The following is a 55579-nucleotide window of genomic DNA, read 5'->3' as shown; positions in this document are numbered from 1 at the left end:
AGGCCGACGAGTTCGGTGGCGATACGCTGCTCGTCGCGGCGACTCTCGGGGGAAGGCTCTCGATCGGGCACGCTCATCTCCGCTCAGCGATCAGCGTGCCCTAACCATAGGATAAGGCGAGAGGAAGTCGATCCTGTCCGATCGGCGTCCTCCGGTTGCTCTCCACGACAGTCCTCCTCGATCAAGAGCGGTAGCACGCCCGCGGCCAGCGTCAGCACCGCCATCGCCGCCATCGCCGCGGACAGGTCGTGCGCCTTGACCCACCACCAGGCGAGCAGCGGCGCGACGATCTGGGGCACGGTGTTGGCGAGGTTGAGGATGCCGAGATCCCGCCCGCGCCGCGCGCCGTCCGGCAGCAGCAGCATGGCGTGGCTGGTGTTCAACGCCAGGAACACCGCGACGCCGGTGGCGAAGCCGACGTAGCAGGCGGCGCCCACCGCCCACGAGCGGGCCGATGCCATGCCGATCAGGCCGGCGGTGGCGAGCAGCGCCGGGCCGATCAGGAACGATCGGCGTCGGCCGACCCGATCCGACCAGCGGCCGAGCAGGAACGCGACCGGCACGGGCACGATGGTGGCGGCGACGAGCAGGCGGGCCACGCCGGCGTGCGTCTGCGCGCGGTCGCCGGCCAGTGCCGCGAAGAAGAACAGCAGGTAGAGGCCGACGCCGCTCGCCGCGATCTGCATGAGGAGGCGCGCCGCCGAAGCGATCACGAGATGGCGGCGCGGCGAGAGGCGGACCTGGCCGGGGCCGCCGATCGGGGCGGGCTGCCGAGGCGTCGCGAGCATCAGCGGCAGCATGCAGGCCGCGACCAGCAGGGCGACGACGGCGAGGCGCGATCCCTCGCCGGCCGCCCCGGCAATGACCAGGGCGGAGGTGGCGGCGGCGAGCGGGTTGCCGAGCGTCAGCAGCGCGGCGATCGTTCCCTTCTGCGCGGCGGGTACCTCCTCGGCGATCAGCGCGTTGACCTGCGCGAGGACAGCGTTGATCGCGAACTGGAACGCGACGATCGAGGCGACGATCGCCGCGGCATCCCTCGCGAACACGACGCCGACGAAGGACAGGGCCGTCATCGCCGTGCCCGCGAGCAGCCAACCACGCCGGCCCCCGCCGCGCATCGTCGAGCGGTCGCCGAGCCAGCCGAACCCGACATTGGCCAGCGCCGCGGCGACGGCACCGGCCACGCCGCACCAGGCGAGCACGCTGTACTCGTCGAGCTTGAGTTGCTCGACCTTGATCGGCAGCAGCAGCGTCAACAGCGGCACGTAGCCGATGACGCCGCCGGCCGCCGCGAGCGCGTAGGCGAGCAGCGCGGGCATGCTCAAAGGCTTCTGTTCGCTGGTGATCGGCCGCACCTTGCCATCGTGCGGCGTCGCGGGATCGATGTCCACGGCCACCGATGCCGCGTCGATCCGGCGACGTGATCCTATTTATCCAGGCCGATCCTTCTCGCCCGGTCGCCGATACGGGGGTCGATGGCGAGCGCTGCGGCGCGGTTCGCGGCGGCCTCCGCCGTCCGGCTCGCTCGCCCAGCGGCGAGGCCGCGCGCGTAGAGCGACCAGGCGCTGCGCGGATTGGCGCGCAGGGCGGCGTCGTAGTCGGCCAGCGCCGCATCGAACTCACCCCGGCGCAGGCGGACGAGCGCGCGGCTGTCGAGATAGCTGGCGCGGCCGGGCATCGCGCGCAGCGCCGCGTTGCAATCCGACAGGGCCTGATCGAGCTCGCGGTTCAACTGCGCACGAGCCCAGCAACGGCCGTTGAGCGCCGTGGCGCGTTTGGAGTCCTCCGGATGGTCGCGCAGCCAGGCGGTGTAGTTGGCGAGCGCGGCCTCCGGCATCTCGACCCGGTCGTAAAGGCCGCCGAGCGTCAGCCGCTGGTTGGACGAGGGGGCGAGCGCCGCGTCGGCGGCCTTGAGGTCCGCCTTCGCCCCGTCGAGGTCGCCGCCGCCCAGCCGCAGGCCGGCGCGCACGACGCGGGCGTCGGCGTCGTTCGGCAGCAGCGCGATCGTCCGGTCGAGATCGCCGAGCGCGGGCAGCAGCTGGCGGTTGGCGAGGCGCATCATCGCGCGCTGGTGGAGGTAGCGCCCCTCGCCCGGCGCCATGGCGACGGCCTTGTCGAGATCGGCGAGCGCCTCGGCCAGCTTGTTGTTGGAGGCGAGCACGGCGCCGCGCCGGCTGTACCCTTCCGCATCGGTCGGCTCGCCCGTCTTGTCGGTCAGGTCGAGGGCGGTGCCTTCCGCCGTGCGGGCGCCGCGCGGCGACAGGCCGAACATCGGTCCGCCCTCGTAGGTCACGTACATGGTGCGCGTGGCGTTCGACACGAAGATGCGGTGGGTAAGGAAGAAGTCCACGCCGATCAGCATGTCGGCGTTGCCGAACGCAACGTCGGCGATGTGGATGCGCGGCCGGTTGATCGCCTCGCCGCCGATGTCGATCTGCTCGAACGGCGCGATCCAGGACGCGACCTGGCGCGAGCCGAGGCCGCTGCCCATGCCCGCGGGAACCACGCCGGGTGAGGTCGGCGTGACGCCGAGGCGCTTGGCGGCGGCGAGCGACAGCAGCGATCGCTGCGCCCCGGTGTCGAACACGGCGCGGATGCGCTTGCCGTTGAGCAGCACGGTGCCGATCGTGTGCGGCTTGAAGGGGCCGGGCTCCGGGCGTTCCAGCGGCACGGCGGTGACGGGCCGTTCGCCCGCCCAATAGGCGAGCAGCGTCTTGCCGCAGTTGCTGGTCTTCATCAGCCGCACGGCGCCGTGCGGCAGATCATATTCCACGTCGGCGAGGCCGAGGATGTTCTGGCCGAGCAGGCCCGCGGTGCCGGTGTCGCTGCCGCCGACCACGAACGACACCTTGGGCAGCACCACGCCGCCGAGCGAGAAGTTCTTCGCCACGGCCGATCCGGCACTGGCATCGCCGCCGATGCCCTTGAGCCGGAAATTGGACGGCAGCGGCTCCACGTCGAGGCCGAATTCGGCGGCGGTGGCGCGGGACATGGTGCTGTAGAAGGCGCCGCTGTCGAGGATGAAGCGCGCGGGACGATCCCCGAACGTGGCCGTCACCATCGGCCGCTGGCCGCTCATGGTGACGGGGATCTCCAGCATCTTGGCGACCTCGCAGCCGGCCGCGGCGGCGGGCGAGGGCAGCATCGCCAGCACGGCGAGCGACAAGGCACGACTTCCCACGTCCGATCTCCCCCGGCCGTCAGGTCGGCCCCGCCCGATCATCCATCGTCGCGCGTGCCGAGGCAAGCGCGGGGTTGCTCAGCCGGCGGTGAGATACGCCTCCAGCTCGGCGGCGCGGTGGGCGGCGGTATGCTGCCCGAGGACGCGGGCCTGCGCGGCGCGGCCGATCGCGTCGGCGTGCGGCAGGTCGAGCGCGGCGAGGACGTCGGTGGCCGATCGGGCGAGGACGATCTCCGCACCCGGTTCGAGCAGCTGGTCGAGGCCCTCCCACACGTCCGACACGATCGGGGTGGCGCAGGCGGCGGCCTCGAACAGGCGGACCGAGGGCGACCAGCCGGCGGCGATCATGTCGGCGCGGGTGACGTTCAGCGTCCAGCGGGAGGCGGAGTAGAAGGCGGCGTGCTCGGCAGGGGGCAGGTGGTCGATCCGCTCGACGTTCGCCGGCCAGTCGATGTCGGCGGGGTATTGCGGACCGGCGACGACGAAGCGGAGGTCGGGGCGCTGCCTCGCCGGTTCGATCAGCAGGCGCTCCAGGGTCGGTTGCCGATCGGGGCTGTAGGTGCCCAGATAGGACAGGTCCCAGCACTTGGCCGTCCCGGTCGGCCGGTAGGCATCCGGATCGACCGAGCAGTAGAGCGCGCGCGCGGCGGGGGAGCCGTAGTCGCGCTCCAGCAGGTCGAGCGTCGGCCCGCCGGTGAAGGACAGGTAGCGGGCGTAGCCGGGGATGACGGCGGGATCGAGATACTCGAAGTCGCCGCGGGCGAGCTTGGCGAGCGTGACGGGCGTGTCGATGTCGTAGAAGGCGGTGACGCCGCCCGCGACCTCCTGCACGAAATGGGCGACGGCGACGCCCTCCGGCACGTAGGAACCGACGATCACCGCGTCAGCCTCGGCGATCTCCGGCGTGAAGCGGGCGAGGTCGTCGAGGTCGGTGTAGAAGCACAGGGTGCAGAAGGCGGGATCGGCAAGGTCGCGCTGGTCGCGGTACCAGGGAACGTCGCGTTCGAGGAACAGGACGTCGTGGCCGCGCGCGGCGAACGCCTTGAGGAGCGCGCGGAAGGTGGTGGCGTGGCCGTTGCCCCAGGAGGACGACAGCGACAGGCCGAGGACGACGAGCTTCATGCGGTGGTTCCGGTCGGCGTTGGTGCGACTGCAAGCCACGTCTTTCCCGTCACCCCGGCCTTGTGCCGGGGTCCAGGGCCAAGCAGCGCCACCGTGTGTGGCCCTGGATGCCGGGACGAGCCCGGCATGACGACGAGCCGGGGCATCATGCCGCCTCCACCGCGCGTGCGGCGTGTTCGCGGAAGAGCGCGTCCACCTGCGCGGCGCGGAGATCGTAGGTGTGTTCGGCCAGCACGCGGGCGAGGGCGGCCTGGCCGATCGCCCTCGCGCGCTCGGGTGTCAGGGCGGCCATGTGGTTGGCGACGTCCAGGGCATCGCGGGCCACCAGAACCTCCTGGTCGGGAATCAGGAACTGCTCGATCCCCTTCCACGCGTCGGTGATGAGGCAGGCGGCGGCGCCGGCGGCCTCGAACACGCGGGTGGCGGGGGAGAAGCCGATATGCGCCATCGAGTCGCGGGCGACGTTGAGGACGGCCTTGGGCGTGCAGTTGAAGGCGTTGTGCTCGGCCGTGTAGACGTGGCCGCGGTGGCGCACGTTCTGCGGCATCTGCTTCGTGTCCCAACCGTTGCCGCCGATCAGGAACTGACGGTTGGGGAGCGCGGCGGCGGGCTTGAGGAAGAATTCTTCGACCCGCGCCTCGCGGTCGGGGAGGCGGTTGCCGAGAAAGGCGAGGTCGCAGGCGAAGCGATCGTCGGGTGCGACGGGGAAGTGGGTCTCGGGATCGAGCGCGTTGTAGACGGGGACGCAGGTCGCCGCACCGAAGTCGCGGTACGCGTCGACCACGGGCGGGCCGCCGCCATAGGTGAGGACCATGTCGAGGTCGGGGAGTGCGTTCAGGACGGGATGGTCGGGTGCCCCCCGCATCTCGTCGAGGGTGGCGGCGGCGTCGACGTCCCAGAAGATCTTGAGGGCATGGGGGCTGGCGTGTTCGACGATGCCTTCGAGCAGTTCGCGGTCGAAGACGCCGACGCCGTTGGCCTTGACGACGATGTCGGCGGCGGCGGCCTCGGCAAGGACGGCGCGCATCGCATCCGGCGTGGCGGGGTAGACGACGCTCTTGGCGTAAGCCGGTGGGTCGATGTCGCGGTGCTGCTGGCGATCGAAGGCGTCGGGCTCGTAGAAAATGATGTCGTGGCCGTGGGCGGCGAGCGCCTTCAGGATGCCGCGATAATAGGTCGCGGCGCCGTTCCAGTAGGAGGAGAGGAGGCTGGAGCCGTAGAAGGCGATCTTCATGCCGCGTCCTTTCGGGGGGCGGAGTCGAGGGAAGCGACGATGGCGAGCAGCTCGTCGGCGCGGTGGGCGCAGGTGTGGCGGGCGCGGATCGTCTCCAGGCCGGAGGCGACCAGCGAGGCCCTGAGTTCCGCGTCGTCGGCGATGGCGCGGATCGCGGCGGTGGCCGCGTCACCGTCACCAACCGTCAGATAGTCCTGCCCGGGGCGGAAAAGGTGTTCGGCATCCTCCCAGGGGGCGGAGATCAGGGGGATGCCGCAGGCCAGCGCCTCGAACACGCGGATGGTGGGAATGCCGGGGAGGATGGTGGAATAATAGCGGCGCGGCACGTGGACGGTCGCCATCGCGCGCGCGAAGATCTCGGGCGCGCGGGCGTTGGGAGCCCAGCCGTGATAGGTGACGCCGTAACGTGCGAGCATCGCCTTCGCGTCGTCGGGGTAGCGGACGCCGTAGATGTCGAGCGGCTCGCCGGCGTCACGGGCGGGAGCGAGGAGGAACTGCTCGATCTCGGCAGTGCGCTCGCCGTCGCCCCAGTTGCCGATCCAGACGAGGCCCTTCCGCTCGCCTTCCTCCGCGGGGGGCGCGAAGAGGCGGGTGTCGGCGGCCTCGTGCCAGGTCCAGACGCGGGTTCCCCAGCCCCAGCCGCGATAGACCTCCGACAGCGTCTCGCCGAAGGCGAGGATGCCGTCGTAATGCTGGAGGTCGAAGGCGCGCATCTCCTCCGGCGCGCTGACGGCGCGGTGGTGGGTGTCGTGGAACAGGAGCGTGAAGCGGCCGCCCGCGGCGCGGAGCCGGCCGACCTCGGCGACGAGCGCGGGATCGTTCCACTCGTGGACGATGACGACGTCGGCGCCGTCGACCATTTCCTCGACGCGGGGGGTGGCAGCGTAGGTCGTCGAGGAGAGTTCGGGATAGGCGCGGTAGAAGGGGATCAGACCGTGCTCGCCCGCGTCGGACAGGAGGTTGGACAGGCTCCAGTTGCCGGCGGGCTCGAAGGCGCGGACCTGGTGGCCGCGGGCGATCAGTTCGCGCAAGGTCCCGCGGACGAAATGGGCGTTGCCGTGGTTCCAGCAGGAGAGGAGCGAGTGGGTGAAATAGACGATCTTCATCAGGCGGCCGACTGGAGGGAAGGGGTGAGCAGGCCGGCGTAGATCGCGGCCATCGCGCCCGCCATCGCGGCGGGCGTGTAGCGGGCGGCACGGAGACGCGCGGCCTCGCCGAGATGGGTGCGGAGTGCCGGATCGGCCTCGATGCGGCGGATCGCGGCGGCGTACGCCTCGGGCGTCTCGTCGGCGACCAAGAGCGCGGCGCCGGTCCAGAGTTCGCGGAAGGTGTCGATGTTCGATAGGACGAGTGGGCAGCCGGCCAGCGCCGCTTCGAGCACGGACAGGCCGAAGGGTTCGAAGCGGGTGGCGGAGACGTGGATCGGGCGGCTCGCCAGCGCCTGCGCGATCTCGGCGTCGGAGAGGATGCCGAGGTGGTCGAGGTGGGCGACGCTCACGGTCTCGCCGTGCGGGCCGGCAAGGGGGCCGGCGGCGCGGAAGGGAGTGTCGAGGAGGGCGGCCACCTGATCGAGGAGGGCGGTGTTCTTGACCGGGTCCCAGAGGCGGCCGGCGGTGAAGGCGCTGGGGGTGGCGGGCGTGTCGCTCGGGGGCGGCGCGGTGCGGCCGTTGTGGACGACGAGCGGGGCGGTGGGGTGGTCGTAGAGGCGCTGGATCGTCGCGGCGAAGGCGGCGCTGGGCGCGACCACGGCGTCGGCGGCGGCGAGGCCCTGCGCCATGAGGTCGGCGTGCCAGGCGTAGTCGGGGGTGGGCGGCGTGCCGTGGGCGGCTTCCCACCAGGCGGCGATGCAGCCGTGGGCAACGGCGACGACCGGCACGGGGAAGCGGGTGTCGGCGGCCAGCGTGGGGGAGTTGAGGTGGATCAGATCGGCGTTCACCTCCGTCGCGAGGGCGGCGATGGCGGCGGCGGATCGGGTGACCTCGGTGGGGCTGGTGGCGAGCCAGTCCAAGGGGAGGTTGGTGTGGATGATGTCGAGTGGGGCGTGCTGGTCGTCCTCACCCTTCCGGCGCTGCGCGCCTCCCTCCTGCTCCCGGAGGGAAAGGGAATTGGGGCCCATGACGGCGAGCACCGTTTCCACGCCGAGCGGCCGCAGCGCGGTCGCGAGTTCGGTCGAATATTGCCACACGCCGCCGACGGCGTCGGTGGTCATCAGGAGGCGGGTCACGAGGCGGCCTGGAGGAGGGGCTCGTCGATCGGCAGGTTGAGGCGGCGCTCGGCGGCGAGCCAGCGGGCGAGTTCGGCCACGCCCGAGCGCCAGTTGACCTTCGGGGCGAGGCCGAGCGCCTTTTCGGCGCTGCGGGTGTCGGCGACGAAATAGCGCTGGTCGCCTGCGCGCCAGTCCGAATAGCGCACGTCGACCGGGCGGCCGACCAGCGCCTCGATATGGGCGAGCAGCTGGCGGAGCGACACGGCGTTGGCGGGGCCGCCGCCCAGGTTGAAGGCGCGACCCTTGACCTGGTCGATCCGCTGCCATGCTCGGACATAGGCGTCGACGGCGTTGGAGACGTCGAGGATGTCGCGCACCTGGAGGCCGTCGCCGTAGAGGGTGATCGGCTTGCCCTCCAGCGCGCGGATCAGGAAATGGGCGACCCAGCCCTGATCCTCGGTGCCCATCTGGCGCTGGCCGTAGATGCAGCTCATCCGCATGACCGCCGTCGGCACGCCGAAGCTGCGGGCGTAGTCGAGGACGTACTGGTCGGCCGCGCCCTTCGACACGCCGTAAGGGGTGTGGAAGTCGAGCGGGCGGTCCTCGCCGATGCCATGGTTGCGGACAGTTGGGTCGACGGGCGCGTAGGCGTCGCCGACCAGTTGATAATCGAGGTCGGCGAGGTCGCCGTAGACCTTGTTGGTGGAGGCGAAGATCAGCGGCGTGCCGTCGTTCCGCTCGCGCAGCGCCTCCAGAAGGTTGAGCGTGCCTTCGATGTTGATGGCGAAGTCGGCGCGGGGGTCGGCCATCGAGGTGGTGACGGCGACCTGCGCGGCGAGGTGGAAGACGGCCTTTGCGTCTCGCGCGGCACCAGCGAGAGCGGTGGCGTCGCGGATGTCGGCGACGATGGGCTCGATGCGGTCGCCGTGGCGGGACCGGAGCCAGGCGAGGTTGCGCTCGACGCCGGGGCGGGAGAGCGCGTCGTAGAGGCGGACGCGGTGGCCGTCCGCGGCGAGGCGATCGGCGAGGTTGGAGCCGATGAAGCCAGCGCCGCCGGTGATGAGGATGGGAGCGTCGGTCATTAGTGTACCTCCCCGGCACGGGGAGGGGGACCGCGTCGCGCAGCGGCGTGGTGGAGGGGCAGCCAAGCAGCGCCGCCGTCCGTGACTACCCCTCCACCACCGGCTGCGCCGGCGGTCCCCCTCCCCGTGCCGGGGAGGTATGAGAAGGCCGCCATCACGCGACCAGGCCGCGCTGTTCGAGTTCGGCGCGCATCTGTTCGACCTTGTCGGTGGCGGTCTGTTCGGCGACCCATTCCGCGAGCACCGCGAGGCCCTGCTGGAAGTCCTGGGTGGCTTCGAAACCGAGCTTCTCCTTCGACGCCGAGGTATCGCAGAAGCAGTGGCGGATGTCGCCGATGCGCGCCTTGCCGACGATCACGGGGGCGATGTCGTTCTTGCCCATGGCGCGGGCGAGTTCGGTCGCGACCTCGGTCACCGAGCGGTCGTGGCCCGAGCCGATGTTGAAGGTGCCGCCGGCCGCCTGGGGCAGCGTCAAGGCGTCGGCGAAGGCGCGGGCGACGTCAGAGACGTGGACGAAGTCGCGGCGCTGCTCGCCGTCCTCGAAGATCATCGGCTGCTGGCCGTTGAGCAGGCGCGAGGCGAAGATGGCGAGCACGCCGGTATAGGGATTGGAGAGCGCCTGGCCGGGGCCGTAGACGTTGAACAGGCGCAGGCACACGCCCTCCATCCCGTAAGGGGCGGCCATGATGTGGGTGGTGCGCTCCTGCACGTATTTGTTGAGCGCGTAGATCGACGACAGGTTGGGACGCTTCCACTCGGGCGTCGCGACCGGCGTGAGCGGGCGGCCGTGCGCGTCGACGGGTTCCCAGTTGGACAGGCCGTCCTTCAAACCGTGGCGCTCGGCGTCCTGCACCAGCTCGCCGTCGGCGTCGCGGTAGAGGCCCTCGCCGTAGATCGACATGGAGGAGGCGGTGACGACGCGGCGGACGGGCTGATCGATCAGCTGCTCGAACAGCACGGCGGTGCCGACATCGTTGGTGGAGGTGTAGCGTTCCACCTCGTACATCGACTGGCCGACGCCGACCTCGGCCGCCAGGTGGACGACACTGTCGACACCCTTGAGCGCGCGGGCGACGGCGTCCTTGTCGCGCACGTCGCCGCGGATCAGCTCGGCCTCCGGGTCGAGCATCTTGGAGCCGTCGACCTCGCCGTGGACCTGCTCGATCAGGCTGTCGAGCACGCGCACCTTGTTGCCGCGTCGGAGCAGCTCTTCCGTGACGAAACGGCCGATAAAGCCGGCGCCGCCGGTGATGAGCACGGTTTCGGTCATTCTTCCCCCAATTGATCCACATCAATGACGCCGAGACGCCACCATGTCCGTTGACGATGTTCCGACGCGCGTGCCTCTGGACAGTCTTCGGCCGGAATAGCTATCGACGGTGGAACGATCCAGCATCTTCTTTGTTCCTGCTGGCGTACGCCGCGTCGTCGGCGACGGCGGGGATGACCTGGATCAATATTACGGGATGGAAGCGGTTGGCGGCGACATTTCTCCTGATTCGACACGCCGCGCACATCCATCTCGACCGTATCTTCTCCGGGCGGATGGCGGGCGTGCCGCTGAGCGAGGCGGGCGAGGCGCAGGCGGCGCGGCTGGGCCGGGCGCTGGCGGGGACGGCGATCGACCTCGTCGCGCACAGCCCGCTCGATCGTACGCGCGAGACCGCCGAGGCGATCGCGGCGGCGCAGAACGGCGCGCCGGCGCTGGTGGCGGTGGACGACCTGATCGAGATCGACCTGGGCGAGTGGACGGGGCGGCCGCTGGGCAGCTTCGACGACGAGCCGGCCTGGACGGCGTGGAACGCACGGCGCGGCAGTGCGCGCATCCCCGGCGGCGAGACCATGGCGGAAGCGCAAGGCAGGATCGTGCGGGCGCTGGCCACGCTTGCGGCCGCGCATGACGGGCGGACGGTGGCGGTGGTGAGCCACGCCGACATGATCCGCGGGGCGGTGGCGCACGTGCTGGGCCTGCCGCTGGACCATCTGCTGCGCTTCGACGTCGACCCCGCCTCGGTCAGTCGGCTGGTGTGGGGCGACTGGGGCGCGCGAATGATGAGCTTGAACGAGAAAGTAGGCGAATGACGGTCGAAGCGGCGATGATCTGGAACGAGCCCAACAACAAGTCGCACTGGGACCCGGCGGTCGATCCCGACTGGTCGATCTTCGCCGACACGGTGGCGCGGGCGGGCCGGGCGATCCACCGCGCCAATCCGGGCGTGACGCGCGTGCTGGGCGGCATGTCGCCGATCGACCCGTCGTGGCTTCAGCGGATCGAGGCGCACGGATGCCTCGATCAGGTGGACGTGATCGCGGTGCACGGCTTTCCGCTCGACTGGAATTTATGGTCGATCCACGACTGGCCGCAGCGCATCGCCGACATCGAGGCGGTGACGGACAAGCCGGTATGGGTGACCGAGGTCGGTGTTGGATCGTTCGGGGCGGAGGAGGTGCAGGTGTTCGGCCTGAAGCGCACCGCCGAACTGCTGATCGGGCGGGTGCCCAACATCTACTGGTACTCGCTGTTCGACCTGCCGATGGAATGGGGCGCGGAGACGCGGCACCGCGAGGCGGAGGGATCGAGCTATTACCGGCATTTCTACATGGGGCTGATCCGGCCCGACGGGACGCCGAAGCCCGCGCTGGAGGAATATGCCAAGGTGGCGAGCGAGATGGGGCTGATGCAGTGGTTCCATTATCACGACCCGCGGCTGGACGACGCGGTCGAATGGATGAAGCGGCTGGGGACGAGGAAGCTGCGCACCGGCCTCAGCTGGGCGGACAGTTTCCGGCCGGACGCGCTGGGCTGGTTCGACCGGCAGATGGAGGCGCTGGCGGACTTCGACGTGACCGTCACCTTCTGCTTCACGCCCGAGCATCTGGGGGTGCAGCCGCACCACACCAGCGCGGCACGCGATCCGCAGGGCTTCGCCGATTTCTGCACGCAGATGATCGAGCGTTACGCGCCCGCGACCGTGGAGACGGTGGCGGCGTGACGCGTCACGTGTCCGAAGGGACGGCGGCGTCGATCGCGTCCTGCACCCGGTCGAGCGGCACGTCGCGCTCGACCTCGCCGATCTCTGCCGCGTCGAAGGGGATGTCGAGCTTGCGGGCGATGCGGGCGACGAGCGCGGTCAGCCGCGACAGCTCGTGCTCGGCGAGCAGGTTGATGTGGAGATCCAGGTCGGCGCGGCGGTCGGCGGCGGCGGCCATGCGGTTCTGGCTGATGAGCACGAAGGTCGACAGGAAGATCGCCTCCACCGACGCGACCATCGCCAGCACCACGAAGCTCGGATCGAACGGCCGGACGATCGGCAGCCAGCCGAGGTTGACGACGATCCAGCCGCCGAACAGCGTGAGGTGGATGGCGACGAACGACATCGATCCGGCAAAGGCGGTAATCGCGTCCGACAGGCGTCCGCCGAGCGGCGCCTCCGCGGCGGTTCGCCGCCGACGCTCGGCCAGCCGCTCGATATTTTCCTGCAACGTGTGGTCGATGCCGGCGGGCGGGGGAGCGGTGGACATGCGGGCTCAAGCGAGCGCCATGGGTGAGGGTTCCCGATGACCGAGACGATGCGCGCGGCGGTGCTCTCCGCCCCCGGAACGATGGAGCTGGTCGAGACGGTTCGACCTGAGCCGGGGTCGGGCGAGGTGCGGGTGCGGCTGGAGGGATGCGGGGTGTGCGCGTCCAACGTGGAGCCGTTCGAGGGGCAGCCCTGGTCGACCTTTCCCGGCGACGCGGGCGGGCTGGGGCACGAAGGCTGGGGCGTGGTCGACGCGGTCGGCGCGGGCGTGACCTCGGTCGCGGTGGGTGACCGGGTGGCGACGCTCGCGGGGCGGAGCTTCGCCGAGTATGATGTGGCCGCCGAGGACGCGGTGGTGGTGCTGCCCGCCGCGCTGGACGGCCAGCCGTTTCCGGGCGAGCCGCTGGGCTGCGCGATGAACATCTTCCGCCGGAGCGACATCCGGGCGGGGCAGTGGGTGGCGATCGTCGGCATCGGCTTTCTCGGCGCGGTGCTGACGCGGCTGGCGACGGAGGCGGGGGCGAGGGTGATCGCGATCTCGCGGCGGCAATCGTCGCTCGACCTCGCCAAGGCGTTCGGCGCCGCCGAGACGGTGGCGATGGACGATCACTGGCGGATCATCGAGGCGGTCAAGGCGATCACCGGCGAAGCCTTGTGCGAGCGGGTGATCGAGGCGGTCGGCAAGCAGTGGCCGCTCGACCTGGCGGGCGAGCTGGTCGGATATGGCGGGCGGCTGGTGATCGCGGGCTATCACCAGGACGGGCCTCGGCAGGTGTCGATGCAGATGTGGAACTGGAAGGGGATCGACGTCGCCAACGCGCACGAGCGCGATCCGGCGGTGGCGCTCAGGGGCTTGCGCGAGGCGGTGGACGCGGTGACGACCGGGCGGCTCGATCCGGCGCCGCTGTATACGCACCAGTACGCGCTGGATGACGTGGCGGAGGCGATCGAGGCGACGCGGGACAAGCCGGACGGGTTCGTGAAGGCGCTGATTACGTATTGAGGCGGGAACTGTCCTCACCCTTCGCCGGCTGCGCCGTCTTTTCCCTCTCCCGGGGGAGAGGGAGGGAGGCGCGTCAGCGCCGGAAGGGTGAGGACATCCGAGAGGAAATGGATGTGACGATGCTCAAACTCGGTTTCCTCGGCACCGGCTGGATCGGGCGGCACCGGATGGCGGCGATGCTCGGGACCGGGCTGGTCGAGGCGGTCGCGGTGTCCGATCCGAGCGCCGAGATGGCGGCGGAAGCGCGGGCGCTGGCGCCCGAGGCGGCGCTGGTCGGGTCGTTGAACGAGATGCTGGCCTTGGGCCTCGACGGGGTGGTGATCGCGTCGCCTAGCGCGCTCCATGCCGAACAGTCGATCGTGGCGCTGGAGGCGGGGGCAGCGGTGTTCTGTCAGAAGCCGCTGGGGCGGTCGGCGGCGGAGGCGGCGGCGGTGGTCGCGGCGGCGCGTGACGCGGACCGGCTGCTGGGGGTGGATTTCTCCTATCGGTTTACCGATGGGGTCGCAAAGATCGCGGAGATCGTGCGCGATGGGGGGCTCGGCCGGGTGCAGGCGGTCGATCTGGTGTTCCACAATGCCTATGGGCCCGACAAGCCGTGGTTCTACGACCGCGCGCAGTCGGGGGGCGGGTGCGTGATGGATCTGGGCGTGCACCTCGTCGATCTCGCCTTGTGGGTGCTGGGGCTTCCGGAAGTGGTGCGGGTGGAATCGCATCTGTTCGCTGGCGGCGTGCCGCTGGTGGGCGACGCGGTGGAGGATTTCGCGGTGGCGACGCTAACGCTGACGGGGGGCACGGTGGTGCGGCTCGCCTGCTCGTGGCGGCTGCATGCCGGGCGCGACGCGGTGATCGAGGCGAGCTTCTACGGCAGCGAGGGTGGGGCGGGGTTTCGCAACGTCGGGGGCTCGTTCTACGATTTCGTGGCGGACCGGTATCGCGGCACGGTGAGCGAGCGGGTGAGCGAGGGGGATGCCGACTGGGGCGGTCGCGCCGGGGTCGATTGGGTCCGACGGCTCGCGGGCGGCGAGCGGTTCGGGCAGGATGCCGAGGCGCTGGTGACGGTGGCGGCGACGCTGGACGCGATCTACGCGGGTGGTGTGGGGTAGATTGAGCGCGCGCTTTTGCCTTTCCGTCATGCCGGACTTGATCCGGCATCCATGGCTCCGCGAGAGCAACTGTCGTGGTTTGTGCGGAACGATGGACCCCGGATCAAGTCCGGGGTGACGGAATGAGTGGGGCGGACGCGTGGCCCTTCATCGCTCACTCGTCATCCCAGCGCCTCGCTGGAAGAGGGGGCGTCAGAAGTCCCGGATCACCTGCAGGAAGGCGTCGCCATAGGCCTCCAGCTTGCGGGCGCCGATGCCGGAGAGGACGCCGAGGGCGGCGGGGCTCGACGGGCGTCGCGCCGCCATGTCGCGCAACGTGGAATCGTGGAAGATGACGTAGGGGGGGACGCCCGCTTCTTTCGCCAACTCGCGGCGTTTCTCGCGCAGCGCCTCGAACAGGGGATTGTCGGCGGGGTTGGCGGTGACGGGGGCGGCGCGTTTGCCGCGGCGTTCGCGCTTGGGGGGCACGATCACCGACAAGGTGTCGCCGCCCTTCAGCAGTCCGCGCGCGCCGGGGCCGAATTCGAGACCGCCGTGCTCGTTGGCGCGGATCGCATCCCGCAAGGCGAGCGCGCGGCCGACGGGCTTGATGAGCGCGGCCTCGTCTCCGTCGACGATGCCCCAGACCGACAGCGCCTCGTGGCCGTTCTGGATGCTGCGGTCGGTCGACTGGCCGAGCAGCACCTGCTCGATATAGCCATGGCCGAACATCTGGCCGGTGCGGAAGACGGCGGACAGGAATTTCCGCGCGAGTTCGGTGGCATCCACGGCGTCGGAGGAGCCGAGGCAATTGTCGCAATTGCCGCAATCTTGCTCCAGCTCCTCGCCGAAATGCTTGAGCAGGATGCGGCGACGGCAGCCGCCGGTCTCGACCAGCGCGCCGAGCGCCTGGAGGCGGTGGCGCTCGCCGGCTTGGCGCTCGGGCTCGACCTCGGCGATGCGCTGGCGGGCGCGGACGAAATCCTCGGCGCCCCAGAACAGGTGCGCGACGGAAGGGTCGCCGTCGCGGCCGGCGCGGCCGGTCTCCTGGTAGTACGCCTCAATCGATTTGGGGAGGCCGGCATGGGCGACGAAGCGCACGTCGGGCTTGTCGATGCCCATGCCGAAGGCGACGGTGGCGCAGATCACCATATCCTCCGATGCGACGAAATCGGCCTGGTTCTTCGCCCGAACGGCGGGGTCGAGGCCGGCGTGGTAGGCGCGGGTCGGGCGGCCGGTGCGCGACAACGTTTCCGCCAGCTTCTCGGTGGCGGCGCGGGTCTGGGCGTAGACGATGCCGGGGCCGGGGGTGGCGGCGATCACGTCGGCGATCTGGCGCGTCGTCTGGGCGCGCGGGGAGATGTGGTAGCGGATGTTGGGACGGTCGAAGCCGGAGACGATCGTGCCGTCCGCCGGGATGCCGAGCTGGCGGGCGATGTCGGCGCGGGTGTGCGCGTCGGCGGTGGCGGTGAGGGCGAGGCGGGGGACGTCGGGGAAGGCGTCCATCAGCGGGCCGAGCAGGCGATAGTCGGGGCGGAAATCGTGGCCCCATTCGCTGACACAGTGCGCCTCGTCGATCGCGAACAGGCTCAAGGGGGCCTGTTCGAGCAGGTCGCGGAAATGGGTGCCGGACGCACGTTCGGGCGCGACGTAGAGCAGGTCGAGTTCGCCGCGCTTCAGCCGGGCGATCGTCTCGCCCCGGTTCTCGTCGACCGAGGTGAGGGTGGCGGCGCTGATCCCGACCGCGGTGGCGGCGCGGAGCTGGTCGTGCATCAGTGCGATCAGTGGGGAGACGACGACGCAGGTGCCGTCCATCATGGTGGCGGGGAGCTGATAGCAGAGGGACTTGCCCGCGCCGGTCGGCATCACCGCCAACGTGCGCTGCCGGGCGAGGACGCGTGTCACCACCTCCGCCTGGACGCCGCGGAACTGGGGGAAGCCGAAGATGCGTTGGAGATGGGGTAGCGGATCGAGATCGGGGGACATCGCGTGCGCCTATAGCGTTACGGGGCGAGGAACGGGAAAGGACTTATGATGCAGGCGGTGCGCGACAACCGGTCGGAGCAGGAGTTCACGCTGGAAGTGGACGGCGAGGTCGCGGTGGCGGCGTATCAGCGCGAGGGCGATACGATCGTGTTCACTCACACGCTGGTGCCGGCGCGGCTGGAGGGGCATGGCGTCGGCAGCCGGTTGATCCGCGGGAGCCTCGACCTGGCGCGGGACCAGGGGTTGAAGGTGGTGCCGCAATGTCCGTTCGTGCGGGCGTTCATCGAGAAGCATCCGGCGTATCGGGATCTGGTGTGACAGGCTCGGCCCAGCGGAGGGGATCGTTTCAGAAATCCTCGTCACCCCGGACTTGATCCGGGTCCATGGTTCCGCACCCTCTCACGCCGTTGGTCACGCGGCACCATGGATGCCGGGTCAGGCCCGGCATGACGAAGCGGTGGCGGGCTGGAGTTGCGAGCGATCACTCCGCCGCCAGTGCTTCCTCGCGTTCCCTCGCCTGGCGCGCCCACATGCCGGCGTAGAGGCCGCCGCGACGGAGGAGCTCCGCGTGGGTGCCGCGTTCGGCGACGCGGCCGGCGTCGAGGACGACGATCTGGTCGGCGTGGATCACCGTCGACAGGCGGTGGGCGATGACGATGGTGGTGCGGCCGCGCTCGACCGATTCGAGTGTTTCGAGGATATCGGCCTCGGTGCGGCTGTCGAGCGCGCTGGTCGCCTCGTCGAGGATCAGGATCGGCGGGTTCTTGACCAGGGTGCGGGCGATGGCGACGCGCTGCTTCTCGCCGCCCGACAGCTTCAGCCCGCGCTCGCCGACGCGGGTGTCGTAGCCGTCGGGCTGGCGCTCGATGAAGGGCGCGATGGCGGCACCTTGCGCGGCGCGGGCGACCTCGGCGTCGCTCGCGCCCTCGCGACCGTAGGCGATGTTGTAGCCGATGGTGTCGTTGAACAGCACCGTGTCCTGGGGGACGATGCCGATCGCGGCGCGCAAGGAAGCCTGGGTGACGGCCGCCACTGGCTGGCCGTCGATGGTGATGCGGCCTTCGTTCACGTCGTAGAAGCGGTAGAGGAGGCGGGCGAGCGTCGATTTGCCGGCGCCCGATGCGCCGACGACGGCGCAGGTGGTGCCGGCGGGGACGTCGAGGTCGAGGCCGTCCAGGATCGGGCGATCCTCGTCGTAGCCGAAGCGGACGCCCTCGAAACGGACGTGGCCGCGGGTGACGAGGAGCGGTGTGGCGTCGGGTGCGTCGACGACCTCGGCGGGGGTGTCGATCAGCTCGAACATCGAGCCCATGTCGATCGCGCCCTGGCGGATGGTGCGGTAGACCATGCCGAGCAGGTCGAGCGGGCGGAACAGCTGCGCGAGCAATGTCGAGACGAACACCACGTCGCCGGCGGAGAAGCTGCCGCGGCTCCAGCCCCAGGCGACATAGGCCATGCCGCCGCCGAGCATCAGGTTGGTGATCGCCGCCTGGCCGACGTTGAGCCAGGCGAGCGAATTCTCCGACTTGGTGGCGGCGCGGGCATAGGCGTCGACGGCGTTCTCGTAGCGGGTCGCCTCGCGCTCCTCGGCGCCGAAATATTTCACCGTCTCGAAGTTCAGGAGCGAGTCGACGGCGTGCGCGACGGCGCCGGTGTCGAGGTCGTTCATGCGGGTGCGCAGCGCGTTGCGCCAATCGGTGACGATCCGGGTGAACCAGATATAGGCGACCACCATCGCCGACGTGGCGGCGACCAGCGGCCAGCCGAAGCTGCGCCAGAAGATGCCGAGCACCAGCCCGAGTTCCAGCACCGTCGGGGCGATGTTGAACAGGATGAAATAGAGCATCGTGTCGATGCTCTTGGTGCCGCGCTCGACCACCTTGGTGACCGCGCCGGTGCGGCGTTCGAGGTGGAAGCGGAGGGAGAGCGCGTGGAGGTGGCGGAAGACGTCGGCGGCGAGGCGGCGGGTCGCGTCCTGGCCGACGCGCTCGAACACGGCGTTGCGGAGATTGTCGAACAGCGTCGCGGCGAAGCGGGAGGCGGCGTAGGCGGCGACCAGCAGCATCACCAGCGTGACGAGACCGCGGTCGCCTACCGCCATCCGGTCGACCGCGTATTTGAGCGTGTAGGCGGCGCCGAACACCTGCACGAGCTTGGAGGCGAGGACGAGCAGCATCGCGCCCGAGATGCGCAGGCGCAGCATCGGTTCGCCCGCGGGCCAGAGATAGGGGAGGAAGCGCCGGAGCGTAGGGATCAGCGGCGCGGTTGCGGCGGAGGACGGATCGGAGGGTGGCATTACCCGCCCATGTCGGGTGCCGTGCGGGCGGGAGCAACACCCACGGGCATGGCAAAGCTGTCAAGCGCCGTTCGTCGCATCGGGAACCGCTTCGTCGCAGAGCCGTTTTTTCATCGTGGATGGAGGCGGTTATGGACGCGTTGTTCTACGTGGTGGCGATCTTGGGATGCGGAGACGGCAATGCGCCGTGCACGCAGGCGCGTCTCGTGCCGACCCGTTACGAGACGCTGGCGCAGTGCCGCGCGGCACTGCCGCAGCAGATCGCAATGAATACCGACCTGGCCTTCCCGTCGATCGGCGCGGATTGTCGCGCGACGGGGACGCGGGTGGCGAAGGCGGAAGGTGCGAAGCGGCAAGGCTGAAGTGCCTCCGTCTGTCAAGGTAGAAGGTTGCCCCGTGTTCCGGCGGATGCCGAACCTGGAGCCGAGTAGAGAAACGTTCGACGGCAATCGCGGGCCTGGGCTCCGGCGTTCACCGGGATGCGGTAATCCATAGGCTCAATCGTCAGTCTTTGGGCCGCTTCCATAACGCCGTATCGCGCGGCGCTTCGTCGTACAGGGCGTGTCGGCGCACCGCTTGCCATCCAGCAGACGCGATGAATCCCACCTTTTGCGCCTTGGACGTCGTCACCCGCCGGTCCCACGCCGTTGCGCCGCGCGCCGCGACGGTGCGGCCGATGGCGCCGTAGATGTTCGCCGCCGACAGCACCGCCCAGGCCGAGCGAAGGGAGAGGGCGCGGGTGCCAATCCGGGCCGATGCCTCGAACGCCGCGGCCCGAGTGGCGAGGCGCTGGCCGAGGATCGCGAGGCGTGGGCGGAAATGGGGCTTGAGGACTTCGCCCGGCGGCATGTCCATCTCGACCAGCCAGTCGACCGGCAGGTAGCAGCGGCCGGCGCGATCGTCCTCGTCCAGGTCGCGAGCGATGTTCGAAAGCTGGAAGGCGAGGCCGAGGTCACAGGCGCGGTCGAGGGTCGCGTCGTCGGTCGGCGGCACGCCCATCACGACCGCCATCATGCAGCCGACGACGCCCGCGACGTGGTAGCAGTAACGGTAGAGATCGTCCTCGCTGCGCGGCCGCCACTCGTCCGCGTCGAGCTGGAAACCGGCAATGAGGTCGCGCGGCCAGCGCGCGGGCATCGCCGTTTCCGCGGCAACGACGCGCAGGCCGTCGAAGGCGGGGTCGCCGACCACCTCGCCGGCGAGTGCCGCTTCTGTCATCGCGCGCATCTCGGCAAGGCGCGCGGGGGCGTCGTCGACGCGGCTCATGGTGTGGCCGTGGTCCTGCCCGTCGGCGATGTCGTCGCAGCGGCGGCACCAGGCGTAGAGCAGCCACGCCCGCTCGCGCGTGGCGGGATCGAACAGCGTCGAGGCGGCGGCGAAGCTCTTCGACCCCTTGGCGATCGACTCGCGGGCGGCGGCGACCAGCGCGGTTCGATCCAGGTCGGTCGTCAAAGGTCGGCGGCGCTCATGCGGACGATAGGACGCGTCGGCACGTGCGCCGCCATGCGGTCCAGCAGCAGCGGCAGCGTGTCGGCGACGATCAGCAAGTCGCGGTGTTGCGCGCGCAGGAAACCGACCTCGCCCATCTTTTCCCAGAAGGCGATCAGCGGATCGTAATAGCCGGCGACGTTGAGCAGCCCGACGGGATCGGCGTGGTAGCCGAGCTGCGCCCAGCTGAGCGCCTCCCACAATTCGTCCATGGTGCCGGTGCCGCCGGGAATGGTGACGAAGCCGTCGGAGAGTTCGGTGAACTTGGCCTTGCGGTCGTGCATGCCGGCGACGACGTGGAGCTCGGTCAGGCCGCGGTGAGCGACCTCGGCATCGACCAGCGCCTGCGGGATGACGCCGATCACCTCGCCGCCCGCGGACAGCGCCGCATCGGCGACCGCACCCATGAGGCCGAGGCGGCCGCCGCCGTAGACGACACCGATGCCGCGTTCGACGAGCGCGCGCCCGATCGCGCGGGCGGAGTCGATATAGACGGGGTCGGCGGGGGTGGCGGAGCCGCAGTAGATGGCGAGGCGCTTCATGCCCCGGCGCTACGCCAGCAGCCGGGGCGGGGCAAGCGAGGCGGTCAGGCCGCCGCGCCGATCAGACCTTGGCGGTGCTGCTGCCGCCTTCCGAATACAGTTCCGCGTAGCGACGGGTGATGGTGGGCAGCGCCTCGTCCAGCCACTGCGCCATCCGCTGCTCCTCGGCGAGCGACTGCTGGAGCAGCGAGGTCGCCTTAGAGAAGGTGCCGTCCTCGGCCAGGGTGAGGAGCGACTTGTAGCCGGCGATCTCGAAATGCTCGAAGGCGTAATTGGCGAAGCTGTTCTTCAGGATCTCGTCGCCCGCGACGCTGTGGACGATCGCGGCCATGCTGCCCGACAGGCTGAGCCCAGCATCCTTCAGCGCCGATCCGCCGGTGTCGAACTCGGCCAGGATGTCGTCGAGGCGCTGGATCTGCTGCTCGGTCTCGGCGATGTGGCGGTGGAGCTGATCGGCGACCTCGGGATAATGTTCGATCCGCTTAACCTGCGGCGTCATGATCGAGAGCGCCTGCTTCTCGACGGCGTGAAGGTTCTTCGCGCCGGTGATGAAGAGGTCGCGGATGGTATCCTGTGAAGCGGGCATCGTCTGTCCTTTCGATTGTCGGAACAGGAAACGAGCGCACCCCCGGTAAGTCGTTTCCGCGGGGAAACGATCGGCCGAATTTCTGGCTGATGTGGATCAGTGCGTGGCGGCGCGTCCGTTCAGGCCGCAGCTACGCGATCGGTTCGCTCAGCGAACGGCATCGTGATCGCGGGCAGCGACCGGAAGCCAGGACGGGCGAACAGATACCCCTGCATGTAGTGGATGCCGATGTCGCGCAGCGCGTGGTACTCGGCGGCGGTCTCGACTCCCTCGGCGATCACGGTGATGCCGAGCGCGTTCGCCATGCGGACCACGCCGTCGACGATGATCCGGCGCGGCAGGCTGCTGGCCAGGTCGCGGATCAGGTCCATGTCGAGCTTGATGAGGTCGGTCTGGAACTTGGCGAGCAGGCCGAGCCCGGCGTGACCCGCGCCGAAATCGTCGATCGCGGTGGTGAAGCCCATCTTGCGATAGGCGTCGATGATCGTGCGGACATGGTCGGTGTCGACCATCTCCTCATTCTCGGTGAATTCGAAGATCAGGCGATCCGTGCGGAGGCCGACGGCGCGGGCCGTCTTCAGCGTCAGCTGGATGCACGCAACCGGCGAGTAGACCGCATTGGGGAGGAAGTTGATCGACAGGCGGGCGTCGGTATCGGCGATCCCCGCCGCCACGGCGCCCTCGATCGCCGCGACGCGACACTGCTGGTCGAAGGCGTAGCGGTTGTCCGCGGTGACCTGGGCCAGCACGTCGGCCGCACTCTCCCCATTGGCGCCGCGCACCAGCGCCTCATAGGCGAAGGGACGCCCGGTCCGCACGTCGACGATCGGCTGGAAGGCCATGGCGATGGAGAAGTCCATCTGCTCCTTCCGACACCCCTGACAGCCACTCGACATCCATGTTCTCCCTGTTCCGCGAAGGGTTAGGGATGTCCGGCTAACAAGGTGTAAACCGAAAGACCGCGGTGCTTCTATCCCTCCAGCATCAGCTTGGCCGTCGCCTTGGCGCTGCCGACGACGCCGGGAATACCGGCGCCCGGATGGGTGCCGGCACCGACGAAGTAGAGATTGGGGATCGCGTCGTCGCGGTTGTGGACGCGGAAATAGGCGCTCTGGGTCAGGATCGGCTCCAGGCTGAAGGCGCTGCCGAGATGGGCGTTCAGATCCTGCGAGAAATCCTTGGGCGTGTAGCTGAACTTGGTGACGATCCGGTCGTGAATGTCGGGGATCAGGCGGCGGCCGACCTCGTCGAGGATGCGGCGTTCGAGAATCGGGGCGATCTCGTCCCAGTCGACCGGGAACTTGCCCATATGTGGGACGGGGGCGAGGACGTAGAAGGTCGAGTGGCCCTCGGGCGCGAGGCTGGGGTCCGTTACGGTCGGGTGGTGGAGATAGAGCGAGAAATCCTCCGCCAGCACGCCGTGATCGTAGATGTCCTCGAGCAGTTCTTTGTACCGCGGTCCGAACAGGATCATGTGGTGGGGGATGCCCGGCCAGCTGCCCTTGATGCCGAAATGAGTGACGAACAGCGACGGCGAGTATTTCTTGCGCTCCAGCCGCGCCTTGGTTCGTTGGGACGAGCGCGAGGTGGAGAGGAGGTCGCGGTAGCTGTGCATGATGTCGCCGTTGCAGGCGACCATGTCCGCCTCGGCCTGCCAGCCGCTCTGCGTCACCACGCCGGTGGCGCGGTCGCCGAGCGTCTCGATGCGGGCGACGGGGTCGCCCAAGCGCATCGTGCCGCCGATCCGCTCGAACTGGGTGACGAGGCCGGCGACGAGGCGGTTAGTGCCGCCCTTGGCGAACCACACGCCGCCGTCACGCTCCAGCTTGTGGATCAGCGCGTAGATCGCGCTGGTGGTCATCGGGTTGCCGCCGACAAGCAGGGTGTGGAAGGACAGCGCCTCGCGCAGCTTCTCCGACTGCACGAAGCTGGACACGATCGAGTAGACCGAGCGCCACGCCTGGTATTTGGCGAGTGCGGGCGCGGCCTTTATCATCGAGGCGAAGTCGAGAAAGGCGACGTGGCCGAGCTTCTCGTAGCCTTCGTGAAAGACGCCGGCGGAGTAGCGGAGGAACTTCTGATAACCCTCCCAGTCGCCGGGGTGGAGCCGGTCGATCTCCGCCTTCAGCACCGTGTCGTCGTTGGTATAGTCGAAATTGGTGCCGTCGGCCCAATTGAGGCGGTAGAAGGGAGAGACGGGTTCCAGCTCGATGTCGTCGCGCATCGCGCGGCCGGTGAGCGTCCACAGCTCCTCCAGGCACGCAGGATCGGTGATGACGGTGGGGCCGGCGTCGAAGGTGAAGCCGTCCCGCTCCCAGTAATAAGCGCGGCCGCCGGGCTTGTCGCGCGCTTCGACGACCGTGGTCTGAACGCCCGCCGATTGCAGGCGAATGGCGAGCGCCAGGCCGCCGAAACCGGCGCCGACGACGATGGCGCGCTTCATCGTGCGGCCCCCGCGCCCGATCCGATCAGTGCGCGCACGGCGCGGCCGACCGGAACCGGGGGCCTGCCCATCAGCACGCGTGCCTTGTCACCCATCGTGGATTGTCCTGCATAGAAGCGGCCGATCAGCCGCGGGTCGAGCCGGTAGAAGCGTTGAAGAACACGGTAGCGCTCGTCCGGTTCGGCGGCGCGGAAGAGCATGGTGTCGAGCATCCGGTAGAAGCCGCGCGCCTGCCACGTCGCCTTGGCGAGCGCGTAGGTGGCGTCGTGGAGCGCGGCGCTCGCGAAGTCGGTGCGCCGGGCGATTGCGGCGGCGGTGCGGACGGCGTCGGGCAGCGAGTAGCCGGTGGTCGGGTGGAACAGCCCCGCGCGCATCCCCGCCTTGGCCAGGTGCCGCCCGCCGCTGCGCCAATAGGCGTCGAAGTCGCCGCCCATCACCACGGGCAGCACGCCGCGCTCCTCGTGCAGCGGCTCGTTGCGGGGCCAGGCGGTGGCGCCGTCGGCATCGGCCGCGACCTGCCAGCCGCGCGCCGCGGCATAGGCGTCGATCCGGCGCGACACGGCCTTGTGGTTGAGGCTGGCGGAGTCGCTGTAATAGGTGTCCTCGACGAACACGCGGGTGGGCGAGAAGGGCAGGCAGTAGACGAAGCGATAGCCGTCGAGCTGGGTCACGGTGGCGTCCATCACCACCGGCCGTTCCAGCCCGTGCCCGTCCGGCACGACCAGCTCGCGACCGACGAATTTCTGCCAGCCGGCCTCCAGCGGACCGAGATCGGCAGCGCCGCGCGCGTCGATCACGCCGGTCGCCTCGATCCGGTCGCCGTCGGCGAGGGTGACGGTGGTCGGGGTGACGGCCGCGACCTTGCGGCCGAGCATCAGCGCGCGATCGGGCAGGCGGGCGCGGACCACGGCGTCGAGGCGGGCGCTCTCGATCGAGTAATAGGTCTGGTTGATGGTGCGGGCGTGGGCGGGGAAGGCGACGTCGTAGGCGCGCCAGCCGTGACAGACGAGCGGCTCGACGATCCAGCGGTCGGCCTGCGCCACGTCCGAGCCGAAGAACGACCAGATGTGGTTGCCGCCGACCACGTCGGCGACGTCGATCAGGCGCAGGTCGAGCGTGGGGTGCCTCGCCGCCAGCGCGAGCGCGAGGAGCCCGCCGGCGAGCCCGGCACCGACGATCGCGACGTCGCAGCGGATTGTGGCGGCCATGCGACCAGCGCCTAGCGCGGATCGGGCCGGAACGGAAAAGCTTTCCCGCACGGCATCGACATGGATTAGCGTGGTCGCCATGCCGCCGACGCTTTCCACCGCCCGCCTGATCCTGACGCCGTCGAATGCGACGGAGCTGGATGACTTCGCCGCGCTGAATGCCGATCCGGCGGTGGTCGGACCGATCGGTACAGGGGTGCAGACGCGCGAGCAGAGCTGGCATCGCCTGCTGCGCTACGTCGGCCATTGGCAGGTGCTCGGTTACGGGAACTGGACGGTGCGCGACACGGCGGGCCTGTTTCTGGGATCGGTCGGGCTGTTGGACTCGCGGCGCGACAGCGTGCCGTCGTTCGAAGGCGAGGTGGAGGCGGGCTGGGCGTTCATGCCCGCGGCGCATGGGCGGGGCTATGCCATGGAAGCGTGCGCGGCGATGCTCGGCTGGGCGGATGCGCACGGGATTGCGCGGACGTTATGTATGATCGGGCCGGACAATGCGGCGTCGCTCCGGCTGGCGGGGCGGCTGGGGTATGGGGGCGGAGCCGCTGGGTGGTACGCGGAGAAGGCGATCGTATTGTTGGAGCGGGCGGCGGCTGTCGAGCGTGTGACCTAGCCACTTCCCGCACCGTCACCCCGGACCTCCGCACCGTCACCCCGGACTTGATCCGGGGTCCATGGCTCCGCGAGGTTGACGCTGGAGGCTCCAGCCGCGTGCCTGCCGATGGATGGACCCCGGATCAAGTCCGGGGTGACGGGTTTGATGATGAGCGGCTCCGGTCAGAGCAGCGCCAGTTCGGCCAGCTTGCCCAGGAGTGCGGGGGGAAGGTTCTCGACCCCGCTCGCGTCGCCGCCGAGGTCGGCGGGGGCGTCGGCGTGTTCGAGGTAGCGCCAGCCCTGGTGGGCGCGCTTCGGCCTGGCCTGGACCAGGACGAGGTCGGGGGCGAGGTGGATGGCGACGCGGCCGCCGTCGGCCTCGCCGAAGTGGAGGATGGGGGAGCGGGCGACGAGCTGGTGCTTGATGATCCAGTAGAGCGAGCCGGCGCCGGCCACCTCCTCGTGCCGCTTGGGCAGGTAGCGGGTGGTGAGGAACATGCCCCCTTCGGCGGCGCGCTGGCGGAGGCGATCGGCCAGATGCTCGGCACTGGTTGCGCCGAACGCCACTTTGGTGAGGTGGAGCATGGCCAGCGATGTGGGCGCCTGCCGGCCACAATCAACAGGGGAGGGGGATCAAGGCACCAGGACGAGCGTGGCGAGGCCGAGGAAGGAGAGAAAGCCCATCACGTCGGTGACGGTGGTGACGAACACCGCCGAGGAGATGGCGGGATCGATGTCCGCCTTGTCGAGCGCGACGGGCACGACGACGCCGATCATGCCGGCGACCAGGCTGTTGATGACCATCGCCGCGGCGAACACGGCGGAGAGTTTCGGGTCACCGAAGATCAGATAGGTGCCGAGCGCGCCGACCCCGCCGAGCGCTGCGCCGTTGCAGGCGGCGACGCGGAACTCGCGGCCGAGCATCCGCAACGTGTTGGAACTGGTCAGCTGGTTGGTGGCGAGCGCGCGGACCATCACCGCCAGCGTCTGCGTGCCGGCGTTGCCGCCCATCGCCGAGACGATCGGCATGAGGACGGCGAGCAGGGCGTAGCGCGCGATCTCCCCTTGGAACAGGCCGACGACCGAGGCGGAGATCATCGTCGCGCCGAGGTTGATGACCAGCCAGGTGAGCCGCGAGCGGACGGTGCGGCGGATCGGCTCGTTGATGTCGCCCTCGCCCGCGCCGGACAGGAGAAGCGTGTCCTCGCCCGCCTCCTGCTGGATGATGTGGACGATGTCGTCGACGGTAATCATGCCGACGAGACGGCACGACGCATCGACGACGGCGGCGGAGATCAACGCGTATTTCTGGAAGCGGAGGGCGACCTCCTCCTGGTCCATGTCGGTCGGGATCAGCGTCTGCTCGCGCTGCATCACCTCGGCGACGGGGACGGAGCGCGCGGTGCGCAGGATGCGCGACAGCGCGCAGGTGCCGACCGGCTTGTGGCCGGGGTCGACGACGAACACTTCCCAGAAATCGGTGGTGAGGTCTTCCTGGCGGCGGAGGTAGTCGATGACGTCGCCGACGGTCCAGTGTTCGGGCACCGCGACCAGGTCGCGCTGCATCAGGCGCCCGGCGGATTCCTCGGGGTAGGACAGCGCCTCCTCGATGGCGGCGCGATCGTCGGGATCGAGCGCGCGGAGGACGGCGCGCTGGTCGTCCTCGTCCATGTCCTCGATGATGGACACCGCGTCGTCGGTGTCCATCTCGGCGGCGAGCGTGGCGACCTCGCCGGGGGTGAGCGCGTCGAGCAGGTCCTCGCGGACGTGCTCGTTCATCTCGGCGAACACCTCGGCGTCGAGTTCGCCGGCGACGGCGTGGGCGAGCGCGGCGCGTTCCGGCTGCGGGGTCAGCTCGAACAGGTCGGCGAGGTCGGCGGGGTGGAGCGGTTCGACCAGCGCGCGTGCCGCTGCGTGATCGCCCGTCTCGACCGCGTCGAGCACCGCGCGGACGAACTCCGGGCGCATCCGGTCGTCCTCGTCCAGCTCGTCTTCGACCTCGTGGGGAGCGGGGTGGAGCTCGGTGTCGGTCATGCCTGGCCTCCCTGCTGCAACGCCGGGTGGCGCCCTAGCCCGCCGGGTGGCGATTTGCCACCGGGGATCAGCGACCCTATCTGCCGCGCTTCCCTTTCAGGAGTTTGACAGATGGCCGACACCCCCGAGACGCTGACCCTTACCCTCGACGGCGGCGACGTGACGATCAAGCTCCGCCCCGACCTGGCGCCCGAGCACGTCAAGCGGATCGCCGAGCTGGCGAACGACGGATTCTACGACGGCGTGGTGTTCCACCGCGTGATCCCCGGCTTCATGGCGCAGGGCGGCGATCCGACCGGGACGGGGATGCACGGGTCGGACAAGCCGAACCTCCGCCAAGAATTCTCCAAGGAGCCGCACGTGCGCGGCGTCTGTTCGATGGCGCGGACCAACGATCCGAACTCGGCCAACTCGCAGTTCTTCATCGTGTTCGACGATGCGCGCTTCCTGGACAATCAGTATACGGTGTGGGGCCAGGTGACCGACGGCATGGAGCTGATCGACGCGCTGCCCAAGGGCGAGCCGCCGCGGGAGCCGGGCAAGATCGTGAAGGCGCGCGCGGCGTAAGGGCGACCTTTTCTCGTCATCCGGGCTGAAGCCAGATTCTCTCCGGACCTCTTTCTTCCCCGGCGGAGGCCGGGGCCCAGCTGGGTGAACTTGGGCCAGGATGCGGCGACCGCTCCCACCTGGGCCCCGGCCTTCGCCGGGGAGGCAGGATATGGTAGGGGGCGCCGCATTCTGCTCTGTCCCGGCATGACGTGGTTCTACCCGTCCGACCCGAGGGTTCGGACCAGCCAGTCGTGGAACAGCCGCACGGGTTTCTGCGTCAGCGCGCGGGGGCGGCAGACGAACCAGTAGCTGTAGGGGCTTTCCACCTCCACGTCGAACAGGCGGACGAGGCGGGGGTCGGCGGCGTCCTCGTAATGGCTCGCCATCATGAAGGCGACGCCGAGCCCCTGGGCGGCGGCTTCCAGCATCAGCGCGCCCGAATCGAAATGGTCGATCGCCAGCGGCTCGACCTCGCCCAGCCCGATGCGCTGGCGCCAGGCGGCAAAATTGTCCGGCATGTCGCGGTGGAGCAGCACCGTCAGCCCGGCGAGCTGGTCCGGCCGGGTGACCGGATCGGGGCCGTCGAGCAGCGACCGCGCGCCGATCACGTACACCGAATTGTGGTCGAGCCGCTTGGCGTAGAGTGCCGGGTCGATGTCGCGGGCGAGCGCGATCACCGCGTCCAGCCCCTCGCCCAGCCGCGCGATGCCGTGGCCGGCGGTGTCAATGTCGAGATGCAGTTCCGGATGCGCCTGGCGCAACGCGCCGAGCCGTGGAAACAGCCGCTGCGAGGCGAACAGCGGCAGCACGCCCAGGCGCAGGCGGAGCAGTTCGGTGCCGGCGGTGATCGCCTCCACCGCGTCCGACAGCTGGTCGAGCACGGGGGCGAGCTGCGCCAGCAGGCGCTCGCCCTCCTCGTTGAGGACCATCGCCTGATGGCGGCGGCCGAACAGCGGGCGGCCGACGAAGCGTTCCAGCGACTGGACCCGGCGGCTGAGCGCAGGGGCGGACAGCGCCAGCTCCTCGGCCGCGGCCTTGACCGATCCCAACCTGGCGACCTGAACGAACGCCTCGATCGCGCCGAGCGGCGGTAACCTGCGCATCATCTCCTCTCCCGACGATCGATTCATCCGACAAGTGGATGGCGATTGCGTCCGGTGCAATTACACTATGCCTTTTCGCACTTGCAACAAATTGTGCTGCGCCGCAAAAAGACCAGGCCTTTCAGGCATCCTCTCCTAAAAACTTTCATGGGCTGGCGCTTCGAGCGCCGGCCCTTTTTTTGTCGTCGTCGTCCGTGACGGCTTTTTGGCGGTACCGCCGTGGCGGCGGGGAACCGGCGTCCTATCTGGGGCGCTCCCCCCGCGCGAAAGGAAGCAGCATGGCCGATAGCGACACCCCCGTTCGCCGCATCCAGGTGGCGAACAGCAGGCCGGAGGATTCGGGCCGCGGCCTGGCGCATCTGCCGCGCACGCTGATGGCGGCGATCGGCGTGGGCGAGGGCGACGTGATCGAGATCGTCGGCAAGCAATCCACCCCGGCGCGCGCGGTCGGCCCCTATCCGGAGGACGAGGGGCTGGAGCTGCTGCGGATCGACGGATTGCAGCGCGCGAATGCGGGCGTGGGGTCGGGCGACTTCGTGGAGGTGCGCAAGGCCGAGTCGAAGCCGGCGACGCGGGTGGTGTTCGCGCCGGCGCAGCAGAATTTGCGGCTGCAAGGATCGTCCAACGCGCTGAAGCGGACGTTCCTGGGGCGTCCGTTCTGCCAGGGAGACGTGGTGGCGACGGCGGGGCACCAGCGCGTCGGCGACATGCCGCCGACGGTGCAGCGCTTCATGAACGCGCCGGCCTACGCGCTGCAGGAGGTGCGGCTGGCGGTGGTGTCGGCGTCGCCGAAGGGCATCGTCCATATCGACGAGAACACCGAGATCGAGCTGCGGCCGGAATATGAGGAGCCCGCCGCCGCGCGCCGCGCCGACGTGACCTACGACGATATCGGCGGCATGGCGGGAACGATCGACCAGCTGCGCGAGATGGTGGAGCTGCCGCTGCGCTACCCGGAGCTGTTCCAGCGGCTGGGCGTCGATCCGCCCAAGGGGCTGCTGCTCTACGGCCCGCCGGGAACGGGCAAGACGCGGCTCGCGCGGGCGGTGGCGAACGAGAGCGACGCGCAATTCTTCCTCATCAACGGGCCGGAGATCATGGGCTCGGCGTACGGCGAGTCCGAGGGGCGGCTGCGCGAGGTGTTCGAGGAGGCGGCCAAGGCGGCGCCCTCCATCGTGTTCATCGACGAGATCGATTCGATTGCGCCCAAGCGGGGGCAGGTGCAGGGCGAGGCGGAGAAGCGGCTGGTCGCGCAGCTGCTGACGCTGATGGACGGGCTGGAGGCGCGCGCCAACCTAGTGGTGATCGCGGCGACCAACCGGCCGGAGGCGATCGACGAGGCGCTCAGGCGGCCGGGCAGGTTCGATCGCGAGATCGTGGTCGGCGTGCCCGACGAGCGCGGGCGGCGCGAGATCCTGGGCATTCACACGCGCGGCATGCCGCTGGGCGATCGGGTCGACCTGGCTGAGTTGGCGCGGACGACGTTCGGCTTCGTCGGCGCGGACCTGGCGGCCTTGACGCGTGAGGCGGCGATCGAGGCGGTCAGGCGGATCATGCCGCGGCTGAACCTGGAGGAGCGGACGATCCCGGCGGAGGTACTCGACACGCTGTCGGTGACGCGCGAGGATTTCCTGGAGGCGCTGAAGCGCGTGCAGCCATCGGCGATGCGCGAGGTGATGGTGCAGGCGCCGACCGTGCGCTGGGACGATGTCGGCGGCCTCGACGCGGCGCAGGAGCGGCTGAAGGAAGGCGTCGAACTGCCGTTGAAGAACCCCGACGCGTTCCGGCGGATGGGCATCCGTCCCGCCAAGGGGTTCCTGCTGTACGGCCCACCGGGAACGGGCAAGACCCTGCTCGCCAAGGCGGTGGCGCGCGAGGCGCAGGCGAACTTCATCGCCACCAAGTCGAGCGACCTGCTGAGCAAATGGTATGGCGAGAGCGAGCAGCAGATCAGCCGGCTGTTCGCGCGGGCGCGGCAGGTGGCACCGACGGTGATCTTCATCGACGAACTCGATTCGCTGGTGCCGGCGCGCGGCGGCGGCCTGGGTGAGCCGCAGGTGACCGAGCGGGTGGTGAACACCATCCTGGCCGAGATGGACGGACTGGAGGAGTTGCAGTCGGTGGTGGTGATCGGCGCCACCAACCGGCCCAACCTGGTCGATCCGGCGCTGCTGCGGCCGGGGCGGTTCGACGAGCTGATCTACGTCGGCGTTCCCTCGGCCGAGGGGCGGCGGCGCATCCTGGGCATCCACACGGCGAAGATGCCGCTGGCGGGAGACGTCGACCTCGACGCGGTGGCGCAGGCGACGGACCGGTTCACGGGCGCCGACCTGGAGGACGTGGTGCGGCGTGCGGGTCTGGTCGCGCTGCGCCGTTCGCTGGACGCGCACGAGGTCGGGCAGGCGGACTTCGAGGAGGCGCTGAAGGAGAGCCGTGCCTCCGTGACGCCGGAGATGGAGCGCGACTACGAGCAGATCGCGGCGCGGCTGAAGCAGGATGCGGCGGCGATCCAGCCGATCGGCTTCGCCTTTCCGGGCAAGAGCGAGGGAGAGAAGGCGCGGTAAGCGGAACGATCAGCGCAGGGCGCGCCAGCAATAGGCGGCGAGTGCGGCCAGTGTGGCGCTGGCGACGAGGTACGGCAGCGCCGTGCCGGCGGTGTATAGCGCGACGCCGATCGACGGGCCGAGCACGAAGCTGGCCCCGTTGATGCTGGTCACCTTGCCCGCGACCGAGCCCTGCTGGGCGGCGCCGACTGCGAGCGACGAGCCCGCGGTGTAGCCGGGACGGGTGAAGCCGAAGCCCGCGCTGGCCAGCGCGAAGGCGAGGGCGAGGCCGTAGAGCGACGTGGCGAGGCCGGTGAGCGCGGTGCCGACGGCGCTGAGCAGCAGGCCGACCAGCACCAGTCGGCGGGGGCCGAGATCGAGCAGCGGGATCAGCCCCCATTGCACCAGCAGCGCGGCGCCCGCGCCCATCATCAGGACGATGCCGGTCGGCTCCAGCGCGGCGATCGGCGCGACGTGCAGCCGGTCAATGACGAGGAAGCCGATCACCTGCGCCGTCATCGCCTGCGCGTGGCCCATGACCAGCCCGGCGATCAGCCAGCCGCGCACGCGGCGGTCGAGATAGCCGACGGTGCCCTCGCGCGGTGCGGTGGCGGCGGTGACGCTCGCCCCCGTGGGCGCGCCGCCGATCGACGGATATGCGGAGGAGGTACCGCCGGTGTGCGAGCCGGCGCGATCGTCGGGCAGGAGTAGGCGAACGGTCGCCCAGACGCCGGCGCCGAACACCGCGAACAGGAAGGCGGGGCCGGCGAGCCCGATCTCCCACCCGCCGAGATGGCCCAGGATCAGATAGGGGGCGATCGCGGGTCCCAGGATGGTGCCGAGCCCGAAGGCGGACGCGAGCAATGTCAGGGCGCGCGTCCGCTCGTCGCGTCCGGTCGAGCCTGCGACCAGCGCCTGCACCGCGGGCGGCGCGGCGGCGCCGAACCCGCCATAGATCATCCGGCCGGCGACGAAGAGCGCGAAGGCGGTGCCGCCGCCGATCGCGCCGTTGATGCCGAGGGCCAGGAACAGGCCGCACAGCGTCAGCGAGACCGTGTAGCCGCCGAGGCCGGTCAGGATCATCGCGCGGCGGCCGGTACGATCAGATCGGTTCGCCCAGAACGGCGCGGCGAGCACCCAGAGCAGCGCCGACACCGAGAAGGCGAGCGCCACACCCGCGTCGGCGACGCCGAGCGAGCGGCCGAGCGCGGGCAGCACCGATTGCAGCGCGGTGTTGCCCGCGGCGACCGTCAGCATCACCAGGAACATCAGCGCGAAGTCGCGGTCGGGACGGATCACGCGCGCCTCCAGGCGTAGCTGCGCGAGACGCTCGCCACCGCGACCTCGTAGGCGTCGTACCAGTCGGCGCGACCGCGCTCGCGAATCGCGGCATGCGCGGGGTGCGCGCGCCACGCGACCGCCGCCGCCTCGTCTGCCCACCAGCTGATCGTGATGCCGCCGTCGCCGCCGCGCACGCCGTCAATTCCGCGATAGCCGGGCTGTTCGGCGGCGAGCGCCTCCATCGCCGTTGCCGCGGCGTTGTAGCCTGCGGCATCGGCGGCCGCCCGGCGCGACACGAAGATCACGGCGACCTGTCCGGTGCGATCGGGATCGGGCGCGTGGTCCATCCATCCCGCTTACGCATCACGGGCACGCGCGCCAAGCGGGGCCCTCGCACGGGGAGCGGTGAAACCCGATGGCTTGCAAGACGTTCGGCACCTGTGCGACGGGAGGATTAACACCTCGCCGATCGTGTGGGGACCACGACCGACAGGGAGCCCGATGGCCACTTCCTCTTCCGCCGCACGCCGCGTGCGCCGCCCCGCCGGCGTTCCGTCGCCGGCGCAGATGTTCTTTCAAGGGTTTCTGAAGCACCCGGTGATGGTGGGATCGATCATCCCGTCGTCCGACAAGCTGATCCGCAAGATGCTGAACCGGGTCGATTGGGACGCGTGCAAGCTGTTCGTCGAGTATGGGCCGGGGGTCGGCACCTTCTGCCGGCCGATCCTGGAGCGGATGGCGCCCGACGCGACGCTGATCGCGATCGACACCAACGCCGATTTCGTCCGCTACCTGGACGCGACGATCGTCGATTCGCGCTTCCAGGCGGTGGAAGGATCGGCGGCGGACGTCGAGCGGATCATCGCCGAACGCGGGTTTCCGCAGGCGGACTATATCCTGTCGGGGCTGCCCTTCTCGACCCTGCCGGCCGGCGTCGGCCCGGCGATCGCGGCGGCGACGCACGCGGCGTTGCGGCCGGGCGGCGCGTTCCTAGTCTATCAGTTCAGCCCCAAGGTGCGCCATTTCCTGACGCCGCACTGGAGCCGGATCGACCATGACATGGAGTGGTGGAACGTGCCGCCAGCGCAGCTCTACTGGGCGTGGAAGGACTGACGCGGCCTCTCACGTGAACCTGCCGTAAACAACGGGTTCCGCCTTCGTTCAGCGTACGGACGTTATTTCCTGCAACACGGTCGCGCCTCCATGCGTTGGCATAGCGGACCGGGCGTACTCGTGTTGGAGGTTCGAATGAACAGGTTGTTCAAGCAGATGGGATTGGGCGTCGCGCTGGCCGTGACGACCGTGGCGGCGGCGGCACCGGCGGATGCGCAGCGCTGGCGCGGCGGATATCGCGACTATCATCGCGGGGGCGGTGGCCGGGCGGCGACGGGCGCGCTGATCGGCGGCATCGTCGGGCTGGGGCTGGGTGCGGCGATCGCGAGCAGCAACAATCGCGGGCGCTATTACGATCGCGGTTATTATTACGACGCGCCGCCGCGTGTGGTGTACCGCGACCGCTATTACGCGCCGCCGCCGCCCCCGGTCGTGGTGCGCGAGCGGGTGTACGAGCCCGGATACTATGGCGGCGGCTACGGCTATGGCGGCGGTTATTACGATCGCGGTTACGGCTACGGCGGCTGGTAACGAGATGGGCGGCGCGGATGACATCCATTCGCGCCGCTTTTTTGTGGTCCGCGGCGGTCAAGCCGGGTAAGCGGCGCGGATGAGCGACACTCCGCCCGATCGCCTGTCGATCAATCCCGACAGTCCCCATTTCGACCAGCCGCTGCTGGAGCGCGGCATCGGCATCCGTTTTAAGGGTGCCGTGCGCAACGACGTGGAGGAATATTCGATCTCCGAAGGGTGGATCCGCGTCGCGCTGGGCAAGAAGGTCGATCGCAAGGGACGCCCGTTGACGCTGAAGCTGGTCGGGCCGGTCGAGGCGTGGTTCGAGCGACCGGCGGAGAGCGCGGCCGAGGCCGAGGGCGAGACGGCCGAGCGCTGATCCTCGCGCGCGTGGGGGCGCCGTCACCTTCGCCCTTCCGCGCTTTCGGCACTCCTTTCCTCTCCATGAGGAGAAGGAAACGGTGGCGAAGGATGAGCGACTCGATGTTCGTCATGCCGGGCTCGTCCCGGCATCCAGAATTTCCAGCGGTGCGCTGCTTGGCTCTGGATGTCGGGACGAGCCCGGCATGACGGGGTGGAGGAAAGGTGGGGCGGGAGCCGTTGGCCTCGCATTCGTGGAGCCATGCTTCCGATCGGGCCTGAGGTGATGCAGGCAGACGCTAGCTGTTTGATCCCGGCATTTGATGGTGCGGGTTTGATGTGAAGCGATTTAGTTCGTTTTGCCATGTCTTGCAGATGGCCTCGTAGGGCGTGAGCCCTTTGAGTGTTTTGAGCCTGCGGCCGAAATTGTAGGCGGCGACGAAGTCGCCGAGGTGCTGCTGAAGCTGGTCATGACTGTCGTAATGGTAGCGTCTGAAGGTCGCTTCCTTGATCGTCCGGATCATCCGTTCCACCTGCCCGTTGGTCCACGGGTGCTTCACCTTGGTCAGGCGATGCTCGATGCCGTTTTCGTCGCAGACGCGGTCGAAAATGTGGTGGAAGGCGTATTTGTCGCAGGCGCGGTTGGTGAACTGGATGCCGTTGTCGGTCAGCACGGTGTGGATGGTGTACGGAACGGCCGCGACCAGGTTACGCAGGAACTGGGCGGCGATCATCTTGCCGGCCTGCTCGTGCAACTCGACGAAGGCGAACTTGCTGGTCCGGTCGATCGCGACGAACAGGCGTAGCTTGCCCTCTGCTGTCTGAACCCTGCGATATCGATGTGGAAATAGCCGATCGGGTAGGTCTTGAACTTGCGCTTGGGCGTCTTGTCGCCGGTTACCTCGGGCAGTCGGCTGATCCCGTGACGTTGCAGGCAGCGATGCAGCGACGAGCGCGTCAGATGCGGAATGGTCGCCTGTAACGCATAGAGGCAGTCGTCCAGCGGCAGCAGCGTGTGGCGGCGAAAAGCAACGATGACCGCCTCTTCCTCGATGGTCAGAACCGTCGAGTGCGGATCCTTCGGTCCGGTAGGCAGGTCCTTGACCGCCGTGCGCTTCTTCCACTTGGCGACAGTCTTTTGGTTGATGCCGTGGCGCTTCGCCAGCACTCTCAGGCTCTCTTCACCATGCTGTATCGCTCGACGGACTGCCTCTGTCGTGCGGGCGCTCCCGTGTAGAACCTGCCCCATAGTGCATCCTTCCAGGCTTGCGCCGATGATGCACCATCAAATGCCGGGATCAAACACCTAGGCCGCCTCCAGCTGCTCCTGCGCGTCGAGCCAGCGGGATTCGGCGGCGTTGATCTTGGTCTGGATCTCGGCGCGGCGCTTGTTGAGCTCGGTCATCGACAAGCGGCTGAAGCGCGGCTCGGCGGTGGCGGGGTCGGCCATGGCGCGGTCGATCGCGTCGCGATCGGCGGAGAGGCGGGCGGTGTCCGCCTCCAGCTCGCGGATGGTGCGACGGAGCGCGAGGTCGCGGTCGCGCCCCTCGGCGGTGACCTTCTTGCCCTTGGGCGACTTGGCCGTGTCCGGCGAGCCTTTCAGGATGAAGGCCATATAGTCGTCGATCGAGCCGTCGAACTCGCGCGCCTGGCCGGCGTCGACCAGGACGAGGCGGTCGGCGGTCATCTCCAGCATGTGGCGGTCGTGGCTGACGAGCAGCACCGCGCCGGTATAGGAATTGAGCGCCTGGATCAGCGCCTCTCGCGCGTCGACGTCGAGGTGGTTGGTCGGCTCATCGAGGATCAGGAGGTGGGGGGCGTCGCGGGTGATTAGGGCGAGGGCGAGGCGTGCCTTCTCGCCGCCGGACATCTTGCCGACCTGGCCGGTGGCGCGGTCGCCGGAGAAGCCGAAGCGGCCGAGCTGCGCGCGCACCGCCGCCGGCGTGGCGCCGGGCATGATGCGCGTCATGTGGGCGAGGGGCGTGTCGTCCGCTTCCAGCTCCTCGACCTGATACTGGGTGAAATAGCCGACCTTCATCTTGGTGGACGAGGACATGGTGCCGTCGATCGGGGCGAGCTGCGCCGCGAGCAGGCGGGCGAGCGTGGTCTTGCCATTGCCGTTGCGGCCGAGCAGCGCGATGCGGTCGTCGGGGTCGAGACGGAGGTTGAGCCGCTTGAGGATGGGCACGTCGTCGTAGCCCACGCTCGCCATGTCGAGGGTGATGAGCGGGGGGCGGAGTTCGGCGGGATCGGGGAAGTCGAAAGACAAGGTGGGGTCGTTGTAGCTCTCCGCGATGGGCTGCATCTTGGCGAGCATCTTGGCGCGGCTCTGCGCCTGTTTGGCGGTGGAGGCGCGGGCGGAGTTCTTGGCGATGTACGCCTGCAACTTCTCGCGCTGGGCGGCCTGCGAGGCGCGGGCGGCCTCGACCTGGGCGAGGCGCTCGGCGCGCTGGCGCTCGAAGGCGTCGTAGCCGCCGGGATAGAGGGTGAGCTTGCCGCCTTGCAGGTGAAGGATGTGATCCACGACGTTGTTCAGGAAATCGCGTTCGTGGCTGACGATGAGGATCGTCGCTTTGTAGCCCCGCAGGAAATCCTCGAGCCACAACACGGCTTCGAGGTCGAGGTGGTTGGAGGGCTCGTCCAGCAACAGCACGTCGGGTTGGGAGAAGAGAAGCGCGGCGAGGGCCACGCGCATCTTCCAGCCGCCGGAGAAGCTGTCGAGCGGGCGCTGCTGCATCTCCTCGTCGAAGCCGAGGCCGACCAGGATGCGCGCGGCACGGGCGGGGGCGGTCCAAGCGTCGATGGCGAGCAGGCGCTCGTGCACGTCGCCCAGCCGGTCCATGTCGCTATGGTCATCCGCCTCCAGCAGGAGGGCGGCGCGCTCGGTGTCGGCGGCGAGCACGGTGTCGAAGGGGGTGGTGTCGCCGTGCGGTGCCTCCTGCGCGATGTAGCCGAGGCGGCTGCCGCGCGGCATCTCCGCCGTGCCGTCGTCGGGTTCGAGCAGGTTCGCCACCACGCGGACGAGCGTCGACTTGCCGGCGCCGTTGCGGCCGATCAGGCCGACGCGGCTGCCCGGCGGCAGCGACGCGGAGGCGCGGTCGAGGATCGTTCGGCCGCCGAGCCGGACGGTGATGCCGTTGAGGTTGAGCATGGCGGCCCCCTAGCCGATCGGCCCTGCAATCGCCAGCTTGGCGGGCATGTACGCCGGCCGCCCCTCCACGCCCGAGCGCCTGCGGGCGGGCGCGATCACCGCGGTGGTCGCGGGGGCGATCGGCTGGGCGCTGATCGCGGGGCTGGCGATGGGGCGGGGCGTGCCGGTGGGCGAGGCGCTGACGACGTTCGAGGTGGCGCCGCCGCCCGAGCCGCCGGCACGCGTGGTGCCGAAGCGGACGCGGAGCCACCGGCCGGAGGGGCGGGCGGCGCCGGCGGGATTGCGCGCCCGAGCGACGGAGGTGGTCGCGCCGGTGCCGCTGGTGCCGATCGTGACGCCGCCGCCGATCGTCGCGGCGCCGGTGGCGGGAACGGGCGCGGCGGCGACGCAAGGCGCGGCGGCGCGGCCGGGGCCCGGACCGGGGGCGGGCGGGATCGGCGACGGGCGCGGCTCCGGCGGGGACGGGGACGGCGACGGGGGCGAGGGGTACGAGACGAAGCCGCGCTGGCTGCGCGGGGGGCTGCGCTACCGCGACGGCGGCGACCAGTTCGGCGACGCAGTGATCGGGCGGGCGGTGTCGCTGCGCTGCACGCTGGAGGTGACGGGGCGCGTGACGGGCTGCGTCGCGGCGCGGGGGAGCGGGTTGCCGGGGCTTGACGCGCTGATCGCCCGCCTGTCGGAGGAGCGGTATCGCTACACGCCCTGGCTGGACGAGGACGGGCGGCCGGTGCGCTCGACGATCCTGATCGATCACTCATGGGGGGAGGAGTAAAGGGCGGGAAGATCGCTTCCGGCCTCACCCTTCGCCGCCTTCGGCGTCTTTTCCCTCTCCCGGTGGGAGAGGGAAGGACGGACGATTCAAGCGGTGTGGGCGGCGGACTTCTACCTCGACGGGCGATCCGATCATGTCGACATCCGCTGATGAGGTTGCTCGGCACCTCCGGCCTTTTTGCGCGTTGGGGTGAGGAAGGAGCATGCATATGGCGAGCGATCGCATCGTCGCCGTGGGTCTGCTGACCGCCGCCGACGTGGCCCTGCTGGGGCAAGGATTTCGACGGCTGTACCCCGTTCCGCGAGGCGGGGATTTCGGCGGGTTGCTCGACGCGCTCGACCGGGTGACGTTCGAAGAGGAGAGGGCGATGAGCATGCCACGGCCAGAGGAGGCACCCAGCGAGGTCAGTGCGGTCGACGGTCGGGTGCTGGTCGACGGGCCGGGCGGGGTCGCGATCACCTTCACCGCCGACGCGGCGCGCGAGACCGGATTGCGGTTGCAGCGCGCGGGCGAGGAAGCGGCCGGGCAGACGGTGCGGGACGACGACGGGGAGTAGCGGGCCCGGCGCCGTTACGTGCTTTCCTGCTCACGGCGGAAGCCGGGAGCGGGATAGGGACGGCGGTGTCGGACGTTGCATGTGATTACCCGGGCTTTCCCGACTGGGCCCCGGCCTTCGCGAGACCTCTGCGAAACTACTTCGTCATGCCGGACTTGTTCCGGCATCCACCGTGCCGCAAGCCAATAAGCTGTTGATTTCGCGGCACCATGGACCCCGGATCAAGTCCGGGGTGACGGAAGAAGAATTGCCCTTCGAGGAGTTTCGCAGAGGTCTCGCCTTCGCCGGGGTGGAAGAAATGGCGTTTTAGCCATATGGGTACATTGTGCTTGACAGCGTCGCGCTGTTTCGGTACATAACAGGAACGCTGAAGAATTGTCGATGGGCCGGGACGGTCGGGGCGGTGAGCCTCGATCGTCGCCGGCCCGTCGTCGTTCGGGGCGCAGACGTGGGGCGGGACGAGGCTTTCGGGGGAGGGCGAGATGGGTGACGAGGTGAAGGCGGGGCCGAACCGGGCGGCGTACGTGCGGCGGCAGGGGCCGAATGCGTTGACGGCCGCCAAGCGGCAACGTTTCCTGGACGTGATGGCGGCGACGGCCAATGTTCGGCGGGCGGCGGAGGAGGCGGGGGCGTCGCCCGCCTCCTTCTACAAGCTGCGCCGCCGCGACCTGGGCTTCGCGGCGGCGTGGGACCAGTCGCTGGACGACAGCTTCACGATGCTGAAGGGCAAGCTGCTGGAGAGCGCGCTGGGCACCGCGGAGCAGGAGCCGGGCGATCCCGACCGGGCCGGGATCACCGACCGGTTCGATCCGACGCTCGGGCTGCAGCTGATGAAGCTGCACGAGGCGTGCAACAAGGTGCCGTCGAATTACGGCAGGGCGTCCGGCTGCAAGCAGGTGCCGATCGAGGACGTCGAGCGGTCGCTGCTGCGCAAGCTGGCCGCGCTCCGGCGACGGCTGGAACAGGCCGGCGTCGACACGCCCGAGCTGCCCTCGTGAGGCGGGTGAAGGGGGCGGTCGCGGCCGGAGCGCGGGTCGACCTGCGCCGGCAGGTCGAGTGGCTGGCGCTGCTCGACCCGGTGTATCAGCTGACGACGCTGAGGCGATTGAGCGTGGGTGAGCGGCGGACGCTGGATGCGGCATGGCCGGTCTGGGCGCATGCGGGGCAGATGCCGGCGGTCGGCAGCGAGCGGGGCGACGACCGGCCGGATGACGGCTTCGCGATGCTCGATGGATCGAGCGTTCGGGTGATCGACCTGCCGCTCGCCGCGATCGGGCGCGAGGTGCGGGTGATGGCGTCGGGTGTGGATGATCCGCGCGCGGTCGAGGCGCGCGCGACCGTCCACGGCCTGGCGGTGCGTCCGCCGCCGCCGGCGCAGGTGCGCGCGGAGAGGACGGCCGACGGCGTTCTGCTGCGCTGGGCACGGCGGAGCCGGGCCGGGTGGCGCTCGATCAACGGGGTCGAGGTGCCGCTGGGCGAGGAGGCGGAACGCTACCGGATCACCCTGATCGCCGCGGACGGCGGCGTGCGCGAGATCGAGAGCGAGGTGCCGTGGCTGGCGGTGGCCGGCGCGGCGTGGGCGGAGGCCGTGTGCGTCGAGGTGCGCCAGCGCGGAACCTGGGCGGAATCATGGGCGACGACGATCGAGGGAGGAGACAGGAGATGACCATCAGGACCGCGCGACTCGCGCTCGATCTGCTTGAGCCGGGGCAGTCGCAGAAGGAACTTCATCATAACGAGGCGCTGGCGCTGCTCGATCTCGGCGTGCAGGCGTCGGTGATCGCCGCGGGAACCGACGTGCCGCCGCAGATGCCGGAGCCCGGGCAATGCTGGATCGTCGGCACGGTCCCGACCGGCGCCTGGACGGGGCGGCCCCAGGCGATCGCGGGATGGACGGCAGCTGGCTGGCGCTTCGTGGCGCCGCGCGAGGGACTGGTCGCGTGGGACGAGGGGCGGCACGTTTGCCAGCGTTTCTCGGCAGGTAGGTGGCAGGCGGGCGTGGTGCGCGGCACCGAGCTGGATATCGCCGGCGAGCGCGTGGTGGGGCCGCGCGCCGGGGCGATCGCGGCACCCGCGGGCGGCGGCACCGTCGACGCGGAGGCGCGTGCGACGCTGGCGGCGTTGCTCGCGGCACTGCGCGGGCATGGATTGATCGCTTTCTAGTTCTGTGGCCGTGGAGCAACAGTTGCGAAGTTTGTCATCTTGCGTGGAAACCAAGCCCATTCTAGGAGGTTTGCGTCGTCCGTAGTGACAACAAGGAAAGGGGACTATGATGCGGAAGCTTGCCATCGTACTGGCACTCGCCTCCACCGCCATCGCCGCACCCGCCCTCGCCCGCGATAACTCGTGGTACGTGGGCGTCGAAGGTGGCGCGATGATCGTGGAAGATATCGATTATGATATCGCAACGCTCAACAACGCGGCAACTGCCGACCATGATTACGGCTACGACGTCGATGCCGTGATCGGCTACGATTTCGGTGGCTTCCGCCTCGAGACCGAGGTTGGTTACCGTGAGGCCGTTCTCGACGGCTATCGCAGCACGACCACGACGCCAGCCTTCACGGCGACGGGCGCTCGCGCGAACGTCGCGGCTGGCAACTTCGACTATGCCGGTGGCCGCACGTCGGCGCTCAGCTTCATGCTGAACGGCCTGCTCGACTTCGGTGACGACGACGGCATCCAGGGCTTCGTCGGCGGCGGTGTGGGCGTCGCCCGCATCAAGGCCGACAACTACGCGCTCAATCAGCGTGGCGCGTTCCTCGACGATTCGGACACGGTGTTCGCTTATCAGGGCCTCGCCGGCGTTCGCGCGCCGCTGACCGACCACCTGGACGCGACGCTGAAGTATCGCTTCTTCAACGCCGACGATGCGAACTTCGTCGACGTGTCGGGTCGCAACTTCGAGGGCCGCTATCGCTCGCACTCGATCCTGGGTGGCGTAGCGTACAACTTCGGTACGCCGACGCCTCCGCCGCCCCCGCCGCCCCCGCCGCCGCCCCCGCCGCCTCCTCCCCCGCCGCCCCCGGCACCGGAGCCGGTGGTCTGCTCGCCCGGACCGTTCATCGTGTTCTTCGAGTGGGACAAGTCGGACATCACCCCGGAGGCCGCGTCGATCCTCGACAACGCCGTTACCCAGTACCAGAGCTGCGGCAATGCGCAGGTCATGCTGGCGGGCTACACCGACACGTCGGGTTCGAGCCAGTACAACCAGGGTTTGTCGCAGCGTCGCGCCGACGCGGTGAAGGGCTACATGTCCTCGCGTTCGATCCCCGATGGCGTCATCACGACCTCGGCATTCGGCGAGACCAACCTGCGCGTGCAGACGGCCGACGGCGTCCGCGAAGTGCAGAACCGTCGCGTGGAGATCACCTACGGTCCGGGTTCGGGCCAGTAAGCTCCACCGTCACGGTGAAACGGATTGGGGAGGTCGGCGCAAGCCGGCCTCCCTTTTTCGTTGGGGAGTACTGTTCGGTTGGTGGATGCATTGGCCGGTGCATCAGCGCATGATGCCGGTCGCTGGAATCCAACTCGATCACGTCTAGTCACCCGGAGCCTTCGGCGTCTTCCCTCTCCCGTTCGGGGTTGCAAGGTGAACAGCATCCCATGCTGTCCAGGTCATGCCGGGGGGATGGCCGACCTGATACTGGACGGAGCAGCGCAGCGGCGGAGGGTGAGGGTGACCACGCCTGATCGACATCGACGCTAGAGTCGGCTTCGATCAGCTTTCGTCATCCGTTCGTGCTGAGCGCCGTCGAAGCATCTTGTGGAGGCGTGCCCTCCGACTTCGCTAAGGGCGAACGGACGTGAATACAACTGATCGAATTTGAGGCTAGCCTCTCCTCAGGACGAACGGAAGTGGAACGACCTGACGTTATCCCGCTTTCGATAGTCGAGTTGCTGGCTAATGCCGTTCAACCACTTCACCTATCGATGATCTCGTAGATGGTGGCGCGGGTCGCGAGGGCGCAGCGGATACGGGCTGTCGGTCAGCGCAAAAATGGGACGCGCAACCAGGCCGCTGGCAGCCACCCGCCCGATCAACTCGCCGAATTAACGCATCTCCTGCTCGGTCAGGAGGCGTGGGATCGCGCGCACCGGGCCCCGACAAGCGGTCGTGCAATGGGGGGAGGCGCCTGTGGGTAGCGCCTCCCATCAGTTCCGATCAGCCGATCGCTTCCTTCACCTTGTCGGCGGCCTTGGCGAGCAGGCCCTTCTCGGCCTCCTCCGCCTCCGCCTTGGTGCGGAAGGCGGCGCCTTCCGGCTCGGCGGGCGGCGCGTAGACGGAGAACAGCTTCAGCGCACCGGTGCCCTTGTTGACGACGTTGTGCTGCGCGCCCTTGGGCACCACGACCAGGTGGTTGGCGGTGGCACGCGTGTTGGCGCCGTCGATCGTCACCTGAGCCTCGCCGTCGACGATGAAGGTGGTCTGATCAGCGCGATGCGTTTCCATGCCGATCTCCTCGCCGGCGGGGATGCTCATCAGCACGATCTGCACCTTGGCGTCGCGATAGACCTCCTTTTGCCAGAAGTCGTTGGTGGTCGCGAGATCGACCATGTCCTTGTTGAAGATCGCCATGTCATGTTTCTCCTGATGCCGGAGAACAGGACGCGCGGGCGGGTGCCCGCGTTCCGTCAGCCGCGGCGGCCGACCGCGCGGGCGAGCGCGAGCACGGGCTCCTCGGCGACGATCGCCCCGGGGTTGCCCGGTGCCATGACGGCACGTTCCGCGGCGCGGACGCGCGCGAGCGCCTCGGCAAGCATCGCCGGCGTCCAGCGGCGCAAGCTCCGGGCGGTGGAGGCTTCCTCGCGGAAGAAGACGCGGTGGCGCTTCATCACCGCGTCGATCGCGTCGCCGCGGTTGAGGTCGGCGCGCATCTCGGCCAGCGTCGCCAGGCGGCGGGCGAGCTGGCGCAGCCAGGGGATTGGCGACACATTCGCCTCCGCCAGGCGCGCGAGTTCGGCGGCGAGCGCGTCGGCGCGGCCCTCGATCACCGCCTCCACCGCGGCGCCCGTCTCCGCCTCGTCCAGGTCGGCGCCGATCGCGTCCAGCGCGGCGTGGTCGAGTTCGCGCGGGCGATCGGGCGCGGCGTCGAGGAACAGCGCCAGCTTGGCGATCTCCTGCGCCAGCACCGCGCGATCGCCGCCGGTCGCCGCCACCAACCGGGCGGCGGTGCCGGCGGCGAGGCGCAGTCCTTCCTCGCCCGCCAGCGTCGCGGCCAGCCGCTCGGCATCGGCGGCGGTTGGCGGGTAGCAGGCGAAGGCGAGCGCGGCGGATGAATCCAGCGCGAGCTTGGTTAGCTTGGACGTGGTCTTCAGGCCCGGCCCGATCGCGACCACCGGATTGCCCGCGCTCTCCGCCTCCAGCAGCGCGGTGACGGCGGCGAGGCTCTCATCGCCGATCGCGGTGATCCTGATCCAGCGTTGGTCGCCGAACAGCGACATCGACGCGGCCTCGTCGGCGAGGCGCGCGGGATCGCCGCGCAACGTCGCGCCGTCGAGGTCGACGCGCTCCGCCCCCGCGCCCACCGCCTGGCCCAGCAACTGGGCGAGCGCGCCCGCACCCGCCTCGTCAGGCCCATGCAGCAGGTGGAAACGGATGCCCGGGCGCGGATGCTGGAGCGCCTGGCGGATCTGGTTGGCGTTGGCCTTCACGGCGCCGGCGCGTTGGCCGCACCGGGCGTGGACGTGCGCCGCGCGTAGAGCGCCAGCCGAGCGACGATCTGGTCGGCGACGATGCCGCTCAGCCGTTCCAGCGCGGTGTTCTCCGCCGCGATCGTGGCGTATTCGGACTGGACCACGTCGATGCCCGCGTCCGAGCCGGCAGTCGCGTCGAGCAGCACCGCCCCGTCGGCCAGGTTCACCAGCTGGTAGCGCGCGCGCAGCGTCCGCCGCTCGCGCGTGACCGAGTCGTCGCGGCGCACGCCCAGGCCGGCGATGCGGTCGTTGAGGCGCACGTCGAGGCGATAGATGGCGGTGCCGCCCCCGTTCCCGTTGCTGCCCAGCCGGTCGCGCAGCGCGCCCGCCATCAGCCAGCCCGCCTTGCCCTCGATGGGAGGGATCTCGATCTGGGCCAGCGCGGCCGTCACCGTACCCGCGCCGCCATAGAGCGGGCGCAAACCGCACGCCGCGAGCAGCGTCAGCAGGGCGAGGGCGATCAGGCGCCTCATGCCACCAGGTTCACCAGGCGGTCGGGCACGACGATGACCTTGCGCGGCGCCTTGCCGTCGAGCGCGCGCACGACCTTCTCGCTGGCGAGTGCCGCCGCTTCCGCTTCCTCGCGCGCGATGCCCTTGGGCAGGAGCAGCGTGTCGCGCAGCTTGCCGTTGACCTGGACGGCGACGGTCACCTCGTCGTCGACCAGCATCGCCGGGTCGATCATCGGCCAGGCGGCATCGGCGATCAGGCCGTCGTTCCCCGCGGCGGCCCACGCCTCCTCGGCCAGATGCGGCACCATCGGCGCGGCGAGGCGGAGCAGCGTCGCCGCCGCATCGGTGCGATCGCGCGAGGGCGTCGCCTTCTCCACCGCCGCGGCGAGCGTGTAGAGCAGCGCCACCGCCTTGTTGAACTGCAACCCCTCGATCGCGTCGGCGACGCCGGCGGTGGTGCGGTGGGCGAGCTTCCGCAAGGCCAAGTCATCGCCATCCGCCGCGTCGGCCTGGCCGACCAGCCTCCACAATCGCTGGACGAAGCGCCACGCGCCCTCGATGCCGTTCTCCGACCATTCCAAGTCGCGCTCGGGCGGCGAGTCGGAGAGCATGAACCAGCGCACCGCATCGGCGCCGTACTGGTCGACGATCGGCTCGGGATCGATCACGTTCTTCTTCGACTTCGACATCTTCTCGATGCGGCCGACCGTAACGGCGTCGCCGGTCGCGGTTTCGACGCCGTTCGCCACGTCGTCGGGCGACAGCCAGCGGCCGTCCGCCGACTTGTACGTCTCGTGCGTCACCATGCCTTGCGTGAACAGGCCGGCGAACGGCTCCGCCACGTCGAGCTTGCCGATATGCTTCAAGGCGCGCGTCCAGAAGCGCGCGTAGAGCAGGTGCAGGATCGCGTGCTCGACGCCGCCGATATACTGGCCGACCGGCAGCCAGCGCTCCGCCTCCGCGCGGTCGAACGGCTTGTCGTCGGGCTGGCTGGCGAAGCGGATGAAATACCAGGAGGAATCGACGAAGGTGTCGAGCGTGTCGGTCTCGCGCACCGCCGGTTCGTCGCACGCCGGGCACGCCACGTGCTTCCACGTCGGGTGCCGGTCGAGCGGATTGCCGGGCACGGCGAAGCTCACGTCCTCCGGCAGGACGATCGGCAGCTGATCCTTGGGCACCGCGACTGGCCCGCACGAGGGGCAGTGGACGATCGGGATCGGCGTGCCCCAGTAACGCTGGCGGCTCACCCCCCAGTCGCGCAGGCGGTAGACGGTCGATCCGGTGCCCCAGCCGCCAGCCTCCGCGCGATCGACCACCGCGCGCTTCGCCTCCTCGATGTCCATCCCGTCGAGGAAGTGCGAGTTCACGATGGTGCCGGCCCCGGTGAATGCGGTGTCGCCGACGAAGACGGGCCCGTCTTCCGCCCCGTCGGAGACGACGCGCTTGACCGGCAGGTCGTATTTGCGCGCGAAGTCCAGGTCGCGCTGGTCGTGTGCGGGCACGCCGAACACCGCGCCGGTGCCATATTCCATCAGCACGAAATTGGCGATGTAGACCGGCAGCTCCCACGACGGATCGAGCGGGTGGCGCGCGCGCAACCCGGTGTCGAAGCCCTGCTTCTCCTGCGTCTCCAGCTCGGCGGCGGTGGTGCCGCCCTGCTTGCACCGCTCCACGAAGGCGGCGGCTTCCGGCGAACGCTCTGCGACCGCGCGGGCGATCGGGTGGTCGGCCGCGACCGCGACGAAGCTCGCGCCGAAGATCGTGTCGGGGCGGGTGGTGAAGACCTCGACCTCGCCCCCCGTGGCGATCTCGAACCGGAAGCGTAGCCCGCGGCTGCGCCCGATCCAGTTCTCCTGCATCAGCTTGACCTTGTCGGGCCAGTGATCGAGCCCGCCCAGCCCCTCGATCAGCTCGTCCGCGAAGTCGGTGATCTTGAGGAACCACTGGGAAAGCTTGCGCTTCTCGACCACCGCGCCCGACCGCCAGCCGCGCCCGTCGATCACCTGCTCGTTGGCGAGCACGGTCATGTCGACCGGGTCCCAGTTGACCGACGATTCCTTGCGATAGACCAGCCCGGCCGCGAACAGGTCCAGGAACAGCGCCTGCTCGTGCCCGTAATAATCGGGCTCGCACGTCGCCAGCTCGCGGCTCCAGTCGAGCGCGAAGCCGAGCCGCTTGAGCTGCGCCTTCATCGTCTGGATGTTGGCGCGCGTCCAGTTGCCCGGATGCACGCCCTTCTCCATCGCCGCGTTCTCGGCGGGCATCCCGAACGCGTCCCAGCCCATCGGGTGGAGCACCGCGTGCCCCGTCATCCGGCGATAGCGCGCCAGCACGTCGCCCATGGTGTAGTTGCGCACGTGCCCCATGTGGATGCGCCCCGACGGGTAGGGGAACATCTCCAGCACGTAGGCGCGGGGGCGGTCCGAGGTCGTATCGGCGGCGAAGGTCTGCCGCTCGTCCCACACCGTCTGCCAGTGCGCGTCGGCCTTGAGCGCGTTGAAGCGCGTGGTGGTCACGGGCAGATCAGCCGGCAACCGACGACCGGCGCAAGTCGCGCGCTCGGGTCAGGATCAGGTCCTCCAGCCGCTGCGTCGTCGCCGCCTGCACAGGGGCGGAAACCCACTGGCCGCCGCGGTTGGTCTCGCGCAGCGCCGCCACGCGCACCGCGTCGGCGCGCAGGTCCTGGTCGAGGATCGACACCGTCACCTTCATCCGCTCGGTCGGGGTCTGCGGATTGACGTACCAGTCGGTGACGATGACGCCGCCGTTCGAGTCGGTCTGGACCAGCGGCATGAACGACAGCGTGTCCAGCGTCGCGCGCCACAGGTAGGAATTGACGCCGATCGTCGTCACCTTGCTGGCGGCGAGGTCGCCCTTCGGCCGGTCGCTCTTGCCGGCGCACGCGGAAAGCGAGAGCGCCAGGGCGGCGGAAACCGCGAGCGTGGCGGCGGAACGGCGGATCATGGGCGTTTTCCCTGAGGTATGGGGGCCGGGCAAAGGCGTCCCTCGGGCTCTACAAGCGTGCCGCACGGCTAGCAAGTTGGCGCGCCGTCCCCATCTCCGCCATTCTCTGCTGTGCCGTACGGGCAACACCTGCGCGAAATCGCCGCGGGCCGTGGTGCGGCCGGATCGAACCGTGCTAGCCGCGGTTCCGGACAGGCTTGGAAAGGTCGGACAATGCGCAGGGTACGGGGGGTGGCAGCAGCGGCGGGGGTGGCGATGATCGCCGCGACCGCGCTTGCCGCGTCCGCATCCGGCGCGGTGGACAAGGCGCCCGCGCCCAAGCGGCAGATTGCCCGCGCGCTGGGCGGCTTCACGCCCGCCGCCGGCGACCCGCGCCTCGCCGCGCTGTTCGGCCGTGCCGGCATGGCGGGCAGCTTCCGCTTCACCCCGGCCGAGACGCGCGCCGATTCGCGCGCGGTGACCATGTCGGTCCGCACGCGCACCAGCACGGCCGCCGATCCGGGCCGTGTTGCCGTTGCCGACACGGGCGCGACGATCGGGATGGCGCCGATCGCGTACAGCCTGGGCGCGTCGGTCGGCTGGCGGCGGCTGGCGCTGTCGGGCGACGTCGCGCGCGTCGACCTGGGCGCGCAGCCGGGCGGGCGCGAGGCGGCGGACGTGGCGCTCAGCTACACCGCGCCGCGCTGGAGCGGCCGGGTCAAGGCGCAGGCCGACCGTCCGATCGATGGCACGCCGCGCGCGATCGCCGACCTGCCGAGCTACTCGGTCGATCTGGGCGGCTCCTACTCGCTGACCCGCAACCTCGATGTCACCGCCGGCGTCCGCTACCAGACCGACCGCGAACGCCTCGCCCGCCTCGACGAGCGCCGCGACAGCCGGGGCGTGTACGTAGGAACGGCGTTCCGGTTCTAAGGCGAAGGGCGCCGCGCGCCGCCCCGGCGCCCGACTCGCCCAAGCCCGGCCGGCGTCGTACAACGACGACCGACGACGCGGCTTCGCCGTGGCGGGATTTGGCGTTCCGGACGACTGCCCCGCACCCGCTCTCGCGAGCACAAGCGACACTTCCTTCGTCACCCCGGACTTGATTCGGGGTCCATGGTTCCGCACACGCGCGGGCAGCGGCTCCTGCGGCACGATGGACCCCGGATCAAGTCCGGGGTGACGAGGGGCCTCTCCATCTCCTCCCAACCAACGTCCGTCATGCCGGGCTCGTCCCGGCATCCAGAGCCACGAGCGTCAACGCCGCTTGGCCCTGGACCCCGGCACTAGGCCGGGGTGACGAGGTACTGACCCAAACCCGTTCGCCCTGAGCCACGTCGAAGGGCAGCCGCGCGCGGGCGGCTTATGGCCCGTGCTTCGATGTCGCTCAGCACGAACGGGTCAACGCGATGTCCTTCTGCTTCGAGCCAGACCGACAACGCCCCCTCAAACCCAAGCATCGATCGCCGCCCACCCTGCGAACCCCAGCGCCCGCACCCGGCGCCATCGCCGCTCGCTCATCCCCCCCAGCGCCACCACCGGCACCCCCAGCCCGCGCCCGATCCGCGCCGCGCGCGCCGCGCCCAGCCCCGCCGCGCCCGGATGCGACCGCGTCGCGAACACCGGCGACACGAACAGCACCGCCGCCCCCGCCCGCACCCCCGCCAGCGCCTCCCGCCGATCATGCGCCGGCCAGGTCGTCGCCCCCGCCACCCGCCCGTGCCGCGCGTGAGGAAGCGGCGGATCGGCCGCGACCAGCACCAGCCGCCGCGCCCGCGCGATCCGCCGCACGCGCACGAACAGCGCCCGCCGCTCGGCCGCGGGCGTCGCGTGATGGCGGAACACCACGCCGCTGCCCGGCGGCAACCGCCGCAGCGCGCGCCACAGGCCCGTGCCCATCCGCTCGTCGGTCATCAGCCAGCGTTCGGGGTATCGATCGGCCACGCGCGCACCTATAGCGCGGCCATGAACGAACGGGACAGGCTGGCCGCGATCCACGCGCGCATCGCCGCGGCGGCGAGGATCGCCGGCCGCGAACCATCGGCGGTCGAATTGGTCGCGGTCAGCAAGACCCGCGCGGCGGACGAGATCGCCCCCCTGATCGCCGCCGGCCAACGCGTATTCGGCGAGAACCGCGTGCAGGAGGCGCAAGGCAAGTGGCCGGGCCTGCGCGACGAGCATCCCGGCCTGTCGCTCCACCTGGTCGGCCAGCTCCAGTCGAACAAGGCCGCCGACGCGGTGGCGCTGTTCGACGCGATCCACGCCGTCGACCGTTCTTCGCTGGTCGCCGCGCTCGCCCGCGCGATGGACGCGGCCGACCGCCGGCCGAGCTGCTTCGTCCAGGTCAACATCGGCGACGAGGCGCAGAAGGGCGGCTGCGCCGTCACCGACCTGCCCGCGCTGCTCGCCGAGGCGCGCGCTGCCGACCTGCCGGTCGCCGGCCTGATGGCGGTGCCGCCCGCCGGGGTCGAGGCTGCGCCTTACCACGCGCTGCTCGCCAAACTGGCGCGCGATCACGGGCTGGCGGGGCTCAGCATCGGCATGTCCGACGATCTGGAAACCGCGGTGACGCTGGGCGCCACCCATGTCCGCATCGGCACCGCGCTGTTCGGGGCGCGCGCGTGACGCCGGAGGCGCTGCTCTTCGACTTCGACGGTGTGCTGATCGAGAGCGAGGCGGCCGGCAATCGCCACATCGCCGACTGGCTCTCCGCCAACGGCCACCCGACCAGCGCGGCGGACTCGATGGCGAATTTCATGGGCCTGTCGGGCCCCGCCTTCACCGACGCGATCGAGCGCTGGATCGGCGGCCCGCTCCCCGCCGGTTTCGCCGAGGCGCGGCGAATCGAGGATGCGCGCGTCCTGGCCAAGGGCGTCGGCGAGGTGACGGGCGCCGTCGCCTTCGTCCGCGCGCTCCCGGCGGACCTGCCGCGCGCCATCGTCTCGTCCAGCTCCACCGCCTGGATCGCCGCCCACCTCGATCATCTGGGTCTGCGCGACGCGTTCGGCGACCATCTCTACTCGGGTCGCGAGCACGTCGCGAACGGCAAGCCCGCGCCCGACCTCTACCTCCACGCCACCGCCGCGCTCGGCGTTGGAATGGAGGATTGCGCGATCATCGAGGATTCGTTCGTCGGCGTCACCGGCGCGGTGAAGACCGGCGCGACCGTTATCGGCCTGTGCGCCGGCACCCACTGCGCGTCGGATCATGCGGAGCGGCTGCTGGCGCTCGGCGTGGATGCGGTGGCAGCGGACTTCGCCGAGGTGGCGCGGTTGCTGAGGCTTCACCTCCGTTCGCCCTGAGGAGCCGTTGAGCGAAGCCGAAACGGCGTCTCGAAGGGTGTGTGCTTCGAGATGAGGCTTCGGCTTAGCTCAGCCTCTCCTCAGCACGTACGGTACTTTGGGTGGATGTCGATTCGACATACAATTGGGAATGTAGTCGTTATGTCGGCAAATTAGCAAATGATTGAAGGCGATAAATAGCTTCGGCTAGGCATTCATCCCGAGATGCCGCTTAATATCCGTTATTTTCATCCGAGAACCGAGTGGGTTCGACCCAATTCTTTTTTTTGGCAGCGCGCCGGCGAAATAGGAAAATTACCCACCATATTTCAAACATAAGCATTGCGATCAGCGCAACGTTCGTCATGGTTGGGGAGGATCGGATAAGGTAATAACGACAAAGAAGGGGATTAAGGGCCACGCCATCAACGCCCGTAGATCAGAATAGAATAGATCATCCCTGAAGCTGATCTGAGTGTCAATCGTATCTACGAAATCTTGCCACAGCGATGCCATGCGAGTCAGTAGCGTCGCCGTACGAAACATCGCAAGCCACGTTAGCATCGGATGCTGTCAAAGGCGCTGTCCTACAAACCCCAAATCAGCTACAGACAGCGGACAAGATCCACGCCGCTCTTTCTCATTATTGCACGATCGGAAACGATCGACCCCGCGTGTTTCGTCCTGGGGGTCAATCGAGTCAAGCAACCGTGAACTTCGGCACCTTACAATTGGTGCCCCGTCCGGTCCCGCTTGGTCGCGAGGTATCGCTCGTTGTGCGGGTTCGCCGGCAGCGCGTGCGGCACCCGCTCGGTCACCGCGATCCCCGCCGCCGCCAGTCCCGCTACCTTGGCCGGGTTGTTGGTCAACAGCCGTACCCGGTGCTGGCCGAGCAGGTGCAGCATCCGCGCCGCCACCCCGAAATCGCGCGCGTCGACCGCGAAGCCCAGCCGCGTGTTGGCGTCCACCGTGTCGTACCCCTGGTCCTGCAACCGGTAGGCGCGCAGCTTGTTGACCAGTCCGATCCCGCGCCCTTCCTGGCGCAGGTAGAGCAGGATGCCCCAGCCGCTGGAGCGGATCGCCGCGATCGCCGCGTCCAGCTGCGGCCCGCAATCGCATTTGAGGCTGCCGAGCACGTCGCCCGTCAGGCACTCGCTGTGCAGCCGGACGAGCGGCGCCGCGCCGTCGGGCTGGCCGATCAGCAGCGCGACGTGCTCGTCGCCCGCATCGGGCGCGCGGAAGGCGACGATCTCGGCGTCTTCCGCCCCCGCCACCGGCAGCCGCGCCCGCGTCGCGATCCTGAGCGGCGCGGGTGCCTGATGCGCGTCCAGGTCGGCGGCGGCGATCGTCGCCTCCGCGCCGCCGCCGCCGGTGAAGAAGGCGGGCAGCAGCCCCGCCACCCGCGCCAGCCGCAGCGCTGCGCCCGCCTCTTCCGGATGGGCGAGGGGGATCGCGCGGAACGGCCCCTTCAGCGGCGTCGCCAGGTCGAGCGCCGGGTCGGCCAGCGCCCGCGCCGCGTCGCCGTCCAGCCAGGGCGCGCGCTCGACCAGTACCGGCGCGTCCGGGTCCGCGGCTTCGAGTTGGTTGGCGAGCTTCAGCGTCGCCGCGCGCCCGGCGGAGATCAGCACGTCGCCCGTGCCGCCGAACGCCGCCAGCGCCGCCGCGTCGGCGGTCTCCACCGCCAGCAGGCCGAGCGGCCCCACCGCGACCGGCCAGCCGCGCCGGATCGCGTCGATCGCCCGCGCCGCCGCCCGCGGATCGCTCACCAGGCGAACTCGGTCATGATCGGCACGTGGTCGGACGGTTTCAGCCAGCTGCGGCAATCCTCGAACACCGTGTGCCCGGTCGCCGCCGCCGCGACGTCGGGCGTTGCCCATTGATGGTCGAGCCGCCGCCCGCGATCGGACGCCGCCCAGTCCTTGGCGCGGTAGCTCCACCAGGTGAACAGCCGCGCCGGCGCCGGGTGGAAATGCCGGCCGAGATCGACCCAGCCGCCCGCCGCCTGCAACCGGTCCAGCGCCTCGACCTCCACGGCCGTATGGCTGACGGTGCCGAGCAGCTGCTTGTGGCTCCACACGTCGCTCGCCAGCGGCGCGATGTTGAAATCGCCCATCAGCAGCGTCGGCACGGCGAGCGCCTCGGACCAGCGCGTCATCCGCTCGACGAAGTCCAGCTTCTGGCCGAATTTGGGGTTCGCCTCCCGGTCCGGCACGTCGCCGCCCGCGGGCACGTAGACGTTCTCCAGCCTGACCCCGTTCGGCAGCCGCACGCCGACGTGCCGCGCCTCGCGGTTCGCCTGCCAGTCGAGCCGGTCGTCCTCGTGGAGCGGCTCGCGGGCGATGATCGCGACGCCGTGATGCATCCGCTGGCCGTGGATCACGACGTGGTCGTAGCCGAGCGCCCGGAACGCGTCGTGCGGGAACGCCTCGTCCATCACCTTGGTCTCCTGCAGGCACAGGATGTCGGGCGCCGCCTCGGCGAGGAAGCGGGTGACGATGTCGATGCGGAACCGCACCGAGTTGATGTTCCAGGAGGCGATCTTCACGGAAGGCGATCTAGCCCAGGATGACGCCAGATCAATCCGTTCGTGCTGAGCGCAGTCGAAGCACAGGCCAGCGGCGCATCGTTCGCTGTATGCCCTTCGACTTCGCCCAAGGTGAGTGGTGGTCGGATAACGGCGCCGCGGCGAAGCCGCGTCGTCGGACGTCGCTTGAGCGACGCCGGCCGTGCTCGGGTGGTTGCCGCCTTGGCGGCTCCACCCTGCGCATGAAAAGGCCCTCGCTCCGGGGGCATGGAACGAGGGCCGACTCAGCGTTCGTCACGCAGGCGGGACAAGGAAGCCGTCCAGGCAACAGGGGGGAAATCCCGAACCGCCCCTCATCCGCGAGAAACGCTCTACCCGCGCCAACCTGTCGCGATGATGAATGACGAGGCCTGCACGTCGGCAACGCTTCGTTTCACCGCGGCGTCGCGCTGCGCCGCGGATCGGTCCAGCGGAAGCTGTTGTCGGCGACCGCGCTGCCGTAGCGCTGGTTCGACAGGCGCACGGTGGTGCGATTGTTCTGGCTGTCCAGCGCCACCCAGCCCTGCAGCGTCAGCCCCGCCGGCCCGGCCGCGTTGCGCGCGAAGACGAGCGTGATGCGGCCGTACTCGGGATGGTTGGGATCGCGCGCCTCGACCGAGATCAGCCGATCGTCGCCGGGCACCACGCGGGCGAACTGCGACAGGTCGCGGCTCGGGTCGAGCAGCACGCCCAGCGGCGAGTTGCGGATCGGCCAGCGCTGCACCTGCCGGACGGAATAATCGATAAAGGTCAGCGCCCCCCCTTCCGCCACGATCAGCAGCGGCACGCCCTTCTGATACTGGAAGCGAATCTTGCCCGGCTGTTTCCAGGTCAGCGTGCCCGTCAGCACCTTGCCGGCACGGTCGGTCTGGCTGAAATCGGCCGTCATCGTGGTGACGCCGCGCAGGAAGCGCTGAACCGAGGCCAGGTCCGCCTCCTGCGCGGAGGCGGGCGCCGCGGCGACGAGCGCGAAGGGGACGAGCAGGGCGGAACGGATCATGAAAAACTCCTCGGGCGCGACGATTGGCCGCACGGGATTGAACGCGCACTGAACCCGGCGCCGACACCCGCCCGGAAACGCGGACCAGGGCAGGGGG

Annotated in this window: 54 protein-coding genes and 1 pseudogene (1 of these 55 running past the window's edge); 21 read left to right on the top strand and 34 right to left on the bottom strand. The window is 69.7% G+C overall.

Annotated features, from left to right (window positions below; translation table 11 throughout):
* The 9 genes from BM145_RS11225 to BM145_RS11185 all read right to left on the bottom strand — a co-directional run.
* Positions 1-71 carry the 5' end (the start) of a PAS domain-containing protein gene (locus BM145_RS11225; RefSeq protein ID WP_245739279.1) on the bottom strand. The gene continues 2515 nt to the left of window position 1, outside the view, so the window shows 71 of its 2586 coding nt (coding positions 1-71); it begins with the start codon at positions 69-71; the stop codon falls past the left edge of the window.
* Between the two features lie 12 nt (positions 72-83).
* A complete protein-coding gene (locus tag BM145_RS11220) occupies positions 84-1397 on the bottom strand; it encodes an MFS transporter (RefSeq protein WP_143090168.1) in 1314 nt (437 codons plus the stop codon).
* Between the two features lie 29 nt (positions 1398-1426).
* Positions 1427-3181, bottom strand: coding sequence for an aspartyl protease family protein (locus tag BM145_RS11215; protein ID WP_245739277.1), 1755 nt, complete (start codon positions 3179-3181; stop codon positions 1427-1429).
* A gap of 78 nt (positions 3182-3259) precedes the next feature.
* Entirely contained in the window at positions 3260-4303 is a 1044-nt protein-coding gene (locus BM145_RS11210) for a CgeB family protein (RefSeq protein WP_093333732.1), read from the bottom strand.
* 145 nt (positions 4304-4448) lie between these two features.
* Positions 4449-5537: a CgeB family protein gene (locus BM145_RS11205; RefSeq protein WP_093333731.1), complete on the bottom strand. Its 1089-nt coding sequence runs from the start codon at positions 5535-5537 to the stop codon at positions 4449-4451.
* A complete protein-coding gene (locus BM145_RS11200) occupies positions 5534-6643 on the bottom strand; it encodes a CgeB family protein (RefSeq protein WP_093333730.1) in 1110 nt (369 codons plus the stop codon). Before BM145_RS11200 ends, BM145_RS11205 begins: the two co-directional genes overlap by 4 nt.
* The gene (locus tag BM145_RS11195; protein WP_093333807.1) at positions 6643-7746 is read right to left on the bottom strand and encodes a glycosyltransferase family 4 protein; all 1104 of its coding nucleotides are present in this window, start codon (positions 7744-7746) and stop codon (positions 6643-6645) included. Before BM145_RS11195 ends, BM145_RS11200 begins: the two co-directional genes overlap by 1 nt.
* Positions 7747-7757: 11 nt before the next feature.
* Positions 7758-8825: an NAD-dependent epimerase/dehydratase family protein gene (locus BM145_RS11190; protein ID WP_093333729.1), complete on the bottom strand. Its 1068-nt coding sequence runs from the start codon at positions 8823-8825 to the stop codon at positions 7758-7760.
* Between the two features lie 154 nt (positions 8826-8979).
* Positions 8980-10095 carry an NAD-dependent epimerase/dehydratase family protein gene (locus BM145_RS11185; protein ID WP_093333728.1) on the bottom strand — a complete coding sequence of 372 codons (1116 nt, stop codon included), beginning with the start codon at positions 10093-10095 and terminating at the stop codon, positions 8980-8982.
* A 131-nt stretch (positions 10096-10226) separates the two neighbouring features.
* Here BM145_RS11185 and BM145_RS11180 point away from each other — a divergent pair, with 131 nt between their 5' ends.
* Both BM145_RS11180 and BM145_RS11175 read left to right on the top strand, forming a co-directional pair.
* Positions 10227-10907: a histidine phosphatase family protein gene (locus BM145_RS11180; RefSeq protein ID WP_245739275.1), complete on the top strand. Its 681-nt coding sequence runs from the start codon at positions 10227-10229 to the stop codon at positions 10905-10907.
* Positions 10904-11818, top strand: coding sequence for a glycosyl hydrolase (locus tag BM145_RS11175; RefSeq protein ID WP_093333727.1), 915 nt, complete (start codon positions 10904-10906; stop codon positions 11816-11818). The genes BM145_RS11180 and BM145_RS11175 overlap by 4 nt, the downstream gene beginning before the upstream one ends.
* Positions 11819-11822: 4 nt before the next feature.
* Here the strand turns inward: BM145_RS11175 and BM145_RS11170 are convergent, their stop codons facing one another.
* On the bottom strand, positions 11823-12347 hold the full coding sequence (locus BM145_RS11170) for a DUF1003 domain-containing protein (protein ID WP_093333726.1): 525 nt from the start codon (positions 12345-12347) through the stop codon (positions 11823-11825).
* Positions 12348-12383: 36 nt separating this feature from the next.
* Here BM145_RS11170 and BM145_RS11165 point away from each other — a divergent pair, with 36 nt between their 5' ends.
* Both BM145_RS11165 and BM145_RS11160 read left to right on the top strand, forming a co-directional pair.
* On the top strand, positions 12384-13349 hold the full coding sequence (locus BM145_RS11165) for an MDR/zinc-dependent alcohol dehydrogenase-like family protein (protein WP_218149653.1): 966 nt from the start codon (positions 12384-12386) through the stop codon (positions 13347-13349).
* Positions 13350-13468: 119 nt separating this feature from the next.
* Complete coding sequence (locus BM145_RS11160) at positions 13469-14452, top strand: Gfo/Idh/MocA family protein (protein WP_245739289.1); 984 nt, start codon at positions 13469-13471, stop codon at positions 14450-14452.
* 192 nt (positions 14453-14644) lie between these two features.
* Here BM145_RS11160 and recQ read toward each other — a convergent pair whose 3' ends face one another.
* Positions 14645-16417 carry a DNA helicase RecQ gene (gene recQ, locus BM145_RS11155; protein ID WP_093333724.1) on the bottom strand — a complete coding sequence of 591 codons (1773 nt, stop codon included), beginning with the start codon at positions 16415-16417 and terminating at the stop codon, positions 14645-14647.
* Between the two features lie 45 nt (positions 16418-16462).
* Here recQ and BM145_RS11150 point away from each other — a divergent pair, with 45 nt between their 5' ends.
* Entirely contained in the window at positions 16463-16735 is a 273-nt protein-coding gene (locus BM145_RS11150) for a GNAT family N-acetyltransferase (RefSeq protein WP_245739273.1), read from the top strand.
* Between the two features lie 163 nt (positions 16736-16898).
* Here the strand turns inward: BM145_RS11150 and BM145_RS11145 are convergent, their stop codons facing one another.
* Positions 16899-18713: an ABCB family ABC transporter ATP-binding protein/permease gene (locus tag BM145_RS11145; protein WP_093333723.1), complete on the bottom strand. Its 1815-nt coding sequence runs from the start codon at positions 18711-18713 to the stop codon at positions 16899-16901.
* A 131-nt stretch (positions 18714-18844) separates the two neighbouring features.
* Here BM145_RS11145 and BM145_RS11140 point away from each other — a divergent pair, with 131 nt between their 5' ends.
* Entirely contained in the window at positions 18845-19075 is a 231-nt protein-coding gene (locus tag BM145_RS11140) for a hypothetical protein (protein ID WP_093333722.1), read from the top strand.
* Positions 19076-19217: 142 nt separating this feature from the next.
* Here BM145_RS11140 and BM145_RS11135 read toward each other — a convergent pair whose 3' ends face one another.
* The 6 genes from BM145_RS11135 to crtY all read right to left on the bottom strand — a co-directional run bounded on the left by BM145_RS11135 (position 19218) and on the right by crtY (position 24980).
* On the bottom strand, positions 19218-20165 hold the full coding sequence (locus tag BM145_RS11135; RefSeq protein ID WP_093333721.1) for a phytoene/squalene synthase family protein: 948 nt from the start codon (positions 20163-20165) through the stop codon (positions 19218-19220).
* On the bottom strand, positions 20162-20743 hold the full coding sequence (locus tag BM145_RS11130) for an LOG family protein (protein WP_093333720.1): 582 nt from the start codon (positions 20741-20743) through the stop codon (positions 20162-20164). Before BM145_RS11130 ends, BM145_RS11135 begins: the two co-directional genes overlap by 4 nt.
* Before the next feature lie 61 nt (positions 20744-20804).
* Positions 20805-21329 (bottom strand): ferritin-like domain-containing protein, encoded by a 525-nt coding sequence (locus BM145_RS11125; protein ID WP_093333719.1) that lies wholly within the window; start codon positions 21327-21329, stop codon positions 20805-20807.
* Positions 21330-21448: 119 nt separating this feature from the next.
* Positions 21449-22189 carry an EAL domain-containing protein gene (locus BM145_RS11120; protein WP_483880908.1) on the bottom strand — a complete coding sequence of 247 codons (741 nt, stop codon included), beginning with the start codon at positions 22187-22189 and terminating at the stop codon, positions 21449-21451.
* Between the two features lie 110 nt (positions 22190-22299).
* Positions 22300-23772, bottom strand: coding sequence for a phytoene desaturase (locus BM145_RS11115; RefSeq protein ID WP_093333718.1), 1473 nt, complete (start codon positions 23770-23772; stop codon positions 22300-22302).
* Complete coding sequence (gene crtY, locus BM145_RS11110; RefSeq protein WP_093333717.1) at positions 23769-24980, bottom strand: lycopene beta-cyclase CrtY; 1212 nt, start codon at positions 24978-24980, stop codon at positions 23769-23771. Before crtY ends, BM145_RS11115 begins: the two co-directional genes overlap by 4 nt.
* Positions 24981-25059: 79 nt before the next feature.
* Between crtY and BM145_RS11105 the strand changes: the two genes are divergently transcribed.
* Positions 25060-25590, top strand: a complete 531-nt coding sequence (locus BM145_RS11105) for a GNAT family N-acetyltransferase (protein WP_093333802.1) — start codon at positions 25060-25062, stop codon at positions 25588-25590.
* Between the two features lie 164 nt (positions 25591-25754).
* On the opposite strand, the gene BM145_RS11100 is transcribed toward BM145_RS11105, so the two are convergent.
* Both BM145_RS11100 and mgtE read right to left on the bottom strand, forming a co-directional pair.
* On the bottom strand, positions 25755-26156 hold the full coding sequence (locus BM145_RS11100) for a DUF1489 family protein (RefSeq protein WP_093333716.1): 402 nt from the start codon (positions 26154-26156) through the stop codon (positions 25755-25757).
* A 48-nt stretch (positions 26157-26204) separates the two neighbouring features.
* Entirely contained in the window at positions 26205-27605 is a 1401-nt protein-coding gene (gene mgtE, locus BM145_RS11095; RefSeq protein WP_093333715.1) for a magnesium transporter, read from the bottom strand.
* Positions 27606-27716: 111 nt separating this feature from the next.
* On the opposite strand from mgtE, the gene BM145_RS11090 reads away from it, so the two are divergent.
* Entirely contained in the window at positions 27717-28172 is a 456-nt protein-coding gene (locus BM145_RS11090; protein WP_093333714.1) for a peptidylprolyl isomerase, read from the top strand.
* A gap of 197 nt (positions 28173-28369) precedes the next feature.
* Here the strand turns inward: BM145_RS11090 and BM145_RS11085 are convergent, their stop codons facing one another.
* Positions 28370-29257, bottom strand: coding sequence for a LysR substrate-binding domain-containing protein (locus BM145_RS11085; protein ID WP_093333801.1), 888 nt, complete (start codon positions 29255-29257; stop codon positions 28370-28372).
* Between the two features lie 278 nt (positions 29258-29535).
* Between BM145_RS11085 and BM145_RS11080 the strand changes: the two genes are divergently transcribed.
* The gene (locus BM145_RS11080; protein WP_093333713.1) at positions 29536-31821 is read left to right on the top strand and encodes a CDC48 family AAA ATPase; all 2286 of its coding nucleotides are present in this window, start codon (positions 29536-29538) and stop codon (positions 31819-31821) included.
* A 9-nt stretch (positions 31822-31830) separates the two neighbouring features.
* On the opposite strand, the gene BM145_RS11075 is transcribed toward BM145_RS11080, so the two are convergent.
* A complete protein-coding gene (locus BM145_RS11075; protein ID WP_093333800.1) occupies positions 31831-33069 on the bottom strand; it encodes an MFS transporter in 1239 nt (412 codons plus the stop codon).
* 26 nt (positions 33070-33095) lie between these two features.
* A complete protein-coding gene (locus BM145_RS11070) occupies positions 33096-33428 on the bottom strand; it encodes an antibiotic biosynthesis monooxygenase family protein (RefSeq protein ID WP_093333712.1) in 333 nt (110 codons plus the stop codon).
* 154 nt (positions 33429-33582) lie between these two features.
* Here BM145_RS11070 and BM145_RS11065 point away from each other — a divergent pair, with 154 nt between their 5' ends.
* The 3 genes from BM145_RS11065 to BM145_RS11055 all read left to right on the top strand — a co-directional run bounded on the left by BM145_RS11065 (position 33583) and on the right by BM145_RS11055 (position 35086).
* Positions 33583-34194 carry a class I SAM-dependent methyltransferase gene (locus BM145_RS11065; protein ID WP_093333711.1) on the top strand — a complete coding sequence of 204 codons (612 nt, stop codon included), beginning with the start codon at positions 33583-33585 and terminating at the stop codon, positions 34192-34194.
* Between the two features lie 135 nt (positions 34195-34329).
* The gene (locus BM145_RS11060) at positions 34330-34725 is read left to right on the top strand and encodes a hypothetical protein (protein WP_093333710.1); all 396 of its coding nucleotides are present in this window, start codon (positions 34330-34332) and stop codon (positions 34723-34725) included.
* Positions 34726-34804: 79 nt separating this feature from the next.
* Positions 34805-35086, top strand: coding sequence for a DUF3297 family protein (locus BM145_RS11055; protein WP_093333709.1), 282 nt, complete (start codon positions 34805-34807; stop codon positions 35084-35086).
* A 280-nt stretch (positions 35087-35366) separates the two neighbouring features.
* Here BM145_RS11055 and BM145_RS11050 read toward each other — a convergent pair.
* Positions 35367-36316, bottom strand: a pseudogene (locus BM145_RS11050) (IS481 family transposase).
* 57 nt (positions 36317-36373) lie between these two features.
* Positions 36374-38218, bottom strand: a complete 1845-nt coding sequence (locus tag BM145_RS11045) for an ABC-F family ATP-binding cassette domain-containing protein (protein ID WP_093333708.1) — start codon at positions 38216-38218, stop codon at positions 36374-36376.
* A 46-nt stretch (positions 38219-38264) separates the two neighbouring features.
* Between BM145_RS11045 and BM145_RS11040 the strand changes: the two genes are divergently transcribed.
* From BM145_RS11040 to BM145_RS11015, 6 genes are all read left to right on the top strand, one after another.
* Positions 38265-38990, top strand: coding sequence for an energy transducer TonB (locus tag BM145_RS11040; RefSeq protein WP_245739269.1), 726 nt, complete (start codon positions 38265-38267; stop codon positions 38988-38990).
* A 208-nt stretch (positions 38991-39198) separates the two neighbouring features.
* On the top strand, positions 39199-39546 hold the full coding sequence (locus BM145_RS16400) for a hypothetical protein (protein ID WP_245739268.1): 348 nt from the start codon (positions 39199-39201) through the stop codon (positions 39544-39546).
* 482 nt (positions 39547-40028) lie between these two features.
* Complete coding sequence (locus BM145_RS11030) at positions 40029-40544, top strand: hypothetical protein (RefSeq protein ID WP_093333707.1); 516 nt, start codon at positions 40029-40031, stop codon at positions 40542-40544.
* Complete coding sequence (locus tag BM145_RS11025) at positions 40541-41212, top strand: hypothetical protein (RefSeq protein ID WP_093333706.1); 672 nt, start codon at positions 40541-40543, stop codon at positions 41210-41212. The genes BM145_RS11030 and BM145_RS11025 overlap by 4 nt, the downstream gene beginning before the upstream one ends.
* A complete protein-coding gene (locus BM145_RS11020; protein WP_093333705.1) occupies positions 41209-41709 on the top strand; it encodes a DUF2793 domain-containing protein in 501 nt (166 codons plus the stop codon). Before BM145_RS11025 ends, BM145_RS11020 begins: the two co-directional genes overlap by 4 nt.
* A gap of 109 nt (positions 41710-41818) precedes the next feature.
* A complete protein-coding gene (locus BM145_RS11015; protein ID WP_093333797.1) occupies positions 41819-42943 on the top strand; it encodes an OmpA family protein in 1125 nt (374 codons plus the stop codon).
* Between the two features lie 768 nt (positions 42944-43711).
* On the opposite strand, the gene BM145_RS11010 is transcribed toward BM145_RS11015, so the two are convergent.
* Genes BM145_RS11010 through BM145_RS10990 form a run of 5 tightly spaced genes read right to left on the bottom strand, consistent with a single transcriptional unit; the run spans position 43712 to position 48659 of the window.
* Positions 43712-44125, bottom strand: coding sequence for a cupin domain-containing protein (locus tag BM145_RS11010; RefSeq protein WP_093333704.1), 414 nt, complete (start codon positions 44123-44125; stop codon positions 43712-43714).
* A gap of 56 nt (positions 44126-44181) precedes the next feature.
* Entirely contained in the window at positions 44182-45201 is a 1020-nt protein-coding gene (holA, locus tag BM145_RS11005) for a DNA polymerase III subunit delta (protein ID WP_093333703.1), read from the bottom strand.
* Positions 45198-45716, bottom strand: coding sequence for an LPS assembly lipoprotein LptE (gene lptE / locus BM145_RS11000; protein ID WP_093333702.1), 519 nt, complete (start codon positions 45714-45716; stop codon positions 45198-45200). Before lptE ends, holA begins: the two co-directional genes overlap by 4 nt.
* Complete coding sequence (gene leuS, locus BM145_RS10995) at positions 45713-48211, bottom strand: leucine--tRNA ligase (protein ID WP_093333796.1); 2499 nt, start codon at positions 48209-48211, stop codon at positions 45713-45715. Before leuS ends, lptE begins: the two co-directional genes overlap by 4 nt.
* Before the next feature lie 7 nt (positions 48212-48218).
* Entirely contained in the window at positions 48219-48659 is a 441-nt protein-coding gene (locus BM145_RS10990; RefSeq protein WP_093333701.1) for a DUF3576 domain-containing protein, read from the bottom strand.
* A gap of 213 nt (positions 48660-48872) precedes the next feature.
* On the opposite strand from BM145_RS10990, the gene BM145_RS10985 reads away from it, so the two are divergent.
* Positions 48873-49571: a hypothetical protein gene (locus BM145_RS10985; RefSeq protein ID WP_093333700.1), complete on the top strand. Its 699-nt coding sequence runs from the start codon at positions 48873-48875 to the stop codon at positions 49569-49571.
* A gap of 513 nt (positions 49572-50084) precedes the next feature.
* Here BM145_RS10985 and BM145_RS10980 read toward each other — a convergent pair.
* A complete protein-coding gene (locus tag BM145_RS10980; RefSeq protein ID WP_342741810.1) occupies positions 50085-50582 on the bottom strand; it encodes a thiamine phosphate synthase in 498 nt (165 codons plus the stop codon).
* 21 nt (positions 50583-50603) lie between these two features.
* Here BM145_RS10980 and BM145_RS10975 point away from each other — a divergent pair, with 21 nt between their 5' ends.
* Together BM145_RS10975 and BM145_RS10970 are read left to right on the top strand one after the other, a co-directional pair.
* A complete protein-coding gene (locus BM145_RS10975) occupies positions 50604-51263 on the top strand; it encodes a YggS family pyridoxal phosphate-dependent enzyme (RefSeq protein ID WP_093333699.1) in 660 nt (219 codons plus the stop codon).
* Positions 51260-51940 (top strand): HAD family hydrolase, encoded by a 681-nt coding sequence (locus tag BM145_RS10970; RefSeq protein ID WP_093333698.1) that lies wholly within the window; start codon positions 51260-51262, stop codon positions 51938-51940. The genes BM145_RS10975 and BM145_RS10970 overlap by 4 nt, the downstream gene beginning before the upstream one ends.
* Positions 51941-52644: 704 nt before the next feature.
* Here BM145_RS10970 and ribA read toward each other — a convergent pair.
* The 3 genes from ribA to BM145_RS10955 form a co-directional block, all read right to left on the bottom strand.
* The gene (ribA, locus tag BM145_RS10965; protein ID WP_245739267.1) at positions 52645-53685 is read right to left on the bottom strand and encodes a GTP cyclohydrolase II; all 1041 of its coding nucleotides are present in this window, start codon (positions 53683-53685) and stop codon (positions 52645-52647) included.
* Complete coding sequence (locus BM145_RS10960; protein ID WP_143090167.1) at positions 53682-54464, bottom strand: exodeoxyribonuclease III; 783 nt, start codon at positions 54462-54464, stop codon at positions 53682-53684. Before BM145_RS10960 ends, ribA begins: the two co-directional genes overlap by 4 nt.
* A 412-nt stretch (positions 54465-54876) precedes the next feature.
* Entirely contained in the window at positions 54877-55482 is a 606-nt protein-coding gene (locus BM145_RS10955; RefSeq protein ID WP_093333794.1) for a LolA family protein, read from the bottom strand.
* Positions 55483-55579 lie beyond the last annotated feature (97 nt).

The sequence above is a fragment of the Sphingomonas rubra genome (assembly GCF_900115745.1).
In the GTDB taxonomy this organism is placed as follows: domain Bacteria; phylum Pseudomonadota; class Alphaproteobacteria; order Sphingomonadales; family Sphingomonadaceae; genus Sphingomonas; species Sphingomonas rubra.
The sequence above is the reverse complement of the archived record's forward strand: the minus strand, read 5'-3'. Positions and strand labels throughout refer to the sequence as shown.

Excerpts from the sequence above, each read along its gene's own strand:
- BM145_RS11210 (WP_093333732.1), bottom strand. The coding sequence starts at position 4,303 with ATGAAGCTCGTCGTCCTCGGCCTGTCGCTGTCGTCCTCCTGGGGCAAC.
- BM145_RS11205 (WP_093333731.1), bottom strand. The coding sequence starts at position 5,537 with ATGAAGATCGCCTTCTACGGCTCCAGCCTCCTCTCCTCCTACTGGAAC.
- BM145_RS11200 (WP_093333730.1), bottom strand. The coding sequence starts at position 6,643 with ATGAAGATCGTCTATTTCACCCACTCGCTCCTCTCCTGCTGGAACCAC.
- BM145_RS11195 (WP_093333807.1), bottom strand. The coding sequence starts at position 7,746 with ATGACCACCGACGCCGTCGGCGGCGTGTGGCAATATTCGACCGAACTC.
- BM145_RS11190 (WP_093333729.1), bottom strand. The coding sequence starts at position 8,825 with ATGACCGACGCTCCCATCCTCATCACCGGCGGCGCTGGCTTCATCGGC.
- BM145_RS11185 (WP_093333728.1), bottom strand. The coding sequence starts at position 10,095 with ATGACCGAAACCGTGCTCATCACCGGCGGCGCCGGCTTTATCGGCCGT.
- BM145_RS11175 (WP_093333727.1), top strand. The coding sequence starts at position 10,904 with ATGACGGTCGAAGCGGCGATGATCTGGAACGAGCCCAACAACAAGTCG.
- BM145_RS11170 (WP_093333726.1), bottom strand. The coding sequence starts at position 12,347 with ATGTCCACCGCTCCCCCGCCCGCCGGCATCGACCACACGTTGCAGGAA.
- BM145_RS11165 (WP_218149653.1), top strand. The coding sequence starts at position 12,384 with ATGACCGAGACGATGCGCGCGGCGGTGCTCTCCGCCCCCGGAACGATG.
- BM145_RS11160 (WP_245739289.1), top strand. The coding sequence starts at position 13,469 with ATGCTCAAACTCGGTTTCCTCGGCACCGGCTGGATCGGGCGGCACCGG.
- recQ (WP_093333724.1), bottom strand. The coding sequence starts at position 16,417 with ATGTCCCCCGATCTCGATCCGCTACCCCATCTCCAACGCATCTTCGGC.
- BM145_RS11150 (WP_245739273.1), top strand. The coding sequence starts at position 16,463 with ATGATGCAGGCGGTGCGCGACAACCGGTCGGAGCAGGAGTTCACGCTG.
- BM145_RS11145 (WP_093333723.1), bottom strand. The coding sequence starts at position 18,713 with ATGCCACCCTCCGATCCGTCCTCCGCCGCAACCGCGCCGCTGATCCCT.
- BM145_RS11140 (WP_093333722.1), top strand. The coding sequence starts at position 18,845 with ATGGACGCGTTGTTCTACGTGGTGGCGATCTTGGGATGCGGAGACGGC.
- BM145_RS11130 (WP_093333720.1), bottom strand. The coding sequence starts at position 20,743 with ATGAAGCGCCTCGCCATCTACTGCGGCTCCGCCACCCCCGCCGACCCC.
- BM145_RS11125 (WP_093333719.1), bottom strand. The coding sequence starts at position 21,329 with ATGCCCGCTTCACAGGATACCATCCGCGACCTCTTCATCACCGGCGCG.
- BM145_RS11120 (WP_483880908.1), bottom strand. The coding sequence starts at position 22,189 with ATGGACTTCTCCATCGCCATGGCCTTCCAGCCGATCGTCGACGTGCGG.
- BM145_RS11115 (WP_093333718.1), bottom strand. The coding sequence starts at position 23,772 with ATGAAGCGCGCCATCGTCGTCGGCGCCGGTTTCGGCGGCCTGGCGCTC.
- crtY (WP_093333717.1), bottom strand. The coding sequence starts at position 24,980 with ATGGCCGCCACAATCCGCTGCGACGTCGCGATCGTCGGTGCCGGGCTC.
- BM145_RS11105 (WP_093333802.1), top strand. The coding sequence starts at position 25,060 with ATGCCGCCGACGCTTTCCACCGCCCGCCTGATCCTGACGCCGTCGAAT.
- BM145_RS11100 (WP_093333716.1), bottom strand. The coding sequence starts at position 26,156 with ATGCTCCACCTCACCAAAGTGGCGTTCGGCGCAACCAGTGCCGAGCAT.
- mgtE (WP_093333715.1), bottom strand. The coding sequence starts at position 27,605 with ATGACCGACACCGAGCTCCACCCCGCTCCCCACGAGGTCGAAGACGAG.
- BM145_RS11090 (WP_093333714.1), top strand. The coding sequence starts at position 27,717 with ATGGCCGACACCCCCGAGACGCTGACCCTTACCCTCGACGGCGGCGAC.
- BM145_RS11085 (WP_093333801.1), bottom strand. The coding sequence starts at position 29,257 with ATGCGCAGGTTACCGCCGCTCGGCGCGATCGAGGCGTTCGTTCAGGTC.
- BM145_RS11080 (WP_093333713.1), top strand. The coding sequence starts at position 29,536 with ATGGCCGATAGCGACACCCCCGTTCGCCGCATCCAGGTGGCGAACAGC.
- BM145_RS11075 (WP_093333800.1), bottom strand. The coding sequence starts at position 33,069 with ATGTTCCTGGTGATGCTGACGGTCGCCGCGGGCAACACCGCGCTGCAA.
- BM145_RS11070 (WP_093333712.1), bottom strand. The coding sequence starts at position 33,428 with ATGGACCACGCGCCCGATCCCGATCGCACCGGACAGGTCGCCGTGATC.
- BM145_RS11065 (WP_093333711.1), top strand. The coding sequence starts at position 33,583 with ATGGCCACTTCCTCTTCCGCCGCACGCCGCGTGCGCCGCCCCGCCGGC.
- BM145_RS11060 (WP_093333710.1), top strand. The coding sequence starts at position 34,330 with ATGAACAGGTTGTTCAAGCAGATGGGATTGGGCGTCGCGCTGGCCGTG.
- BM145_RS11055 (WP_093333709.1), top strand. The coding sequence starts at position 34,805 with ATGAGCGACACTCCGCCCGATCGCCTGTCGATCAATCCCGACAGTCCC.
- BM145_RS11045 (WP_093333708.1), bottom strand. The coding sequence starts at position 38,218 with ATGCTCAACCTCAACGGCATCACCGTCCGGCTCGGCGGCCGAACGATC.
- BM145_RS11040 (WP_245739269.1), top strand. The coding sequence starts at position 38,265 with ATGTACGCCGGCCGCCCCTCCACGCCCGAGCGCCTGCGGGCGGGCGCG.
- BM145_RS16400 (WP_245739268.1), top strand. The coding sequence starts at position 39,199 with ATGGCGAGCGATCGCATCGTCGCCGTGGGTCTGCTGACCGCCGCCGAC.
- BM145_RS11030 (WP_093333707.1), top strand. The coding sequence starts at position 40,029 with ATGGGTGACGAGGTGAAGGCGGGGCCGAACCGGGCGGCGTACGTGCGG.
- BM145_RS11020 (WP_093333705.1), top strand. The coding sequence starts at position 41,209 with ATGACCATCAGGACCGCGCGACTCGCGCTCGATCTGCTTGAGCCGGGG.
- BM145_RS11015 (WP_093333797.1), top strand. The coding sequence starts at position 41,819 with ATGCGGAAGCTTGCCATCGTACTGGCACTCGCCTCCACCGCCATCGCC.
- BM145_RS11010 (WP_093333704.1), bottom strand. The coding sequence starts at position 44,125 with ATGGCGATCTTCAACAAGGACATGGTCGATCTCGCGACCACCAACGAC.
- lptE (WP_093333702.1), bottom strand. The coding sequence starts at position 45,716 with ATGAGGCGCCTGATCGCCCTCGCCCTGCTGACGCTGCTCGCGGCGTGC.
- BM145_RS10990 (WP_093333701.1), bottom strand. The coding sequence starts at position 48,659 with ATGATCCGCCGTTCCGCCGCCACGCTCGCGGTTTCCGCCGCCCTGGCG.
- BM145_RS10985 (WP_093333700.1), top strand. The coding sequence starts at position 48,873 with ATGCGCAGGGTACGGGGGGTGGCAGCAGCGGCGGGGGTGGCGATGATC.
- BM145_RS10975 (WP_093333699.1), top strand. The coding sequence starts at position 50,604 with ATGAACGAACGGGACAGGCTGGCCGCGATCCACGCGCGCATCGCCGCG.
- BM145_RS10955 (WP_093333794.1), bottom strand. The coding sequence starts at position 55,482 with ATGATCCGTTCCGCCCTGCTCGTCCCCTTCGCGCTCGTCGCCGCGGCG.